This window comes from Streptomyces sp. NPDC101165, assembly GCF_044768135.1.
Taxonomy (GTDB): domain Bacteria; phylum Actinomycetota; class Actinomycetes; order Streptomycetales; family Streptomycetaceae; genus Streptomyces.
On the sequence record NZ_JBIWPG010000016.1, the window covers coordinates 114399 to 168502 of the forward strand.

Annotated in this window: 65 protein-coding genes and 2 pseudogenes (1 of these 67 only partly in view); 14 read left to right on the plus strand and 53 right to left on the minus strand. The window is 69.3% G+C overall.

Annotation, left to right across the window (positions count from 1 at the left end):
- Positions 1 to 64: 64 nt before the first annotated feature.
- The 4 genes from ACIRVH_RS31090 to tsaB are packed head-to-tail and all read right to left on the minus strand — an operon-like array spanning position 65 to position 2589.
- Complete coding sequence (locus ACIRVH_RS31090) at positions 65 to 334, minus strand: hypothetical protein (protein WP_403960032.1); 270 nt, start codon at positions 332 to 334, stop codon at positions 65 to 67.
- On the minus strand, positions 331 to 1428 hold the full coding sequence (gene tsaD, locus ACIRVH_RS31095; protein WP_403960035.1) for a tRNA (adenosine(37)-N6)-threonylcarbamoyltransferase complex transferase subunit TsaD: 1098 nt from the start codon (positions 1426 to 1428) through the stop codon (positions 331 to 333). The genes ACIRVH_RS31090 and tsaD overlap by 4 nt, the downstream gene beginning before the upstream one ends.
- Positions 1421 to 1915: a ribosomal protein S18-alanine N-acetyltransferase gene (gene rimI / locus ACIRVH_RS31100; RefSeq protein WP_403960273.1), complete on the minus strand. Its 495-nt coding sequence runs from the start codon at positions 1913 to 1915 to the stop codon at positions 1421 to 1423. Before rimI ends, tsaD begins: the two co-directional genes overlap by 8 nt.
- 17 nt (positions 1916 to 1932) lie before the next feature.
- Positions 1933 to 2589, minus strand: coding sequence for a tRNA (adenosine(37)-N6)-threonylcarbamoyltransferase complex dimerization subunit type 1 TsaB (gene tsaB / locus ACIRVH_RS31105; RefSeq protein WP_403960038.1), 657 nt, complete (start codon positions 2587 to 2589; stop codon positions 1933 to 1935).
- A 112-nt stretch (positions 2590 to 2701) separates the two neighbouring features.
- Here tsaB and ACIRVH_RS31110 point away from each other — a divergent pair, with 112 nt between their 5' ends.
- Positions 2702 to 3262 (plus strand): hypothetical protein, encoded by a 561-nt coding sequence (locus ACIRVH_RS31110; protein WP_403960041.1) that lies wholly within the window; start codon positions 2702 to 2704, stop codon positions 3260 to 3262.
- A gap of 6 nt (positions 3263 to 3268) precedes the next feature.
- Here the strand turns inward: ACIRVH_RS31110 and ACIRVH_RS31115 are convergent, their stop codons facing one another.
- The 4 genes from ACIRVH_RS31115 to alr all read right to left on the minus strand — a co-directional run bounded on the left by ACIRVH_RS31115 (position 3269) and on the right by alr (position 6617).
- Complete coding sequence (locus ACIRVH_RS31115) at positions 3269 to 3439, minus strand: hypothetical protein (RefSeq protein ID WP_398136969.1); 171 nt, start codon at positions 3437 to 3439, stop codon at positions 3269 to 3271.
- Between the two features lie 128 nt (positions 3440 to 3567).
- On the minus strand, positions 3568 to 4080 hold the full coding sequence (gene tsaE / locus ACIRVH_RS31120; RefSeq protein ID WP_403960044.1) for a tRNA (adenosine(37)-N6)-threonylcarbamoyltransferase complex ATPase subunit type 1 TsaE: 513 nt from the start codon (positions 4078 to 4080) through the stop codon (positions 3568 to 3570).
- A complete protein-coding gene (locus tag ACIRVH_RS31125; protein WP_403960048.1) occupies positions 4046 to 5308 on the minus strand; it encodes an alpha/beta fold hydrolase in 1263 nt (420 codons plus the stop codon). Before ACIRVH_RS31125 ends, tsaE begins: the two co-directional genes overlap by 35 nt.
- A gap of 142 nt (positions 5309 to 5450) precedes the next feature.
- A complete protein-coding gene (alr, locus tag ACIRVH_RS31130) occupies positions 5451 to 6617 on the minus strand; it encodes an alanine racemase (RefSeq protein WP_403960051.1) in 1167 nt (388 codons plus the stop codon).
- Positions 6618 to 6907: 290 nt separating this feature from the next.
- Here alr and ACIRVH_RS31135 point away from each other — a divergent pair, with 290 nt between their 5' ends.
- From ACIRVH_RS31135 to ACIRVH_RS31145, 3 genes are read left to right on the plus strand one after another with little or no spacing between them, the layout of a single operon-like run.
- Entirely contained in the window at positions 6908 to 7681 is a 774-nt protein-coding gene (locus ACIRVH_RS31135; protein ID WP_403960054.1) for a lysostaphin resistance A-like protein, read from the plus strand.
- Positions 7682 to 7692: 11 nt separating this feature from the next.
- On the plus strand, positions 7693 to 8964 hold the full coding sequence (locus tag ACIRVH_RS31140) for a sensor histidine kinase (RefSeq protein ID WP_403960057.1): 1272 nt from the start codon (positions 7693 to 7695) through the stop codon (positions 8962 to 8964).
- A complete protein-coding gene (locus ACIRVH_RS31145) occupies positions 8916 to 9560 on the plus strand; it encodes a response regulator (RefSeq protein ID WP_403960060.1) in 645 nt (214 codons plus the stop codon). Before ACIRVH_RS31140 ends, ACIRVH_RS31145 begins: the two co-directional genes overlap by 49 nt.
- Positions 9561 to 9599: 39 nt before the next feature.
- Here ACIRVH_RS31145 and ACIRVH_RS31150 read toward each other — a convergent pair whose 3' ends face one another.
- On the minus strand, positions 9600 to 11033 hold the full coding sequence (locus ACIRVH_RS31150; RefSeq protein WP_403960063.1) for an NAD(P)H-hydrate dehydratase: 1434 nt from the start codon (positions 11031 to 11033) through the stop codon (positions 9600 to 9602).
- A gap of 46 nt (positions 11034 to 11079) precedes the next feature.
- The gene (locus ACIRVH_RS31155; protein WP_403960066.1) at positions 11080 to 11451 is read right to left on the minus strand and encodes a holo-ACP synthase; all 372 of its coding nucleotides are present in this window, start codon (positions 11449 to 11451) and stop codon (positions 11080 to 11082) included.
- 325 nt (positions 11452 to 11776) lie between these two features.
- Between ACIRVH_RS31155 and ACIRVH_RS31160 the strand changes: the two genes are divergently transcribed.
- Both ACIRVH_RS31160 and ACIRVH_RS31165 read left to right on the plus strand, forming a co-directional pair.
- On the plus strand, positions 11777 to 12781 hold the full coding sequence (locus tag ACIRVH_RS31160; protein WP_403960069.1) for a hypothetical protein: 1005 nt from the start codon (positions 11777 to 11779) through the stop codon (positions 12779 to 12781).
- Positions 12778 to 14562, plus strand: a complete 1785-nt coding sequence (locus ACIRVH_RS31165; protein WP_403960072.1) for a M16 family metallopeptidase — start codon at positions 12778 to 12780, stop codon at positions 14560 to 14562. Before ACIRVH_RS31160 ends, ACIRVH_RS31165 begins: the two co-directional genes overlap by 4 nt.
- Positions 14563 to 14578: 16 nt before the next feature.
- Here ACIRVH_RS31165 and glmS read toward each other — a convergent pair whose 3' ends face one another.
- Positions 14579 to 16426: a glutamine--fructose-6-phosphate transaminase (isomerizing) gene (glmS, locus tag ACIRVH_RS31170; RefSeq protein WP_403960074.1), complete on the minus strand. Its 1848-nt coding sequence runs from the start codon at positions 16424 to 16426 to the stop codon at positions 14579 to 14581.
- A 192-nt stretch (positions 16427 to 16618) separates the two neighbouring features.
- Between glmS and ACIRVH_RS31175 the strand changes: the two genes are divergently transcribed.
- Entirely contained in the window at positions 16619 to 17197 is a 579-nt protein-coding gene (locus ACIRVH_RS31175; RefSeq protein ID WP_403960076.1) for a carboxymuconolactone decarboxylase family protein, read from the plus strand.
- Entirely contained in the window at positions 17194 to 18060 is an 867-nt protein-coding gene (locus ACIRVH_RS31180) for an RNA polymerase sigma-70 factor (protein WP_403960079.1), read from the plus strand. The genes ACIRVH_RS31175 and ACIRVH_RS31180 overlap by 4 nt, the downstream gene beginning before the upstream one ends.
- On the opposite strand, the gene sigJ is transcribed toward ACIRVH_RS31180, so the two are convergent.
- Positions 18050 to 19012 carry an RNA polymerase sigma factor SigJ gene (gene sigJ, locus ACIRVH_RS31185; RefSeq protein ID WP_403960082.1) on the minus strand — a complete coding sequence of 321 codons (963 nt, stop codon included), beginning with the start codon at positions 19010 to 19012 and terminating at the stop codon, positions 18050 to 18052. The genes ACIRVH_RS31180 and sigJ overlap by 11 nt on opposite strands.
- A gap of 149 nt (positions 19013 to 19161) precedes the next feature.
- On the opposite strand from sigJ, the gene ACIRVH_RS31190 reads away from it, so the two are divergent.
- The 5 genes from ACIRVH_RS31190 (at position 19162) to coaA (ending at position 26874) form a co-directional block, all read left to right on the plus strand.
- The gene (locus ACIRVH_RS31190) at positions 19162 to 19542 is read left to right on the plus strand and encodes a DoxX family protein (protein WP_403960085.1); all 381 of its coding nucleotides are present in this window, start codon (positions 19162 to 19164) and stop codon (positions 19540 to 19542) included.
- Positions 19543 to 19586: 44 nt separating this feature from the next.
- The gene (locus tag ACIRVH_RS31195; protein WP_403960088.1) at positions 19587 to 20033 is read left to right on the plus strand and encodes a nuclear transport factor 2 family protein; all 447 of its coding nucleotides are present in this window, start codon (positions 19587 to 19589) and stop codon (positions 20031 to 20033) included.
- A 443-nt stretch (positions 20034 to 20476) separates the two neighbouring features.
- Positions 20477 to 25375 (plus strand): RICIN domain-containing protein, encoded by a 4899-nt coding sequence (locus tag ACIRVH_RS31200; protein WP_403960090.1) that lies wholly within the window; start codon positions 20477 to 20479, stop codon positions 25373 to 25375.
- Positions 25376 to 25466: 91 nt separating this feature from the next.
- Positions 25467 to 25724, plus strand: a complete 258-nt coding sequence (locus ACIRVH_RS31205; protein WP_270081620.1) for a hypothetical protein — start codon at positions 25467 to 25469, stop codon at positions 25722 to 25724.
- A gap of 160 nt (positions 25725 to 25884) precedes the next feature.
- On the plus strand, positions 25885 to 26874 hold the full coding sequence (gene coaA / locus ACIRVH_RS31210) for a type I pantothenate kinase (protein ID WP_403960093.1): 990 nt from the start codon (positions 25885 to 25887) through the stop codon (positions 26872 to 26874).
- A gap of 59 nt (positions 26875 to 26933) precedes the next feature.
- On the opposite strand, the gene glmM is transcribed toward coaA, so the two are convergent.
- From glmM to rplM, 3 genes are all read right to left on the minus strand, one after another.
- On the minus strand, positions 26934 to 28292 hold the full coding sequence (glmM, locus tag ACIRVH_RS31215) for a phosphoglucosamine mutase (RefSeq protein WP_403960096.1): 1359 nt from the start codon (positions 28290 to 28292) through the stop codon (positions 26934 to 26936).
- Between the two features lie 179 nt (positions 28293 to 28471).
- Positions 28472 to 28984, minus strand: a complete 513-nt coding sequence (rpsI, locus tag ACIRVH_RS31220; RefSeq protein WP_145879486.1) for a 30S ribosomal protein S9 — start codon at positions 28982 to 28984, stop codon at positions 28472 to 28474.
- 42 nt (positions 28985 to 29026) lie between these two features.
- Entirely contained in the window at positions 29027 to 29470 is a 444-nt protein-coding gene (rplM, locus tag ACIRVH_RS31225; protein WP_020941688.1) for a 50S ribosomal protein L13, read from the minus strand.
- 298 nt (positions 29471 to 29768) lie between these two features.
- Here rplM and ACIRVH_RS31230 point away from each other — a divergent pair, with 298 nt between their 5' ends.
- A complete protein-coding gene (locus tag ACIRVH_RS31230; protein WP_403960100.1) occupies positions 29769 to 30647 on the plus strand; it encodes a hypothetical protein in 879 nt (292 codons plus the stop codon).
- A gap of 3 nt (positions 30648 to 30650) precedes the next feature.
- Here the strand turns inward: ACIRVH_RS31230 and truA are convergent, their stop codons facing one another.
- The 38 genes and pseudogenes from truA to ACIRVH_RS31420 form a co-directional block, all read right to left on the minus strand.
- Entirely contained in the window at positions 30651 to 31505 is an 855-nt protein-coding gene (truA, locus tag ACIRVH_RS31235; protein WP_403960103.1) for a tRNA pseudouridine(38-40) synthase TruA, read from the minus strand.
- Between the two features lie 92 nt (positions 31506 to 31597).
- The gene (rplQ, locus tag ACIRVH_RS31240; RefSeq protein WP_403960106.1) at positions 31598 to 32089 is read right to left on the minus strand and encodes a 50S ribosomal protein L17; all 492 of its coding nucleotides are present in this window, start codon (positions 32087 to 32089) and stop codon (positions 31598 to 31600) included.
- A gap of 116 nt (positions 32090 to 32205) precedes the next feature.
- The gene (locus ACIRVH_RS31245) at positions 32206 to 33228 is read right to left on the minus strand and encodes a DNA-directed RNA polymerase subunit alpha (protein WP_003966937.1); all 1023 of its coding nucleotides are present in this window, start codon (positions 33226 to 33228) and stop codon (positions 32206 to 32208) included.
- A gap of 150 nt (positions 33229 to 33378) precedes the next feature.
- Positions 33379 to 33783, minus strand: a complete 405-nt coding sequence (gene rpsK / locus ACIRVH_RS31250) for a 30S ribosomal protein S11 (RefSeq protein WP_003956432.1) — start codon at positions 33781 to 33783, stop codon at positions 33379 to 33381.
- A 65-nt stretch (positions 33784 to 33848) separates the two neighbouring features.
- Positions 33849 to 34229, minus strand: a complete 381-nt coding sequence (gene rpsM, locus ACIRVH_RS31255) for a 30S ribosomal protein S13 (RefSeq protein WP_020135802.1) — start codon at positions 34227 to 34229, stop codon at positions 33849 to 33851.
- Between the two features lie 185 nt (positions 34230 to 34414).
- Complete coding sequence (gene rpmJ / locus ACIRVH_RS31260) at positions 34415 to 34528, minus strand: 50S ribosomal protein L36 (protein WP_003998809.1); 114 nt, start codon at positions 34526 to 34528, stop codon at positions 34415 to 34417.
- Between the two features lie 59 nt (positions 34529 to 34587).
- Complete coding sequence (infA, locus tag ACIRVH_RS31265) at positions 34588 to 34809, minus strand: translation initiation factor IF-1 (RefSeq protein WP_004927214.1); 222 nt, start codon at positions 34807 to 34809, stop codon at positions 34588 to 34590.
- A 151-nt stretch (positions 34810 to 34960) separates the two neighbouring features.
- Positions 34961 to 35119 (minus strand): annotated as a pseudogene (locus ACIRVH_RS31270) (type I methionyl aminopeptidase); the annotation flags it as partial.
- Between the two features lie 104 nt (positions 35120 to 35223).
- Entirely contained in the window at positions 35224 to 36060 is an 837-nt protein-coding gene (gene map, locus ACIRVH_RS31275; RefSeq protein WP_403960277.1) for a type I methionyl aminopeptidase, read from the minus strand.
- 99 nt (positions 36061 to 36159) lie between these two features.
- On the minus strand, positions 36160 to 36825 hold the full coding sequence (locus tag ACIRVH_RS31280; RefSeq protein ID WP_403960109.1) for an adenylate kinase: 666 nt from the start codon (positions 36823 to 36825) through the stop codon (positions 36160 to 36162).
- Complete coding sequence (secY, locus tag ACIRVH_RS31285) at positions 36825 to 38138, minus strand: preprotein translocase subunit SecY (protein WP_403960112.1); 1314 nt, start codon at positions 38136 to 38138, stop codon at positions 36825 to 36827. Before secY ends, ACIRVH_RS31280 begins: the two co-directional genes overlap by 1 nt.
- Before the next feature lie 187 nt (positions 38139 to 38325).
- Entirely contained in the window at positions 38326 to 38781 is a 456-nt protein-coding gene (gene rplO, locus ACIRVH_RS31290) for a 50S ribosomal protein L15 (RefSeq protein WP_023547373.1), read from the minus strand.
- A gap of 2 nt (positions 38782 to 38783) precedes the next feature.
- Positions 38784 to 38963 carry a 50S ribosomal protein L30 gene (gene rpmD, locus ACIRVH_RS31295; RefSeq protein WP_330459301.1) on the minus strand — a complete coding sequence of 60 codons (180 nt, stop codon included), beginning with the start codon at positions 38961 to 38963 and terminating at the stop codon, positions 38784 to 38786.
- Positions 38963 to 39568 (minus strand): 30S ribosomal protein S5, encoded by a 606-nt coding sequence (gene rpsE, locus ACIRVH_RS31300; protein WP_015658456.1) that lies wholly within the window; start codon positions 39566 to 39568, stop codon positions 38963 to 38965. Before rpsE ends, rpmD begins: the two co-directional genes overlap by 1 nt.
- A gap of 39 nt (positions 39569 to 39607) precedes the next feature.
- Complete coding sequence (rplR, locus tag ACIRVH_RS31305; protein WP_145886665.1) at positions 39608 to 39991, minus strand: 50S ribosomal protein L18; 384 nt, start codon at positions 39989 to 39991, stop codon at positions 39608 to 39610.
- Positions 39992 to 39994: 3 nt separating this feature from the next.
- Entirely contained in the window at positions 39995 to 40534 is a 540-nt protein-coding gene (gene rplF, locus ACIRVH_RS31310) for a 50S ribosomal protein L6 (protein WP_235456326.1), read from the minus strand.
- A gap of 24 nt (positions 40535 to 40558) precedes the next feature.
- Positions 40559 to 40957 carry a 30S ribosomal protein S8 gene (gene rpsH / locus ACIRVH_RS31315; RefSeq protein WP_007384075.1) on the minus strand — a complete coding sequence of 133 codons (399 nt, stop codon included), beginning with the start codon at positions 40955 to 40957 and terminating at the stop codon, positions 40559 to 40561.
- Positions 40958 to 41170: 213 nt separating this feature from the next.
- Complete coding sequence (locus ACIRVH_RS31320) at positions 41171 to 41356, minus strand: type Z 30S ribosomal protein S14 (protein WP_003948630.1); 186 nt, start codon at positions 41354 to 41356, stop codon at positions 41171 to 41173.
- 5 nt (positions 41357 to 41361) lie between these two features.
- Positions 41362 to 41919, minus strand: coding sequence for a 50S ribosomal protein L5 (rplE, locus tag ACIRVH_RS31325; RefSeq protein WP_067119440.1), 558 nt, complete (start codon positions 41917 to 41919; stop codon positions 41362 to 41364).
- Positions 41919 to 42242 carry a 50S ribosomal protein L24 gene (gene rplX, locus ACIRVH_RS31330; RefSeq protein ID WP_402631495.1) on the minus strand — a complete coding sequence of 108 codons (324 nt, stop codon included), beginning with the start codon at positions 42240 to 42242 and terminating at the stop codon, positions 41919 to 41921. Before rplX ends, rplE begins: the two co-directional genes overlap by 1 nt.
- A gap of 2 nt (positions 42243 to 42244) precedes the next feature.
- A complete protein-coding gene (rplN, locus tag ACIRVH_RS31335; protein ID WP_003998823.1) occupies positions 42245 to 42613 on the minus strand; it encodes a 50S ribosomal protein L14 in 369 nt (122 codons plus the stop codon).
- A gap of 99 nt (positions 42614 to 42712) precedes the next feature.
- A complete protein-coding gene (rpsQ, locus tag ACIRVH_RS31340; RefSeq protein WP_018543912.1) occupies positions 42713 to 42997 on the minus strand; it encodes a 30S ribosomal protein S17 in 285 nt (94 codons plus the stop codon).
- Positions 42997 to 43221 (minus strand): 50S ribosomal protein L29, encoded by a 225-nt coding sequence (gene rpmC / locus ACIRVH_RS31345; RefSeq protein WP_018564811.1) that lies wholly within the window; start codon positions 43219 to 43221, stop codon positions 42997 to 42999. Before rpmC ends, rpsQ begins: the two co-directional genes overlap by 1 nt.
- Positions 43221 to 43640: a 50S ribosomal protein L16 gene (gene rplP / locus ACIRVH_RS31350; RefSeq protein WP_007443989.1), complete on the minus strand. Its 420-nt coding sequence runs from the start codon at positions 43638 to 43640 to the stop codon at positions 43221 to 43223. Before rplP ends, rpmC begins: the two co-directional genes overlap by 1 nt.
- 5 nt (positions 43641 to 43645) lie before the next feature.
- A complete protein-coding gene (gene rpsC / locus ACIRVH_RS31355) occupies positions 43646 to 44464 on the minus strand; it encodes a 30S ribosomal protein S3 (RefSeq protein ID WP_055706471.1) in 819 nt (272 codons plus the stop codon).
- Entirely contained in the window at positions 44464 to 44811 is a 348-nt protein-coding gene (rplV, locus tag ACIRVH_RS31360) for a 50S ribosomal protein L22 (protein ID WP_019329637.1), read from the minus strand. The genes rpsC and rplV overlap by 1 nt, the downstream gene beginning before the upstream one ends.
- Before the next feature lie 44 nt (positions 44812 to 44855).
- Positions 44856 to 45137, minus strand: a complete 282-nt coding sequence (gene rpsS, locus ACIRVH_RS31365; protein WP_003992359.1) for a 30S ribosomal protein S19 — start codon at positions 45135 to 45137, stop codon at positions 44856 to 44858.
- A 12-nt stretch (positions 45138 to 45149) separates the two neighbouring features.
- A complete protein-coding gene (gene rplB / locus ACIRVH_RS31370; RefSeq protein WP_403960118.1) occupies positions 45150 to 45986 on the minus strand; it encodes a 50S ribosomal protein L2 in 837 nt (278 codons plus the stop codon).
- Between the two features lie 40 nt (positions 45987 to 46026).
- The gene (gene rplW / locus ACIRVH_RS31375; protein ID WP_145886671.1) at positions 46027 to 46446 is read right to left on the minus strand and encodes a 50S ribosomal protein L23; all 420 of its coding nucleotides are present in this window, start codon (positions 46444 to 46446) and stop codon (positions 46027 to 46029) included.
- The gene (rplD, locus tag ACIRVH_RS31380; protein ID WP_403960121.1) at positions 46446 to 47099 is read right to left on the minus strand and encodes a 50S ribosomal protein L4; all 654 of its coding nucleotides are present in this window, start codon (positions 47097 to 47099) and stop codon (positions 46446 to 46448) included. Before rplD ends, rplW begins: the two co-directional genes overlap by 1 nt.
- A gap of 8 nt (positions 47100 to 47107) precedes the next feature.
- On the minus strand, positions 47108 to 47752 hold the full coding sequence (gene rplC, locus ACIRVH_RS31385; RefSeq protein WP_062706771.1) for a 50S ribosomal protein L3: 645 nt from the start codon (positions 47750 to 47752) through the stop codon (positions 47108 to 47110).
- Positions 47753 to 47770: 18 nt separating this feature from the next.
- Positions 47771 to 48079, minus strand: coding sequence for a 30S ribosomal protein S10 (gene rpsJ, locus ACIRVH_RS31390; RefSeq protein WP_003948644.1), 309 nt, complete (start codon positions 48077 to 48079; stop codon positions 47771 to 47773).
- A 592-nt stretch (positions 48080 to 48671) separates the two neighbouring features.
- Complete coding sequence (locus ACIRVH_RS31395; protein WP_403960124.1) at positions 48672 to 49187, minus strand: hypothetical protein; 516 nt, start codon at positions 49185 to 49187, stop codon at positions 48672 to 48674.
- A 23-nt stretch (positions 49188 to 49210) separates the two neighbouring features.
- Positions 49211 to 51217, minus strand: a complete 2007-nt coding sequence (locus ACIRVH_RS31400) for a hypothetical protein (RefSeq protein WP_403960127.1) — start codon at positions 51215 to 51217, stop codon at positions 49211 to 49213.
- Between the two features lie 35 nt (positions 51218 to 51252).
- Complete coding sequence (locus ACIRVH_RS31405) at positions 51253 to 51645, minus strand: hypothetical protein (protein WP_403960130.1); 393 nt, start codon at positions 51643 to 51645, stop codon at positions 51253 to 51255.
- A gap of 9 nt (positions 51646 to 51654) precedes the next feature.
- Positions 51655 to 51813, minus strand: a pseudogene (locus ACIRVH_RS31410) (hypothetical protein); the annotation flags it as partial.
- Positions 51814 to 52108: 295 nt separating this feature from the next.
- A complete protein-coding gene (locus tag ACIRVH_RS31415) occupies positions 52109 to 52642 on the minus strand; it encodes a hypothetical protein (protein ID WP_403960133.1) in 534 nt (177 codons plus the stop codon).
- On the minus strand, positions 52642 to 54104 hold the 3' portion of the coding sequence (locus ACIRVH_RS31420) for a hypothetical protein (protein ID WP_403960136.1). 694 nt of this gene lie beyond the right edge of the window; only the last 1463 of its 2157 coding nucleotides appear in the window; its start codon lies beyond the right edge, outside the window; it ends in the stop codon at positions 52642 to 52644. The genes ACIRVH_RS31415 and ACIRVH_RS31420 overlap by 1 nt, the downstream gene beginning before the upstream one ends.

Consider the following 54104-nt stretch of genomic DNA (forward strand, 5'->3'; position numbering starts at 1 on the left):
CCGTACCGGGGTTCCGGCCGTTCGCGTGTGATGATCATAGCGCGTGAACGGGCCCGCGCGCCAATCAGCGGTCCGGCCGCTCCCCGTCCACCGACTCGAACCGCCACCGGTGCACCGCCCGGGTCACCAACTCCGCTTCCGGTTCCGGCAGTTCGGGCAGCGAGGCGTCGTACGGCGCGTCCCACCACGTGATGACGAGCACCCGGTCCTGCGGGGCACGGAAGGTCTCCCGCCGCACCGGCGCGGGGGCGAGCCGCTGTTCCCGCGCCCAGGCGAGCAGTTCCTCGCCCCGGCCCTCGGCGGCCCGGGCCTCCCACATCAGGGCGACCGTCACGAGTACAGGTTCTCCTTGCTGACCTCGTGCACGTGGTCGTGGCCGTGCCCGTGGCCCGGAACGTGCGGGTCCGTCACCGGCAGGGAGGAGTCGGCGGACAGGTCCCAGTCGGAGGCGGACCGGTTGCGGGCGATCATCTCGGCGCCGAGGGCCGCGACCATCGCGCCGTTGTCCGTGCACAGCTTGGGGCGCGGGACGCGCAGGCGGATGCCGGCGGCCTCACAGCGCTCCAGGGCGAGGGCACGCAGACGGGAGTTGGCCGCGACGCCGCCGCCGATCATCAGGTGGTCGACGCCCTCGTCCTTGCAGGCGCGGACGGCCTTGCGGGTGAGGACGTCCACCACGGCCTCCTGGAAGGAGGCGGCCACGTCACGGACCGGGACCTCCTCGCCGGCCGCGCGCTTGGCCTCGATCCAGCGGGCCACGGCCGTCTTCAGGCCGGAGAAGGAGAAGTCGTAGGCCGGGTCGCGCGGGCCGGTCAGGCCGCGCGGGAAGGCGATCGCCGCCGGGTCGCCCTCGCGGGCGTAGCGATCGATGACCGGGCCGCCGGGGAAGCCCAGGTTGAGCACGCGGGCGATCTTGTCGAAGGCCTCGCCGGCCGCGTCGTCGATGGTCGAGCCCATCGGGCGGACGTCGGAGGTGATGTCCTCGGACAGCAGCAGGGAGGAGTGACCGCCGGACACCAGCAGGGCCATGGTCGGCTCGGGCAGCGGGCCGTGCTCCAGCTGGTCCACGCAGATGTGGGAGGCGAGGTGGTTGACGCCGTAGAGGGGCTTGCCGAGCGCGTAGGCGTACGCCTTGGCGGCCGAGACGCCGACCAGCAGGGCGCCGGCGAGACCGGGCCCGGCGGTGACCGCGACGCCGTCGAGGTCCTTCGCCGAGACGCCGGCCTCCTTCAGGGCGCGGTCGATGGTCGGGACCATCGCCTCCAGGTGGGCCCGGGACGCCACCTCGGGCACAACACCGCCGAAGCGGGCGTGCTCGTCGACGCTGGAGGCGACGGCGTCGGCCAGCAGGGTGGTGCCACGGACGATGCCGACGCCGGTCTCGTCGCAGGAGGTCTCGATGCCGAGGACGAGAGGTTCGTCAGTCATTGGTCTCGGTTTCTCGTACGGAGGAGGAACCCGTGGCGGTGCCGCCGGATTCCGTGGTCAGGCGCATCACCAGGGCGTCGACGTTCCCCGGCTGGTAGTAGCCGCGTCTGAAGCCGATGGGCTCGAAGCCGAAGCGCTCGTACAGCTTCTGGGCGCGGACGTTGTCGACCCGGCACTCGAGCATGACCTCGGAGCAGTCGAAGTCGGTGGCGGCCTTCAGCAGCTCGGTGAGCAGGCGGGCACCGAGCCCGGTGCCCTGCTGGTCACGGGCCACCGCGATGGTCTGCACGTCGGCCAGCTCGCCGGCGGAGGCCAGGCCCGCGTAGCCGACGATGCGGTCGGCGTCCTCGGCCACGAGGTAGCGCCGGGTCGCCTCGTCACCCCGGGAGTGGGCCAGCTCGGACCAGAACATGCCGCGGGACCAGGCGTCCTCGGGGAAGAGGTCCTTCTCCAGCTCGAGGACCGGGTCGATGTCCCACCAGCGCATCTCGCGCAACTGTGCGGTCACTTGGGCGTGACCACCTTGTAGTTCTTGGGGACCTGGGCGTCGGGACGCCGCAGGTACAGCGGGCGCGGTGCCGGGAGTTCCTCGCCCGCGGCCAGCTTCTCGGCGGCCAGTGAGGCGAGGGCGGCGGCGGACACGTGCTCGGGCTCGTGGGCGCTCGGGAACGTGTCCGGGTAGAGCAGCGCGCCCGCGCCGACCGCGGGGAGTCCGGCGACCTGCTCGGCGATGTCGGCGGGGCGGTCGACGGCGGGGCCGGTCAGGCGGGTGCGGGAGTCGGCGTACTTCGCCCAGTAGACCTCCTTGCGCCGGGCGTCGGTCGCCACGACGAAGGGGCCCTTCTCGATGTCGGCGGCGTAGGCGAGCGCGTCCAGCGTGCACAGGCCGTACACGGGAACACCGAGCGCGAGGCCGAAGGTGTCGGCCGTCATCAGGCCGACGCGCAGGCCGGTGTAGGGGCCGGGACCGGTGCCGACGACGACCCCGGTGACGGCCTCCAGTTTGAGCCCCGCCTCGGCGAGCACACGGTCGACGGCCGGCAGCAGCAGCTCCCCGTGCCGGCGCGCGTCCACCTGACTCGACGACGCGATGACGTCCGTCCCGTCGTGCAGTGCGACGGTGACGGCGGGCGTGGCGGTATCCAGAGCGAGCAAGAGCACGCGAACAGCCTACGGCGCCTGCGGCTCGTGCATGGCCGTCCGGGGCAGACGGTGACTGACTGCTACGGTCTGTACGAAGTACGACATATGACGCGAGGCAGAGGTGGCGGACGTGGCAGGGACCAGCTCGGGGATCGTGGCCGGCCTCACCGCGGCCGCCGTGGGCACCGTCGGCTTCCTCGCCTACCAGGCACAGGCGACCGTACCGGCGAGCCTCGGCGGCGTGGCCGGCGCGGGCGCGTCGCCCTCGGTGAGCGCCAGCAAGGCACCGCGCGACCTGCGCAACCCGGGCGCCCTGCCGGGTGACTCCGGTACGGGTGAACGCGTCGTGTACTCGGTGGACGACGACCGGGTCTGGCTGGTCGACGAGAGGAACGTGGTGCAGCGCGGCTTCGGGGTGCACCCGGGCGCGGTCGACCCGCCGGTGGGCAGGTACTGGGTCACGTCCCGCTCCAACGCGGTCACCGGCACGGACGGCGTGCCCATCGAGCACGTCGTGCGCTTCACCAGCGTGGACGGGGTGGTGATCGGCTTCAGCGCGGCGGTGGGCAGCAGCATGGGCACGACCACCGACAGCAGCGTGAAGACGGGCGGCATCCGGGAGCGGCGCGAGGACGGCGACGCGATGTGGAAGTTCGCGACGATCGGCGTACCGGTCGTCGTCATCCGCTAGCGGCGGCTACGCGGCCCGGCGGTGCCCCCGGTCCCGGTCGGTCTTCTCGGGCTCCGGCCGGCGCGGTGGTCTGGAGATCGCGTCCGCGGCCGCGCACGACGCCAGCAGGTCGCGCATGGACACCCCGGAGACCGCGACCGGCTCGGCCGGCTGCGCCGTGGGTCGAGAAGCGGGCATGGACGCCTCCTGACGTGCGGGGGCGGGGAGTAGTTAGGCACACCTAACCACGAGCTGGCTACCATGTGACCACGCCCGGGACGTCCGGCGCAACATGTTGCCGACGGCTTGTCGGAAAGTACCGCGGATCAGGCGTCGAGCGCGTCCAGACCGGCCTCGGCCCACCGCCGGCCGAGCCCGGTCAGCGTCACGTGCCGTACCTCGTCCTTGGTGTCACCGACGGCCCGGTGGATGACGACCTGCAACCGGTCCTCGGTCAGGTCCTCGACCTTGCCCTCGCCCCACTCCACGACGATCACCGAGTCGGTCAGCGAGACGTCGAGGTCCAGGTCCTCCATCTCGTCGAGGCCACCGCCGAGCCGGTAGGCGTCGACGTGGACGAGCGGCGGGCCGTCACCGAGGGAGGGGTGCACCCGGGCGATCACGAAGGTCGGCGAGGTGACCGCACCACGGACCCCCAGCCCCTCGCCGAGCCCTCGGGTCAGCGTCGTCTTGCCCGCGCCCAGCTCCCCGGTGAGCATCACCAGGTCGCCCGCGCGCAGCAGCTTGGCCAGCCGGCGGCCCAGCTCCCGCATCTGCTCGGGGGAGGTGACGGTCAGCCGGGTCTCAGCGGGGTTGTGCGGTGCTGCTGGTGCTTCCATAGCCACTTACGGTAGCTCCTGCGGGCACGGCACCCGCGCGGGTGAGCAGGTCGGCGAGCCGGTCGGTGACCACTTCCGGGTGTTCCAGCATCACCAGGTGCCCGGCGTCCGGCACGAGCACCAGCTCGGCCTCCGGCAGCAGGTCGGCCATGGCCTCGCTGTGCTCGCTGGGCGTGATCAGGTCCTGCACTCCGGCCAGCACCAGCACCGGGAAGTCCCGGAAGCAGGCGAGCGCCTCGGTCTTGTCGTGGATGGTGAAGGCCGGGTAGAACTCGGCGACCACATCGATCGGCGTCGACTCGATCATCCGCTCGGCGAACCGCTCGACGGCCGGGTCGACGTCCCGGGTCGCGAACGAGTAGCGCTTGATGACCCCGGCGAACAGGTCGGCGGTGGCTCGGCGGCCCTTCTCCACCAGCTCCGCCTGCTGGCCGAGTGCCTTCAGCACTCCGGGGAGGATCCGGCGCACCGCGTTGACACCGGCCAGGGGCAGCCCGAAGTTGACCTCGCCGAGCCGCCCGGACGACGTACCGACGAAGGCGGTGGCGACCACCCGGTCCCGGATCAGCTCCGGGAACTGGTCGGCCAGCGCCATCATCGTCATCCCGCCCATGGAGTGGCCGACCAGCACGATCGGCCCGTCCGGCACGGCCGCGTCCAGGACCGCCTTCAGATCGCGGCCGAGCTGCTCGATGGCGACGGGCACATCGTCCTGGGCCTGGACGACGCCCCGCCCGGACCGCCCGTGGCTGCGCTGGTCCCAGTGCACGGTGCGCACGACCCCGCGCAGGGCCGCGCGCTGGAAGTGCCAGGAGTCCTGATTGAGGCAGTAGCCGTGGCTGAAGACTACGGTGACCGGGGCGGGTGCCTTGCGGCCGAACAGCCGGCGGCGGCGCGGGGAGACGTTCGGGCCGGGGTCGGGTTCGACGTCGTCGACCTCGTAGTACAGCTCGGTTCCGTCGTCGGCGTACGCCTTGCCCGGGGTGCCGCGCAGGGAGCCGTAGGGGCCCGCCGAGTCCAGCGCCAGCCGGGCCTTGCGGCGCATCCCGCGGCCGACGGTCATCCGCTCGATGGCGACACCGGCCGCCGCGCCCGCGGCGAGCACGCCTATCGCGGCACCGGCGATGCCGGTCGCCCTGCGCCAGCTGCCGGCCGCCTCCGCGGCGGAGGCGGCGGCGGCCGCCGAGGCGACGATGTCCGCCACGGCCTCCGCACTGCTCTCGCTCACGTACCGCTCCTCTTCGCCGTACTGCAGTTCGCTGGGTGAATGAAACAGGTGGTGCCGGTGTGGCTCGCGTGGTGCAGGTGTGGTGCGTGGTGCCGGTCGTGGCAGGAGCAACCGGGCGCGCGGCGCCCGCCCAAAAAAGGGGCTACCCCTGTTCTTCCCCATTCACATAGACGCGAGGAACGCGCGTTCCGATCCGCGTGACGATTTCGTACGCGATCGTGCCGCAGGCCTGCGCCCAGTCCTCGGCGGTCGGCTCGCCCCGGTCGCCGGGCCCGAACAGCACCGCCTCCGCGCCCACCGGGGGCTCGTCCCCGCCGAGGTCGACCACGAACTGGTCCATCGCCACCCGCCCGGCGACGGTCCGCCACTTGCCGTCGACCAGCACCGGACCGGTGCCGGAGGCGTGCCGGGGAATACCGTCCGCGTAGCCGACGGGCACGAGGCCGAGGGTGGTCTCGCCGGGGGTGACGTAGTGGTGGCCGTAACTGACGCCGTGCTCGCCGGGCACGTGCTTGACCAGTGCCAGCGACGCGCTCAGCGTCATCACGGGCCGCAGGCCGAAGTCGGCCGGGGTGCCGATCTCCGGGCTGGGCGAGACGCCGTACATGGCGATACCCGGACGGACCAGGTCGAAGTGGGTCTCCGGGAGGGTCAGCGTGGCCGGGGAGTTGGCGAGGTGCCGCACCTCGGGGCGCACGCCCTGCTCCTCCGCGTACGCCACCATCTCCCGGAACAGGGTGAGCTGGGCGGCGATGGACGGGTGCCCGGGTTCGTCGGCGCACGCCAAGTGGGACCACAGACCGGTCACCCGGACCAGCCCCTCGCGCTCTGCGCGCAGGGCCTCGCGGACCAGCTCGGGCCAGTCGGCGGGCTGGCAGCCGTTGCGGCCGAGCCCGGTGTCGGCCTTCAGCTGCACCCGCGCGGGCCGTCCCGCCTGCCGGGCGGCCTCGGTCGCCTCCCGCAGCGCCCACATCCCGCTGAGTGAGACGTCGATGTCGGCTTCGACGGCCTGTCGCCAGGGCCCGCCCGGCACCCACAGCCAGCACAGGACACGCGTGTCCAGGCCGGCGGCGCGCAGGGCGAGTGCCTCCTCGGGCGTGGCCGTGCCGAGCCAGGTGGCCCCCGCCTCGACGGCCGCGCGGGCGCACGGCACGGCCCCGTGGCCGTAGGCGTCGGACTTGACGACGGCCATCAGGGCAGCGCCCTGCGCCCGGGCACGCAGGGCCCGCACATTGGCGCGCAGGGCGGCCAGATCGATCTCGGCCCGGGCGCGCAGGGGCGCGGTCGGCACAGCTGCAGTCTCACTCATGGCGCCCCCAGTGTCTCAGAGGCCGGTGCGGGCCCCAGGTGCAGCATCGGGTACCGGGCCGCCGCCCCCGCTCCCCGGCCTCCTCCACGTTGCCGGGCTCGCGGTGGCGAGCAGCACCGCGACGCCTCTGTGCGCGATTCGTCTGCTGATCATGCGATCAGCCAAACGCGCGGCCCCGGCGGATCCCGGGTGCCGCGCGGACGGGTCACCCGAGGGGTGCACCTGGGTACACCCCGGTTCGGCAAGCAGGTGCAGTCCGCGCGCGTCGCCGCCCCGGCATCGTCGAGGGCATGCAGACGACACGGACGAGACAGCGGTGGAAAGTCCGGGCAGGGGTCTATCTCGTGGTCGCCTTCCTGGCGGCCGGGGCACTGGGAGCCGTGCAGCCGGCCACCGGGATTCCCACGGAGGTCGTCCAACTGACCCAGTTCGGCCCGGCGCTGGGCGTGGCCCTGGCGGCTCTGCTGTGGCCGTCCCGGACGCGGGGACTGCTCGCCGGTCCCCCGGGTCACCCGGCCTCCCCCTGGCGGCAGTTGCTCGTCGCGCCCTTCCTGATCACCCTCCTCTCGGCAGGCCCCTACACCCTCCTCACCGGCACCGCCCACGCCACCGACCCACGCAGCCTGCACCACCCCTTCCTCCTCGTCGTCCTGGCCCAACTGGTCGGCGCCTGCGGCGAGGAGATCGGCTGGCGCTGCTTCCTGCAGCCCCTGCTGCGCACCCGCTTCGGCCCGCTCACCGCGTCGGTCGCGGTCGGGGCGGCGTGGGGTCTGTGGCACGTCCAGGCGCTGGCTCAGAGCCCGGCCTACGCGGCGGGCTTCCTGCTCGCCACGATCGCGATGTCCGTCGTCCTGGGTCTGGCCCTGGAGGAGGTCGGTGGACGCCGGCGCCTGCTTCTCGCGGGCGGCTTCCACGCCCTGGTCAACCTCGGAATGCTGCTGTTCATGGACGAGGAGACGGGCAGGGCGCTGCCGATGGTCCTGTTCGGACTGGCCTGCGCGGTGACGGCGGTGCCGTGGGTGTGGCGGAGGCGGGAGGTTACGATCCCGGCGGCCGTGGGGTGAGGGGGCGTGGGGTGGGGGGTTCGCGGCGCGCGGACTGGGTCGCGCTCTGGCGGTGCCAGTCGGTCGGGCTGGCCGGGTTTCTCGTGGTCGGGGCCGGGCTGTTGGCCGGCGGGGCGTTGACGCTGCTGCCGCTCGGGATCGGCTTCCAGGCGCTGCCCGCGGCCGCCCGGCTGCTGCGCCGCGTGTCCGACACGTACCGGGCCCGCGCCGCCCGCTGGACCGGCCGTCCCCTCAGCGCTCCCGACCCGCTCCCCCGCGGCACGTCGGCCCGCCGCAGCAGCGCCGCGATCCTCGGGGACGACGGCTTCTGGTACGACCTGCGCTGGGCCTGGCTGGAGCCGTGGACGGGCGGGGTGCTGGCGGCGGTTCCGCTCGCACTGGTCGAGTACGGGGTGTTCGGCGCGCTGGTCCAGCCCTTCGTCTGGCGCCTGCTGGGCGACGGCAACTGGTACGCCTTCGTACCGGTCACCTCCACGGCCACCATGCTCATGGCCCTGCTCCTCGGCCTGGCCTTCGTCGTGGCGGGCCTGCGCCTGGCGCCCGTGATGGCGACCCTGCACGCCCGTCTCACCCAGCGCCTCCTCTCCGCCCCGCGCACCACCGAACTGGCCCGCCGCGTGACCCGGCTGACGGACACCCGGGCCGCCGCCCTGGACGTGCACGCGGCCGAACTCACCCGCATCGAACGGGACCTGCACGACGGCGCCCAGGCCCGTCTGGTGGCCCTGGGTCTCAGCCTGGACGAGGCGACCCGTCTGCTGGACACCGACCCCGGGACCACGCGCACCCTCCTGCTGGACGTCCGCGCCCTCTCCGCACGGGCGTTGCAGGACCTGCGCGACCTGGTCCACGGCATCCACCCGCCGGTCCTGGCGGACCGGGGCCTCGGCGACGCGGTCCGCTCCCTGGCCCTGGACAGCCACCTGGACGTCGACGTGGCCGTGCACCTGCCCCCGGAACGTCTTCCCGCGCCCGTCGAGTCGGCGGCCTACTTCGCGGTGTCCGAACTCCTCACGAACGCGGCCAAGCACGCGGAGGCGACCCGGGTCGACATCACCCTCGCCCACGACGGCACGCGCCTGCGGGTGACGGTGACCGACGACGGCCGGGGCGGTGCCGACCCGTCGGGCGGGACCGGACTGCTCGGCGTACGGCGCCGGTTGGATACCTTCGACGGCACGCTCGCCCTGCACAGCCCGCCGGGCGGACCGACCACCGCGACCCTGGAGATCCCGTGCGCGTCGTCCTCGCCGAAGACCTCTTCCTCCTCCGCGACGGCCTGACCCGCACCCTGCGCGAGCACGGCTGCGAGGTCGTGGCCTCGGTGGACAACGGCCCCGCGCTGGTACGGGCGCTGCGCGAGACGGACCTGGACGTCGCGGTGATCGACATCCGCCTGCCGCCGACGCACACGGACGAGGGCCTGAAGGCGGCCCTGGAGGCCCGCCGCACCCGCCCGCGGCTGCCGGTCCTGATCCTCTCCCAGTACGTCGACCAGCTCTACGCCCATGAACTCCTCGCCTCGGGCGAGGGCGCCGTCGGCTACCTCCTCAAGGACCGCGTCACCCACACGGCGCAGTTCGTCGACGCCCTGCGCACGGTCGCCGCCGGCGGCACGGTGATGGACCCTCAGGTCATCGCCAAGCTCCTGACACGGAGCGAGAAACGGGGCCGCACGGACGCGCTGACCCCCCGCGAGCACGAGGTCCTCACCCTCATGGCCGAGGGCCGCTCCAACACGGCCGTCGCCGGCACCCTCCACATCAGCGAGAGCGCGGTGGCCAAGCACATCGCGTCGATCTTCGCGAAGCTGGGGATAGAGCAGTCACCGGAGGACAACCGGCGGGTCCTGGCGGTGCTGGCCTACTTGAGGGGCTGAGCCCCTGGGAAGGTGCAGCACCGTCGGCCGCACAGCGGCTCACCCCCGCACATCCCGCCACGCCTCCGGGATCCGCTCCGCGACATCGTGGGCCCCGGCCGGTGCCCCGTCAGCGGCGAAACGGCCCGCCAGGCCATGGAGATACGCCGCGACACTCCCCGCGTCCAGCGCGGACAGCCCCGCCGCCAGCAGTGACCCGGCCAGACCCGACAGCACGTCCCCGCTCCCGGCCGTGGCCAGCCACCCCGTCCCGGTGGCGTTCACCCGCACCGGCCCGCCCCCGGAGTCCGCCACCAACGTGGTGGATCCCTTCAGCAGCACGGTCGCCCGGTACACCGCCGCCAACTCCCGCACCGAGGCCAGCCGAGCCCCCTCGACCTCCTCCCGCGGCACCCCGAGCAACGCCGCCGCCTCGCCGGCATGCGGAGTCATCAGCGTCGGCGCCGTACGCCCACGCACGGCGTTGCGCTCGGCCAGCCGCAGCCCGTCGGCGTCGAGCAGCACCGGCACCTCGGCGGACAGCGCCTCCGCCACGGTCGCCGCGTCGTCCCCGGCGCCCGGCCCGACCACCCAGGCCTGCACCCGCCCGGCCTTGGCAGGCCCCTGGTCGGACACGAGGGTCTCCGGGAAGCGGGCGATGACCGCCTGCGTCGCGGGCCCGACGTACCGCACGGCCCCCGCCCCACCCCGCAGCGCCCCGGAGACGGCCAGCACGGCGGCCCCCGGATACCGTGCGGACCCCGCGGCGATCCCGACCACACCCCGCCGGTACTTGTCGCTCTCCGCCGCGGGCAGCGGCAACAGCCGGGCCACGTCCGCGTGCTGCAACGCCTCCAGCTCGGCGTCCGGCGGCAGTTCGAGCCCGATGTCGACGAGCCGCACCGACCCGGCGTACTCCCTCGCGGGGTCGACCAGCAGCCCCGGCTTGTGCGTCCCGAAGGTGACGGTGAGGTCGGCCCGCAGCGCCGTACCCCGCACTTCTCCCGTGTCCGCCTCGACCCCGCTCGGCAGGTCCACGGCGACGACGGCGGCCCGCGACCGCTCGACGGCACCGGCCAGCGCCTCCGCGTCAGGCCGCAGTCCGCCCTTGCCCCCGATCCCGACGATGCCGTCCACGACGAGGTCCGCCAGCTCGACGGCCTCCTCGGCGGCGCCGCCGGCAGCGACCCGCCCACCCGCCCGGAGCAACGCCGTGAGCCCCCCGGAGTGGGTCCGCTCGGGCCGCGCCAGCAGTACGGCCGTGACCCCGGCCCCCCGCCGCGCCAGCCGCGCCCCCGCGTACAGCGCGTCGCCGCCGTTGTCCCCGCTCCCGACGAGCAGCACCACCCGGCTGCCGTAGACCCGCCCGAGCAGGTCCGCACAGGCAGCGGCCAGCCCCGCGGCGGCCCGCTGCATCAGCGCACCCTCCGGAAGCCGCGCCATCAGCTCCCGCTCGGCCGCCCTCACCGTCTCCACGCTGTACGCAGTACGCATGGCATCGAGTCTGCCCCGGAAACCCCTGCCGCCACACCCGGGGGCGTCACCCCTCGGCGACCACCACGGCCGACGCGATCCCCGCGTCATGGCTGAGCGACACATGCCAGGACCGCACCCCGAGTTCCGCGGCCCGCGCGGCCACGGTGCCCTTCACCCGCAGCCGGGGCTGCCCGCTGTCCTCGACGAACACCTCGGCGTCGGTCCAGTGCAGCCCGGGCGGCGCCCCGAGGGCCTTGGCGAGCGCCTCCTTCGCCGCGAACCGCGCCGCGAGCGAGGCGATGCCCCGGCGCTCCCCGCTGGGCAGATACAACTCGCTCTCCACGAAAAGCCGGTCGGCGAGACCAGGCGTACGGTCCAAGGACGCCCGGAACCGGTCGATCTCGGCAACGTCGATACCAACCCCGATGATGCTCATCCGGGCACTCTACGATCCGTCCGGCGACTGCGGGCTCGGCTCCCCGGTGACCAGATCGGCTGTCTTGCGGACCGTCCTGCTGGTCGGCGGGCTCCGTGTCGAAGTCGCACGCCCCGATCCGCAGTACGCCGGGTGGCAGCCAGGGACAGAAGCCCTCAAGAACGCCCCCAAAACTGAGTCCCCTCGCGTCACAGCTCCCTGCTAGCCTGCCGAGGCTCGCTCACATGTGCCCATTCGGGCAGTCGCGGGCGACATCACGCGCCTCCTGACCAGACGACGTGCTCCGTGGTGGAAGCGCATCCGAAACGCCGAGGGGGGCGGACGCTTGAGCAGTACCACCAGCGCAGGCAGCGACAGAGACGGCGGCGGCAGAGCCGCCGGCCCGTCGAGGCCGGTGACCGATCCTTTCGACGCGCTGCCCGAACTCGCGCCGCTGCGCACCGCCGCCCAGGCCGGCGACTGGGCCGCCACCCAGGACTTCTTCAGCGGCCGCGACTCCGCCGACGAGGTCTCCTTCGCGGCCGGCGCGCTCGCCGACCTCGCCGGGACCGAGGGGTATCTGGAGGAGGCCGCGCAGGCCCTGCCCGGCGACCCGCTGCCGCGTACGCTGCTCGCCGAGCGGTACATCCGCATCGGCTGGGCGATTCGCAGCGGCGCCGGCGCCGAGCACGTCTCGCGGGACCAGTTCGACCAGTTCCACGCCTGGTTGCGCAAGGCCGAGCACATCCTGATCGAGGTGTGCGCGGAGCACCCCGACCACGCCCCCGCCTGGACCGCCAGGCTGCTGACCGCCCGCGGCCTGGAGCTGGGGCAGTCCGAGGCCCGGCGCCGCTACGACCGGCTGTCGGTCCACCACCCCCACCAGTTCCGCGCGCAGTCGCAGTTGCTGCAGCAGTTGAGCCCCAAGTGGGGCGGTTCCCTGGAGGCCACGCACGACTTCGCCCTGGAGTGCGTGAGTGCCGCGAAGGACGGCTCGCCCGCCGGGATCCTGATCGCCGAGGCCCACATCGAGCACTGGCTGGAGCTGTCCGGCGTCGCGGGCACGGAGTACCTGCGGAGCGTGTCCGTCCGCAACGACCTCCGCCAGGCCGCCCAGGCGTCCGTGCTGCACCCGGACCACCGGCCGGGCCGGCACTGGTTCACCGGGCACAGCGCGTTCGCCCTGGCCTTCTCGCTCGGCGGTCACCTCAAGGACGCCGCCCCGCACTTCGCCGCCCTGGGCAACACGGCCGCCGAGTACCTGTGGCGGTACCTGGGCGACTGGGAGAGCCGGTACGCGACGTACCGCACGGCCGCGCTGGCGACGCTCCGAGGGGAGACGGAACGATGACCACGTACGACGCGACCGTGAGACGCGATGCCGCGGACCTCACCGCCCTTGACGGGCTGATCGGCCACGCCACCGTCCAGGGCGTGCCCGTCCTGCACGCCCCGCGCCCCGGCGACATCTCCGCCGGTCTCCTCTTCCGCGTGGGCCGCGCCGACGAGACCCTGTCCACGTCCGGTGTCACCCACCTCGTCGAACACCTCGCGCTGCACCGGCTGGGCGTGTCCGACGTGCATTACAACGGCGCCACGGCGAACACATACACCCACTTCCACGTCACCGGCGACGAGGACGAGGTCGTCACGTACCTCAACGACCTCTGCGCGTCCCTGCGCGACCTGCCACTGGACCGTCTGGAGACGGAGAAGGAGATCCTCCGCACGGAGGCAGCGGGCCGCGCGAACGGTCCCAACTCGCAGATGCCGCTGTGGCGTTACGGCGCCCAGGGCTACGGCCTGTCCAGCTACGACGAACTCGGCACCTGGAGCCTGACGGCCGATCAGGTGCAGCAGTGGGCCGAGACCCGCTTCACCAGGGACAACGCGGTACTGTGGATGACCAGCGACCACGTACCGGACGGCCTGGACCTCACCCTGCCCGCCGGCCGCCGCATCCCGGCCCCGGCCGCGTCCGGCTCACTGCCGGTCACCCCCGCCTACATCCGCGGCGAAGACGGCCACGTCGTCTTCGACAGCGTGCTGCGCCGCTCCACCGCGGCCGCCGTCTTCGCCGACATTCTGGGCCGCGCCCTGTTCCGGGACCTGCGCCAGGAGGGGGGCTACTCCTACACGGCGGAGGCCCACTACTCCCCCCGCGACGCCGACTTCGCCACCCTCACCGCGTACGCCGACGCGCTGCCCGAGAAGCAGGACGCGGTGGTCGGCGCCTTCGTCGACACGCTCGCCGGGCTGCGCGCGGGCCGCCTCGATCAGGCCGAACTGGACTCGGTGCGCGGCAAGTTGCTCAAGCGGTACGACACACCCGACCTCGGCGCCGCCAGGCTGCCGTCGGACGCGCTCAGCCTGCTCCTCGGCCACGAGATCCTCTCCCCAGAACAGCACAAGGCCGAACTGGAGGCGGTCACGGTCGCGGACCTGCGCGAGATCGCCCGCGAGGCGTGGGACGGCGGGCTGTTCCAGGTGCCCGCCCGCGGCGCCGACTGGGCGGGTTTCACGCTCGCCCCGCAGTACTCGTCGTCCGCGGTCGCCGGCACCCGGCACCAGTCGCTGGACAGCGACGGCGTCACGCTCGTCATCGGAGGCGAGGGAGTGAGTCTGCTGCTGCCGGGCGGCCCGGTCACCGTGCGGTACGACGCCTGCGCCGCGATGACCGCCCGCCCCGACGGGGCCCGCTTGCTGACCGGCCTCGACGGCTTCCGCGTGGCTCTCGAGCCGACCCTGTTCCGGGACGTCACGGCCGAGCGGATCGCGGTGCTGGACGAGGCCGTCCCCGCCGCCGCGGTCGTCCCGCTGCCGGCCCGTGACCCGGAACGAGTTCCGCAGCCGCGCGAACGGGAGATGCGAGAGGCGGCCCCCGTGCCGCAGGGCGGGGGCGATGAGGCCAGGAAGTCGGCGTCTCCTGGCCTGCGGCACCTGCCGGTCTGGTTCGTGCTCCTGGTGGTGGCGGAGGTGGTGTTCGGCCTGGGCCTCCTGATCGCCATCCTCCAGACGTCCGACTCGGCCCACGAGGCGTTGATTCACCTGACCCGCGCGATGCTGCCGACCGCCCTGGTGATCGCCTACACCCGCAAGGCGTACCGCCACGCCCGGCGCGACCGCGGCTGACTCCCAGGAACGCCCGCTACTCCACCGTCACCGACTTCGCCAGGTTGCGGGGCTGGTCCACCTCATTGCCGCGGGCGGTGGCCAGTTCGCAGGCGAACACCTGCAGCGGCACCGTCGCGACCATCGGCTGCAGCAGCGTCGGCGTGGCCGGGATCCGGATCAGGTGGTCGGCGTACGGAACCACCGCCTCGTCCCCCTCCTCCGCGATCACGATCGTCCGCGCGCCCCGCGCCCGGATCTCCTGCATGTTGGAGACGATCTTGTCGTGCAGGACGGACCGGCCGCGCGGCGACGGAACGACGACCACCACCGGCACGTCCTCCTCGATCAGCGCGATCGGACCGTGCTTCAACTCGCCCGCCGCGAAGCCCTCGGCGTGCATGTAGGCGAGTTCCTTGAGCTTGAGGGCTCCTTCGAGGGCGACCGGATATCCCACGTGCCGGCCCAGGAACAGCACCGTGTTCTTGCCGGCCAGGGACCGGGCGAGGGTCCGTACCGGCTCCATCGTGTCCAGCACGCGCTCGACCTCGCCCGAGATCTGCGACAGGTCCCGGATCACGGCACGGATCTCGTCGCCCCACTTCGTGCCCCGCACCTGGCCCAGGTACAGGGCCACCAGGTAGCACGCCACCAGCTGCGTCAGGAACGCCTTGGTGGAGGCGACGGCCACCTCGGGCCCGGCGTGCGTGTACAGCACCGCGTCCGACTCGCGAGGGATCGTCGAACCGTTGGTGTTGCAGATGGCCAGGACCTTAGAGCCCTGCTCCCGCGCGTGCCGGAGCGCCATCAGGGTGTCCATGGTCTCGCCGGACTGGGAGATGGCGATCACCAGGGAGCGGCCGTCCAGGATCGGGTCCCGGTAGCGGAACTCGCTGGCCAGTTCCACCTCGCACGGGATCCGCGTCCAGTGCTCGATGGCGTACTTGGCGATCAGGCCGGCGTGGAAGGCCGTACCGCACGCGACGATGACGACCTTGTCCACCTCGCGCAGCTCGGACGGCGAGATCCGCACCTCGTCCAGGGTCAGTGAACCGGCCGCGTCGATACGGCCCAGGAGCGTGTCGGCGACCGCCTTCGGCTGCTCGGCGATCTCCTTGAGCATGAAGTAGTCGTAGCCGCCCTTCTCGGCGGCCGAGGCGTCCCAGTCCACGTGGTAGGAGCGCACGTCCGCGTCACGGCCGTCGAAGCCCGTCACCTTCACGCCGTCCCGGCGCAGCTCCACCACCTGGTCCTGGCCCAGCTCGATCGCCGAGCGGGTGTGGGCGATGAACGCGGCGACGTCCGAGGCCAGGAACGCCTCGCCCTCCCCCACGCCCACCACGAGCGGGGAGTTGCGGCGCGCGCCCACGACCACGTCCGGCTCGTCGGCGTGCACCGCGACCAGCGTGAACGCACCCTCCAGGCGCCGGCACACCAGCCGCATCGCCTCGGCGAGATCGGCGCACGACGAGAACTCCTCGGCCAGCAGGTGCGCGACCACCTCGGTGTCCGTCTCGGACGACAGCTCGTGTCCCCGCTCGGCCAACTCGGCCCGCAGCAGGGCGAAGTTCTCGATGATGCCGTTGTGGACGACGGCCACCCGGCCGGCGTTGTCGAGATGCGGGTGCGCGTTCGCGTCCGTCGGACCGCCATGGGTGGCCCAGCGCGTGTGGCCGATGCCCGTCGAGCCCGCCGGAAGCGGCCGTTCGACCAGTTCCTTCTCCAGGTTGACCAGCTTCCCGGCCTTCTTCGCGGCGGCCAGCCCGCCGTCCGCCAGCACGGCGACGCCCGCCGAGTCGTAACCCCGGTACTCCAGCCGCTTCAGCCCGGCCATCACGACCTCGAGCGCCGACTGCGACCCCACGTATCCCACGATTCCGCACATGAGCGGCAGCCTACGGGCCGACGGGCGACACAAGTGGCCTTCGCCTGCCCGAAATCGGAAATTCCCACCGGGGTACGAAGGTCTACGACGATGCGGATCATCAACTCGGCGGGTGTCACATGCGCGGGTCCGGCGGTGTCTTCATGCCGAACAGCCCAACGGCCCGACAGGCAGACGTCCGAGGAGGACACCATGGCGCCACGCATTCCGAAGGCGGAGCTCGACCCCGAGCTGAAGGAGAACCTGACCAAGCAGCTCGGTGCCGTGCCCGAGCCCGTCGAGGTGGTGTTCAACAACCCCGACGTCGCCCTGGCCAACATGGATTTCTCGGCCAGGGTGGCCGCCTGGAACGCGGCCGACGCGAGCCTCAAGTCGTTCGCGCACATGGCCGTCTCGGCACAGGTCGGCTGCAGCTGGTGCCTCGACATCGGCTACTTCCAGGCGCAGAACCAGAACCTGGACCTGGCCAAGGCGAGCCAGGTGCCGCGCTGGCGGGAGTCGGACGTGTTCACGCCGCTGGAGCGGGACGTGATGGAGTACGCCGAGGCCATGACGAACACGCCGACGACCGTCACCGACGAGCTGTCCGCGAGCCTGCTCGACCGGCTCGGCCCGGCGGCGCTGGTCGAGCTCACCGTGTTCATCGCCTTCGCCAACTTCGCGACCAGGAGCAACACGGCGCACGGGATCACGTCGCAGGGCTACTCCGACGCGTGCGAGATTCCCCTGGCCGCGCGGCCCGCCGATTCCGGCACGGCGTCCGGCGCATGACGAAGGACCTGTTCGTCGCCCATCGCAGCCTGCTCTTCACGGTCGCCTACGAGATGCTCGGGTCGGCGGCCGACGCGGAGGACGTGTTGCAGGAGTCCTGGCTGCGGTGGGCCGGCGTCGATCAGGCACAGGTGCGTGACCCGCGGAGCTACCTCGTCCGGACGGTCACCCGGCAGGCGCTCAACCGGCTGCGGACGCTGTCCCGCAGCCGCGAGGACTATGTGGGCCAGTGGCTGCCGGAACCCCTGCTGACCAGCCCCGATGTCGCCGAGGACGTCGAGCTCGCGGAGAGCGTCTCGATCGCGGTGCTGACCGTGCTCGAAACGCTCGCGCCGACCGAGCGGGCGGTCTTCGTGCTCCGCGAGGTCTTCGAGCTGCCGTACGGCGAGATCGCCGAGGCCGTCGGGAAGTCCTCGGCCGCGGTGCGGCAGATCGCGCGCCGGGCCCGCGAGCACGTGGCGGCCCGGCGGCCGCGGGTGCAGGTGAGCCGGTCGGAGCAGCAGGCGGTGGTGGAGCGGTTCCTGGCCGCGCTGCGCACCGGGCACCTTCAGGAGCTGATGGAGGTCATGGCACCGGACGTGGTCATGATCGCCGACGGTGGCGGGTTCGTGGCCGCCGCGCCGACTCCGGTCCACGGCGCCGAGCTCGTGGCACCGTTGCTCGCGCGCGTGAACCAGGTGGTGGCCGGGTTCGAGGCGACGGACGTGTGGCTCAACGGCGCCCCCGCGGGCCGGCTCGCGTTCGACGGCGAGCCGTCCGCGGTGAGCCTCTCGGTCGAGAACGGGCGGATCACCCGGATCTACGTGGTGCGCAACCCGCGGAAGCTGACGCGGCTGGACGAACCGTCCGAACTCACCCGGTAGGCCCGCTGCCCTGGGCCGTCCAGGGCCGGAGCTTCTCGGGGTTCCGTACGGCCCAGATGCGGTGGATCCGGTCGCCCACGACGTCGAGGGCCAGCACCGCCGCGGTGACACCGTCCTGTTGGACGACCACTCCGGGCTGGCCGTTGACCGTGCGCTCCAGGACGGTCATGCCGACCGCCCGGGCGGAGAGACCGACGAGGTAGCGCGCGACCTGCTCGCCGCCGTCGACGGGGAGCAGGGCGGCCTGGGCGAGGCCGCCGCCGTCGGCGATCGCCGTGGCGTCGGGGTCGAGGAGGCCGATCAGCGCCTCGATGTCCTGGGCTTCCCAGGCCCGCTTGAAGTCCCTGACGACGGCGGCGCGCCGGGCCGCCGGAGCCTCGGGAGTCGCGGGTGCGTGCGAGGCACGCATGCGACGGCGGGCCGACGAGGCCAGCTGGCGACATGCCGCCGGGCTACGGCCGACGATCTCGGCCACTTCGGCGAAGGGATAGCGGAAGACGTCGTGCAGGATGAACGCGACGCGCTCGGCCGGGGTCATCGCTTCGAGCACGACGAGGAAGGCCATGTTGACCGACTCGTCGAGGGTGACGCGGTCGGCCGGGTCGACGGCGGTGCCGCCCGACCGCCCGCTGATCCACTCCGTCCGGTCGGGCAGCGGCTCCGGGATCCAGGCGCCCACATAGCGCTCCCGCCGGACCCGTGCCGAGCGCAGCAGATCCAGGCAGATACGACCGGCGACCTTCGTCAGCCAGGCGCCCGGGGAGTCGATGGCGTCCCGCTGCTCCGGGGACATGGCGTACCAGCGGGCGTACGTCTCCTGCACGACGTCCTCGGCGTCGGCCAGGGAGCCGAGGAGCCGGTACCCGAGGTTGATCAGCTGACGCCGCTCGCTGGTGATCGCGTTCAGGCCCTCGTCGAGCGGGCCGTCTGCAGGCCCGGACTGCGTGCTCATGTGTCGCCGTCTCCCTTGGTCGTATCCGCACTCATCAGTACGACGGCACAGCCCCTCGGTATGTGACGTGGGCGCGGCACCTCACATACCGAAGGACCGTGCCGTCGTACCGCTGAGACGATCACTTCCACTCCACCAGGAGAACCCTCATGAACATCGCTCTGTGGATCGCTGCGGGACTGCTGGCCGTCGGCTCCCTGGCCGGCGGCGCGATGCTGCTGATCCAGCCCAGACAGAAGCTGGCCACCTCCGGCGGGGCCTGGGTCGAGGACTTCGGCGACGGCACCGTCAAGGCCATCGGCACCCTCAAGGTCCTGGCCGCGGCAGGCCTGATCCTGCCCGCCGCACTCCACATCGCACCGGTCCTGGTGCCGCTGGCCGCCGTCGGCTGGGTGCTGCTGATGATCGGCGCGATGATCACGCACCTCCGCCGCCGGGAGGCCCAGGCCATCCCGGTGAACCTGGTCCTGCTCGCCCTGGCCGCCTTCGTGGCGTGGGGCCGCTTCGGCCCCCATTCCTTCACCGGCTGACGCACTTCGACACGAGGAATTTCGACACGAGGAAGGAGAAACTGATGAGCGACCTTCGGTCCATCACGGACCGTTTCGAGATCGAGGCCCTGCGCGGCGAGTTCACCGACGCGGGGATGATGCGCGACTACGACCGCTTCGCGTCACTGTTCACCGAGGACGGCGTCTGGCGGATCCCCGGCGTGGCCCAGTTCACCGGCCGGGCGGACATCCGCGCCGGCATCGAGCGGCTGCAGGGTTTCTGGGACTACTTCGTGCAGAACGTGCACCCGGGCACGATCCGGCTCACGGGCGGCACCGCGGAAGGCCGCGCGTACGTCTCGGAGTTCGGGCGCATGCGCGACGGCACGTCACACGCGAACCACTCGCTCTACCACGACCGCTATCGGCGCACCCCGGACGGCTGGCGGTTCACGGAGCGCGTCTACGAGGTCAGGTATGCCGACAACTCCCCGCTGACCGGCGAGGCAACGGGCCCGGCGGCCATGTGACGACGAAAATCAGCCAAATCCGATCGGTCGACGCTTGCCGACGTGCCGCCCACGTGCACAGGAAGTGCACAGAAACTCCACTCATGGGGGGACTTGGTACTCGGCCTGCGGGCCGCCGGACGGCAATAAGATTCCGGCCACCGCCCACCCACCCGAATGGAACCCCTGTACGACCACGTTCGCACCTGCGTATGGTGGCGCCGCGCATGACGGGAACCTGACCAGTCCGCCGTCGCGCACATCGCACAGCGACCGGGGGAACGCCGTCGCTCACGGGGAGGGGTTGCATCGCCATGCCGTCGCATCGGGCGTCCGCACACATCGACTCAGCCGCTGCCGTGACCTCCTGAGTCCCCCTCAGGAACACGCAGCGCATCTGCGCTCCCTGCTCTTCGGCCGCCCTCACGGCCCGCGCCCCCCTTGGACGAAGAAAGGGATGCTCCTTGCACCCCAGACCATGGTTCCGCCTGCCCAGATCACGAAGACTCGGGAGAGCAGGAACATTCACCTCCGCCGTCACCTCGGCAGCAGCGCTGGCCGTTGTGGCCGGTCTCGCGGTCCAGCCCGGCTCGATCAAGCCGAACATCGAGCCGGTGGGCGACTCCGACCCCTGGTACCAGGACACGGCCGCCGAGCAACTGCGGCAGGACCAGTGCCTGATGAGCGACGTACTGCGGCTGGGCGGCCCCTCGATGGCCGCGACCGCGCAGAACGGCCTCAACCAGCCGCCGGACAAGCTCCACGTCCTGGCCGACCGGAAGAACTGGGAGCAGACTCCGCTCGCCGTCGCCTACAAGAGCGACCGCGACGCCGCAGGCAAGCAGTTGGACGACCTCGCCGCCGCCCGGGACGGATGGCAGAAGCCCCTGTCGGGCCTGACCACCCCGGTCGGCTTCACGGACGCGGACTTCCACTGGCCGCCCGGGTCGCCGGGCGACGGCAAACAGACCTTCTACGAGCAGACGGGTCTGTCCACCTGGGTCGCCGACCGGTTCTGGAAGAACGACGACGACTTCTACGAGGACTCCACCCCCAAGGCCGACGCCAAGACCGTCAAGGCCGTCGACGATCTCGGCAACCCGCTGTACGCACAGCACCCGGACCCGCAACAGCCCGACTGGAACCGGGCGCTCGACGAGCACAACGCCTTCGAGTGGATGCACGGCTTCAGCAACGCCAACATGGGCGCCGACGACGCCCGTATCTTCCTGTCCTCGGGTGGCTTCCCGCACACCGCCCCGCAGCCGGGCACGCCGGAGTACCGCATCGCGGTCGAGGACCTGAAGACCCGCTTCGCCTCGTGTGCGTGGCGTGACCCGCTCGACCCGGACCGGGTTCTCGACGACGCCACGGCGACCGCGGCCGGCGAGTGGCAGCAGGAGATCTCCTCGCAGGCCACGCAGCGCAACCAGATCGTCACCGCGAACAAGGACGCCACCGACGCCCTGGCCAAGGGTGCGAAGGCCCTCTCCGACATGCTGGGGCAGTCCTGGGTCGCCGACCACATCACCCGCTGGCAGGACTACTGGTCCGCCGGCGGCATCGGTTACATCGGTGACGCTCCGCTGGTCATCCAGGTGCCGGGCGCTGCCGGCAAGTGCCTCGACGTCCAGGGCGCCGGCAAGACCAACGGCACCCCGGTCCAGGTCTATACCTGCAACGGCGGCAATGGCCAGAAGTGGCAGCTGTGGGGCGCCTACGACGGCGGCTACACCCTGCGCAACATCAACTCGGGCAAGTGTCTGGAGGTGCTGAACGGCAACAACGCCGACGGCACGAAGATCCAGATCCGGGACTGCGGCAACGCCAAGGCCCAGCAGTGGAAGTTCGACGTCCGCTCGGCGGGCGAGCTGCGCAACGCGGCCACCGGCAAGTGCCTGCACCTGCCGACGTTCGACAACAGCAAAGACGCCGTGCTGTCGACCTGCAACGGCTCCGCCGCGCAGAAGTTCCGCCTCGTCCCCGAGGGGCACACCGGCGACGACAGCCCGAACTACCCGGACAAGGCCCAGTTCACCAAGGCCAAGTCGGGTCTCACGGCCGCCCAGAGTGCCGCGAAGAGCCAGCTGACCGTACTCAAGGCGCAGCTGGCGGCCGCGCAGAAGGCCGCGACCACGTCGGACACCGCGCTCCAGGCCGCCTATGGCATCGCCGACGCGGCCGGTGCGCCGCGGGGTCGTGGTCTGCTGGTCGGTCTGCAGAAGGACCAGGTCACCAAGGGCGCGGCTGCCGCACTTCAGGCCCTGGAGAAGGCCGGTGAGACCGCCGAGGCCGCGACCCGTGCCGCGGCCGGGGACAGCGCGACGATCGCGCAGCGCGCCCTCGCCCAGGCCGCCCAGTCGAAGGCGGAGTTCCGCAAGAAGGCTGCCGAGGCAGCGGAGTTGCAGGCCAAGGCTGCCGCGGACGCGGCGAAGGTGCACCGGGACAACGCCAAGAAGGACAAGGAGACCGCGGAGGCCAAGCTCGCCGTCGCGGTGAAGGCCGAGGGCGACGCCAAGGCGGCCGCCGCCGACGCGCACGCCAAGCGGCTCGCGGCGGAGGCCGAGGAGAAGACGGCCAAGGCGGAGAAGGAGAACGCCGCCGCCAGCCGGGCCGAGGCCGCCGAGCACCGCAAGAACGCCGAGTCCGAGGCGACGAAGGCGAAGGACGCCAAGGACAAGGCGGAGGCCGCCGAGAAGACCGCCGAGGACCGGCGCGACGACGCCGTCGCGGCCAAGGACCACGCCAAGGACATGCGCGACGACGCGTGGGACGCCGAGCAGAAGGCCGACGCCGCACGCGCCAAGGCCGACGCCAAGGACGCCTACGCCGACTCCCTGGACTCCGGGGACGCCGCCGACGCCGCTCGCGCCGCCGCCAACGACGCCGACAAGCACGCCGACGACGCCGAAGCCGCCGCGACCAAGGCCCGCTCCGAGGCCGACGCCGCGACCCAGGCGGCAGCCGACGCGGACGCCGCCGCCACCCGCGCAGAGGCGGCCGCCAAGCGGGCCCGCTCCGACGCGGACGCCGCCCAGGCCGACAAGCTCAAGGCCGACGCCGCGGTGAAGACCGCGACCAGCGCCGTCGCCGACGCCATCAAGGCCTCCCAGGACGCCTCCGCCGAGGCCAAGACGGCCGTCAAGCTCGCCGACGAGGCCGAACAGCACGCCAAGGACGCCAAGACCCAGGCGGACGCCGCGAACAAGGAGGCCGGCAACGCGCTCGCGGCCGCAGCGAAGGCCGCCGGCTACGCCCACGTCACCGCCCAGGCGGCCGTGGACGCCGGAGAGGCCGCGAAGCAGGTCGCCAACCCCGCCAACGACGCCATCCAGCTCGGCTCCGCCTACGTCGACACCGACTCGGCCGCCGGCCTGGTCGTCCTGACCGGGCAGAACTCCAAGACGATCGCCGAACAGCAGCAGGCGGTCGCCGACGCCCACGCCAAGAACGCCGCCGCCGAGGCCGACGCGGCGAAGAACCTCGCCGACCAGGCCAAGGGCGATGCGAAGGAGGCGTACCAGCACGCGGCGAACGCCGCCCAGTACGCGGCCGACGCACGCACCTACTCAAAGGACGCCCTCGGCTACGCGGCCGACGCGGCCAAGGCCGCAGCGGCGGCCTCCGCATCCCTGGCCCGCACCATCGACTACGACCAGCAGGCCACCGAGGATGCGGCAGCCGCCGACAAGGCGGCCGGCAACGCCGAGGGCTACGCCAAGGACGCCCGCGACTCCGCCGACGCGGCCGAACTCGACGCCGCAGCGGCCCGTTCGGCAGCCGACCAGGCCGAACAGGATGCCAAGGACGCCCGCGCGGCGGCCACCCGCGCCGACGCGGCCGCCACCGAAGCCGAACAGGCCGCCAAGGACGCCGCCAAGTACGCCAAGGAGGCCCAGGACGCGGCCGACAGGGCGGAAAGGGCGGAGGCCAACAAGGAGGCCTCCAAGGGGTCCGGTACGGGCATTCCCGGTGTGTTCGCCGTCCCGGACGAGTCCACCGTCGAGATCGTCAGCTCCAAGCAGATCGGCACGTGCCCCGGGATGCCGGAAGCAGCCATCAAGGGCTGCGACGCTGCGTACGACCTGGTCGTCACCTACGAGGCCGACTTCTACCTGTGCACGGATCAGAATGCGCAGGCCACCGCGGACGGCTGCCCGAAGTCGGCGTGGCAGTTCCTTCAGCGGGCGACGCTGAAGAACATCAAGATCGACAACTGGCAGCACCACTTCTCCGGCAAGGACATCGTCCGCGCCGGATGGCAGAGCCTCTTCGGTGACGTGGCCGGATCGATCCTGTTCTCCTTCTTCGCCGACGACATGATGGACTGCCTCCACGGCAGCGCCAGCGGCTGCGCCTGGGCCTACGCGACCTACGTCCCGGTAGAAGGCGCACTCAGCGAAATCAGCAACGCGGTCAAAGCAGCAGACGCGGCCGCCCGGACCGGGATCGGTTTCACGGACGCGTGGAAGGCACTGCGCGGCCTCAAACTGCCGGAAGATGTCGTCGCCGGCATCTTCGCGAAACTCGGCCAGAAATTGCGTGGACTCTGCCTGAAGGACAGCTTCCCCGCTGCGACACCCGTACTGCTCGCCGATGGCTCGGTCAAGCGCATCGACGCGGTCAAGGTCGGCGATCGACTGCTCGCCACTGACCCGGACGCCGGTACGACCGGCCCCGAAACGGTCACGTCGACGTTCTCTCACTCAGCAGACCGGCTCCTGCAGATCTCCTTCGCCGACGGCGGACGGATACTGACCACGCCGGGGCACCGGATGTATGTTCCGGGCCGTGGCTGGGTGCACGCCTCCAGCCTGCACAGGGCAGACTCGCTCCGGACTCCGACCGGTGCCCTGCACAAGGTGGCCGGTATCCGCCCCGTGGCCGCACCACAGCAGGTGTGGGACCTGAGCATCGCCGACCTCCACACCTTCTACGTGCTCGCGGGCCGGACTCCCGTACTGGTCCACAACGTCAACTGCCCCTACTTTGCGACATACCCCAGTGGGGCCTCGATCTACGCAGACGTCGACAAAAAGGGCCTCTTCGGACTCGCCATCGAGGCGATCAAGGGCGAAGAGCCCAGAGGCGGCGAGATGTTCAACGCCGCACTCGCGCATTTCGGCGACGAGGTGAAGGGTATCAAGGGGTACTGGCAGGACGGAGGTACGCTAATCGATAACCTGAACTCCTTCAACGAGGCCGTACGGGGCGGTGCATCGCTCGAGGAAGCGGCACTGACAAAAACGTTCACGGGCAAAATGGCCGCGCGAGCAGGCTTCACGAAGGTGGAGATAACTGAGCTCAGGGGCATGTCGGGGCACTACACAAACGTGGGCGTGACCTTCCATCCTCCCAGCTGAAGGACACGCGTTGGGGCGGGTATCGCGTGACCGTCTCCCGCCCCAACACCGCCACACGAAAGATCGGAAAGTCGGGCACGAGATGAATGAGATGGAGATTCTTGTCGGCGAGCTGAAGGCGGCTCACGCCGATGGAAAGGACGCGATAGAACTCGCATTGCTCGCCAGGGACAAGCTGGGTGCAGGGTTCAGGGCCGTCCCTTTCATTGCCTCCTTCCGTCTCGCTTTTGACATCCCGCTGCCCGTTCTGCAGCGGGCGCAAGCATGGGAGAGGTTCGGCTTGGGGAGCGTCCACATTTCCGACGAGGAATTCACGAGCCTCCTCTCACCATGGCTCACCCATGCGTGAGGAGCCTTCGGGACCCGAAGGACGCATCGACCGAACCGACTGACGTCGTGCCGCAGGGGCGGGCGGGCAAACCGCCCGCCCCTGCGGCATGTCCCGGGCCGCGCCCCCACGTGACGCACCCCACCCCGCACCCCCGTTCAAACTCCGTTAACAATGGACTGTGATCTCACCGGTCTCCTCGATACCCCGGAGCGCTCACCGGCCCAAGCCGGAGGCGACTCCCTACGTCGACCTCACCCGTACCGAGTGGAGCGCGCTGCGCGACAAGACGCCGCTGCCGCTCACCGCCGAAGAGGTCGAGAAGGTCCGCGGCCTCGGCGACGTCATCGACCTCGACGAGGTGCGGGACATCTACCTCCCGCTCTCCCGCCTTCTCAACCTCTACGTCGGCGCCACGGACGGGCTCAGAAGCGCCCTGAACACGTTCCTGGGCGAGGGGGGCTCACAGTCGGGCACACCCTTCGTCATAGGGATCGCCGGATCCGTGGCGTGCGGCAAGTCGACCGTGGCCCGTCTGCTCCAGGCCCTCCTGTCCCGCTGGCCCGAGCACCCGCGCGTGGAGCGGGTCACGACCGACGGCTTCCTGCTGCCGACCCAGGAGCTCCAGGCCCGCGGACTGATGTCGCGGAAGGGATTCCCCGACTCGTACGACCGCCGGGCGCTGACCCGGTTCGTCGCCGACATCAAGGCGGGCAAGGACGAAGTCACCGCCCCCGTCTACTCCCACCTCATCTACGACATCGTCCCGGGCGAGAAGCTCGTCGTACGCCGGCCCGACATCCTGATCGTCGAGGGCCTGAACGTCCTGCAGCCCGCCCTCCCCGGCAAGGACGGCCGCACCCGCGTCGGCCTCGCCGACTACTTCGACTTCAGTGTGTACGTCGACGCGAGCGCCGACGACGTCGAGAGCTGGTACCTCAACCGCTTCAAGAAGCTGCGCCAGACTGCCTTCCAGGACCCGTCCTCGTACTTCCGCAAGTGGACCCAGGTCTCCGAGGAGGAGGCTCTCGACTACGCGCGCACCCAGTGGCGCACGATCAACAAGCCCAACCTGGTCGAGAACATCGCCCCCACCCGCGGCCGCGCCACCCTCGTCGTACGCAAGGGCCCGGACCACAAGGTCCAGCGGCTGCGCCTGCGCAAGCTGTGACCCGTCGACCCTGTCGGCCCGGAAGTGCTTCGGGCCGACAGGGGAAAGCGGTAAGTGACCTAGCCGAGCGCCGACTTCACGGCGTCGGCCAGCCGCCCGGCGACCGACCGGGCCTGTTCGATGTCCGCCGCTTCGACCATCACGCGGACCAGCGGCTCCGTGCCCGAGGGACGCAGCAGCACGCGCCCGGTGGAGCCCAGCTCCCGCTCCGCCTCGGCGACGGCGGCGGCCAGGTCGGCGGACGTCTTCACCCGGGACTTGTCCACGTCCGGCACGTTGATGAGGACCTGCGGCAGCCGCTCCATGACGGCGGCCAGGTCCCGCAGCGTACGACCGGTCTGCGCCACCCGCGCCGCCAGCAGCAGCCCGGTCAGCGTGCCGTCACCGGTGGTCGCGTGGTCGCGGATGATCACGTGCCCGGACTGCTCACCGCCCAGGGCATACCCGTGCTGCTTCATCTCCTCCAGCACGTACCGGTCGCCCACGGCGGTCTGCACCAGGTGGATCCCCGTCCGCTCCATCGCCAGCTTGAAGCCCAGGTTGGACATCACGGTCGCGACCACGGTGTCGGAGCGCAGCTCGGAGCGCTCCTGCAGCGCCAGCGCGAGCACGGCCAGGATCTGGTCGCCGTCCACCTCGTCGCCGGTGTGGTCCACGGCCAGGCAGCGGTCGGCGTCACCGTCGTGCGCGATGCCGAAGTCCGCGCCGTGCTCGCGCACCGCGGCCTTCAGCTTGTCCAGATGGGTGGAGCCGCAGCCGTCGTTGATGTTGAGCCCGTCCGGCTCGGCACCGATCGTGACGATCTGGGCGCCGGCCCGCGAGAACACCTCCGGCGAGACCCCCGCGGCCGCACCGTGCGCCTCGTCCAGGACGATCTTCAGGCCGTCGAGACGGTTCGGCAGCGCCGCCATCAGATGGCCGACGTACTGCTCGAAGCCCTCGTCGTACGACCGTACGCGCCCGACCCCGGCGCCGGTGGGCCGCTCCCAGGGCTCGCCGTGCCGGTGGGACTCGTACACGGCCTCGATCTTGTCCTCGAGCTCGTCGGCGAGTTTGTGGCCACCGCGGGCGAAGAACTTGATGCCGTTGTCCGGCATGGCGTTGTGGCTGGCGGAGAGCATCACGCCCAGGTCCGCGCCGAGCGCGCCGGTCAGGTACGCCACCGCCGGCGTCGGCAGGACGCCCACGGTCAGCACGTCCACGCCCGCGCTGGCCAGGCCCGCGACCACGGCCGCCTGCAGGAACTCCCCGGACGCACGCGGGTCCCGTCCGACCACCGCCGTCGGCCGGTGGCCCTCGAAGGTACCCGCCTCGGCCAGCACATGCGCCGCCGCCACGGACAGGCCGAGCGCCATCTCGGCGGTCAGGTCCGCGTTGGCGACACCGCGCACGCCGTCCGTACCGAAGAGTCGTCCCACGTGTCCTCCAAGGGAAGCGTCATTGCTGCCGGGAATGATGGCAGACGGCTGAACATCCGATCACACCAGCCTTTGAGCGTCTTGTGTCGTTATACGCCCTTGGCCGGGATAAACGAACGCCCCGACGGCACAAGTGGCGTGCCGCCGGGGCGTTCGGAGTACGAGCAGGCAGCTGCTGATTAGCGCTTGCTGTACTGCGGGGCCTTGCGGGCCTTCTTCAGACCGGCCTTCTTGCGCTCGACCGCACGGTCGTCGCGGCGGAGGAAGCCGGCCTTCTTGAGCGGGCCGCGGTTGTTGTCGACGTCGGCCTCGTTCAGCGCACGGGCGACACCGAGACGGAGCGCACCGGCCTGACCGGAGACACCGCCACCCGCGATGCGGGCGATGACGTCGTAGCGGCCCTCGAGCTCGAGCACCTTGAAGGGCTCGTTGACTTCCTGCTGGTGCACCTTGTTCGGGAAGTAGTCCTCGAGGGTGCGACCGTTGATCTTCCACTTGCCGGTGCCCGGAACGATCCGGACGCGGGCGATGGCGTTCTTGCGACGGCCCAGGCCGGCGGCCGGCTGGGGCTCGCCGAAGCGGGATGCCAGGGACTCCGAGGTGTACTCGCCCTCGACGGGGACCTCGGACTCGGTGGTGTAGCTCTCGATGTCGATCTCTTCGATCGGCTGCTCGGCAGTGGTCTCGGCCACGATTCTCCTCAGATTCTGTTCAGTCTTAGGGGGTGGCCGGACTTACTGCGCGACCTGGGTGATCTCGAACGGCACCGGCTGCTGCGCAGCGTGCGGGTGCACGTCACCCTTGTAGACCTTCAGCTTCGAGAGCATCTGACGGCCCAGCGTGTTCTTGGGGAGCATGCCCTTGACGGCCTTCTCGATGGCCTTCTCGGGGTTCTTGTCGAGCAGCTCGTCGTAGCGGACGGAGCGCAGACCACCCGGGTAGCCGGAGTGGCGGTACGCCATCTTCTGGGTCCGCTTGTTGCCGGACAGGTGCACCTTGTCGGCGTTGATGATGATGACGAAGTCACCGGTGTCGACGTGGGGCGCGTAGATCGGCTTGTGCTTGCCCCGCAGAAGGGACGCGGCGGTGGTGGCGAGACGACCCAGGACAACGTCCTGAGCGTCGATGACGTGCCACTGGCGCGTCACATCGCCGGGCTTGGGGCTGTACGTACGCACGGTTCGTAGCCTTCGCTTCGAGTGAATGGTCCTGAACAGGTCACCGAAACGATCACGACAGCCTCGACCGCACCACGGTGACGCAAACCGCGTGCTGATCGCTGGTCATCGGCCCGGTGGACCGGTGTAAGGGCCCGTCCCGTGAGAATGAGCAAGCCAATACACAACGAAGGAGCAGAATACCTGGGCGCCCCCGGCAGGGTCAAAACGAGGCTCTTCCCCCTCATGTCGACGGACAAACCAGGCATGCCGACCGAGGCACTCCAGCACCCCCGGCCCCCCGTCTAAGATGCGCCCCATGAGTTACGGGCAGGGGGGACCCCAGTCTCAGTGGGATCCCTGGAAACCTAATTCCCAGCAGCCGTGGAGCAGCGGGGGCGACGACGGCACTCCGGACTGGGCCGCGCTGGCGGAGGCCTCCGAGACCAGGAACAAGCGCCGCAGGCTGCTGTTCATCGGCGGCGGCGCGCTCGCCACGATCGGCATCGGCACCGCCGTCGCGATGGCCGTCGTGTCCGCGAACGGCGACAACAAGGCCTCGGGCAACCCCACCAACCTGCCCGCCAGCGCCTCCTTGCCCAGCGGCACGGCCACGGCGCCGTCCTTCGAGCCGACCAGCGCCCCGCCGCCGCTGGACCCGAAGGACTTCATATCCAGCGCCAAGAAGGACACCGCGCCGCTGAGCCCCGAGACGCTGTTCCCGGGCACCCAGCTGACCATGGGCAGCACGGTGTACAAGAAGGGCGCCACCGCGGACACGAAGAACTGCGCCTCCGCCGCCGATGCGACCCTGCCCAAGATCCTCACCGCGAACGGCTGCACCCGCCTGATACGCGCCACCTACACCAAGGACGGCATCGCGGTCACCGTCGGCGTCGCCGTCTTCGACACCGCAGCCCAGACGGCGAAGGCCAAGTCCCAGACCAACGACAAGAGCATCGTGCGCTCGCTGTCCGGCAAGGGCGTCAAGTCCTTCTGCGACGGCGCGATCTGCTTCTCGACCCGCAACGCGGTGGGCCGCTACGGCTACTTCACGATCACCGGCTTCACGAACGGCAAGAACGTCACCAAGAAGGACACCAAGGCCTTCGCGGTCAGCGACGACCTGCAGGAGTTCACCTTCCGCCAGATCTGGCGCCGCGGCGAGGCCCAGGCCTCGGCCGCAGCGAACCAGTAGGTCTCAGCAGCACCCCGCCGACGGAAGCGAGCGCTTGTTCCGGGCCTCCTTGTTCCGGGCGGCCAGCAGCTCGTCGGCGGGGTAACCGACCTCCTCCAGGGTCAGCCCGTGCGGTCGTACGACATGCACGGCGGAGTCGCGCACCCCTGCGGCCAGCACCTTCCCGGGCCACTCGGGGCCCCGGTGGCCGTCGCCGACGAACAGCAGCGCGCCGATCAGCGAGCGCACCATGTTGTGACAGAACGCGTCGGCCCGCACGGTCGCGGTGACGATCCCGTCCGCACCCCGCTGAAGGCTCAGCTCCTGGAGCGTACGGATCGTCGTCGCACCCTCCCGTTTCTTGCAGTACGCGGCGAAGTCGTGCTCGCCGAGCAGCGCCCGCGCGGCCTCGTTCATGGCGTCGACGTCGAGCGGCCAGTCGTGCCACAGGACGTGGTTGCGCAGGAGCGGGTCGACGCCCCCGGGGTTGTCCGTCACCCGGTACGCGTAGCGCCGCCACACGGCCGAGAAACGGGCGTTGAAGCCACTGGGCGCCTCCCTGAGGGCCCACACCCGCACATCCTTGGACAGGCGCCCGGCGAGCCGCTTGAGCAGCTTCTCGTGGTGCTCGCGCCACACCCCCTCGGGCAGGTCCACGTGCGCCACCTGGCCGCGCGCGTGCACCCCGGCGTCGGTGCGCCCCGCGACGGTCAGCTCGTACGTCTCCCGCGACCGCGTCACCGTGCGCAGGGCGTCCTCGATCTCGCCCTGCACGGTCCGGCGGCCGCCGGCCTGCTTGGCCCACCCGGAGAAATCGGTGCCGTCGTAGGACAGGTCGAGGCGGACACGGACGTACCCGGGCTGTACTTCGTCACTCACGCGGGAATCCTCTCAGGACCGGTCTCTTTCAAAAAAACGCGGAAGCGGGCCCGCCCCGAAGGGCGAACCCGCTTCCAGCGTCAGGCAGAGCCTCAGGCGTCCTTGGACTCCTCGGCCGGAGCCTCGGTCTCCTCGACCTGGGTCTCCTCGGCCTTGACCTCCTCGGCCTCCTTGACCGCACGCTTGGTGGCGGCCTCGGCCTCACCGGTCGCCTGCTGGGCAACCGTCAGCGCCTCGACCAGCTCGATGACAGCCATGGGCGCGTTGTCGCCACGGCGGTTACCGATCTTGGTGATGCGGGTGTAGCCACCGGGACGGTTCTCGTAGCGCGGACCGATCTCGGTGAAGAGCGTGTGGACGACGCTCTTGTCCGTGATGACCTGGAGCACCTGACGGCGGTTGTGAAGGTCGCCCTTCTTCGCCTTGGTGACCAGACGCTCGGCGTACGGGCGCAGGCGGCGGGCCTTCGCCTCGGTGGTGGTGATACGGCCGTGCTCGAAGAGGCTCTTCGCCAGGTTCGCGAGGAGCAGCTTCTCGTGCGCGGCGCTGCCGCCCAGACGGGCACCCTTGGTGGGCTTCGGCATTTTTCTTCTCCTGTGTGTCTGCCCCGGCCGTGTCAGGTACCGGAGTCAGTATCTGAGCAGACGGTTGTCTGTCAGAGATCCGGGGGTCTCGGTGAGACCCCCGGAGGTGGAACCGATCAGTACTGCTCAGTCTCCACGAAACCCGCGTCCGCGTCGTCGTCGGCGCCGAAGGCGTCGGCAGCGGCCGTGGGGTCGAATCCGGGCGGGCTGTCCTTGAGGGCCAGGCCCATGCCGGCCAGCTTCGCCTTGACCTCGTCGATGGACTTCGCACCGAAGTTGCGGATGTCCAGGAGGTCCGCCTCGGAGCGCGCGACCAGCTCACCCACGGAGTGGATGCCCTCACGCTTGAGGCAGTTGTAGGAGCGGACGGTCAGCTCGAGCTCCTCGATCGGGAGCGCGAGGTCGGCCGCCAGCGCGGCGTCCGTCGGGGACGGACCCATGTCGATGCCCTCGGCGTCGATGTTCAGCTCGCGGGCGAGACCGAACAGCTCGACCAGGGTCTTACCGGCGGAGGCCATGGCGTCACGGGGACGCATCGCCTGCTTGGTCTCGACGTCGACGATCAGCTTGTCGAAGTCGGTGCGCTGCTCGACACGCGTGGCCTCGACCTTGTACGTGACCTTCAGGACCGGCGAGTAGATCGAGTCGACCGGGATACGGCCGATCTCCTGGCCCACCTGCTTGTTCTGCACGGCGGAGACGTAGCCGCGACCGCGCTCGACGGTCAGCTCCATCTCCAGCTTGCCCTTGCCGTTGAGCGTGGCGAGGACGAGGTCGGGGTTGTGCACCTCGACACCGGCCGGGGGCGCGATGTCGGCGGCGGTGACCAGACCCGGACCCTGCTTGCGCAGGTACATCACGACCGGCTCGTCGTGCTCCGAGGAGACGACCAGCTGCTTGATGTTGAGGATCAGGTCGGTGACGTCCTCCTTGACGCCCGGCACGGTGGTGAACTCGTGCAGGACACCGTCGATGCGGATGCTGGTGACAGCAGCGCCGGGGATCGACGACAGGAGGGTACGGCGGAGCGAGTTGCCGAGGGTGTAGCCGAAGCCCGGCTCCAGCGGCTCGATCACGAACCGGGAGCGGAACTCGTCGACGACCTCTTCGGTCAACGAGGGACGCTGAGCGATCAGCATGTGTGGATCAGATCCTTCTTTCGTGGACGCCCGCTATTTGACGCCCGACGGACCGCGCCGCTCGCGCAGCACGGGTACTGCAAGGGTACGGGCGGTACGGCCCCGAAGGGGGTCGTACCGCCCGGAACCGCAGGCCGCGAAGGCGACGCGTCAGACGCGGCGACGCTTCGGCGGACGGCAGCCGTTGTGCGGGGTCGGGGTGACGTCCTGGATGGAGCCGACCTCGAGGCCCGTGGCCTGCAGGGAGCGGATCGCGGTCTCACGACCGGAACCCGGGCCCTTGACGAACACGTCGACCTTGCGCATGCCGTGCTCCTGGGCGCGGCGGGCAGCCGACTCGGCGGCCATCTGCGCGGCGAACGGCGTGGACTTCCGGGAGCCCTTGAAGCCGACGTGGCCGGCGGAGGCCCAGGAGATCACGTTGCCGGACGGGTCCGTGATCGAAACGATCGTGTTGTTGAACGTGCTCTTGATGTGCGCGTGGCCGTGAGCGACGTTCTTCTTTTCCTTGCGGCGCACCTTCTTGGCAGCGCCCTGACGACCCTTGGGGGGCATCTACTAACTCCTACGGGAGGTGGTCGGTCCTACAGCGAAGACCGTGGACTGAGGTCCGCTGCGGACTACTTCTTGCCCGGCTTCTTCTTGCCGGCGATGGCGCGACGCGGGCCCTTGCGGGTGCGGGCGTTGGTGCTGGTGCGCTGACCGCGGACGGGCAGACCGCGGCGGTGCCGCAGACCCTGGTAGCAGCCGATCTCGACCTTGCGGCGGATGTCGGCCTGGATCTCGCGACGGAGGTCACCCTCGGTCTTGATGTTGTTGTCGACGTACTCGCGGATCGCGACCAACTGCTCTTCGCTCAGGTCACGAACACGGGTGTTCGGGTCGATACCGGTCTCGGCCAGCGTCTGCTGGGAGAGCGTCCGGCCGATGCCGAACACATAGGTGAGGGCGACTTCCACACGCTTTTCGCGCGGGATGTCAACACCGGAAACGCGTGCCATTCAATGGCTCCTGGTGATCTTCGGAGGTCTTCCGCAGAGCCGGCTCCCGGCCGCCGTACGAGGTACGAACCGGGTCCCCGGCCTCCGAACCGGGGGTGTCGAGCTGGATGGCTCGGGCTCTGCGTATGAACAAATTCAGCTTGCGTCGCGCGAATCTCTGCGGGTGCAGAGGGTTCGGTCGTGCGTCAGCCCTGGCGCTGCTTGTGGCGCGGGTTCTCGCAAATGACCATGACCCGACCGTGACGGCGGATCACCCTGCACTTGTCGCAGATCTTCTTGACGCTCGGCTTGACCTTCATGGGATTGAGGTTCTCCGGGTCAGTGCCACCACCCCGCGGGAACGGGATGCGGGCAAGATCTACTTGTACCGGTAGACGATCCGGCCACGCGTCAGGTCGTACGGAGACAGCTCCACCACGACCCGGTCGTCAGGGAGGATGCGGATGTAGTGCATACGCATCTTGCCGCTGATGTGTGCCAGGACCTGGTGGCCGTTCTGGAGCTCGACCCTGAACATGGCGTTCGGCAGAGACTCGACGACAGTGCCCTCGATCTCGATGGCACCTTGCTTCTTGGCCACGCTTCGCCCTTCGAATCGACTACCTTGATCGACTCTCTCGCTTCCCTTACGGGCGCATGCGGACATGCGGGTGCACGAGAGCCGACGAGTCAGTCTACGTCAGCGCACCCGGAAACACGAATCGAGGGAATCTTCCCCACGCAGAAGATCGTCATGCAAGGGGATCGGGAGCGGCCACGATCCCGTACTCGGCCAGCTTCGCCCTGCCGCCGTCGACGGCCGTCAGCACCAGCGGACCCTCCTCGGTCAGCGCGACCGAGTGTTCCCAGTGGGAGGACCAACTGCCGTCGGTCGTGATGACCGTCCAGTCGACCGATCTTCGACGCCCCGCTCGCGGGCTCGGCGCCAGGGGCGCCTCACAAGCTTCGCGGGGCTGCGCCGGCCTCCGACCGGCGTCTCCTGACGGCGCCGTCATCAGCCCATCGGATCCGGTGCCGCCGTCACCCCGTACTCGGCCAGCTTCGCCCTGCCGCCGTCGACGGCCGTCAGCACCAGCGGGCCCTCCTCGGTCAGCGCGACCGAGTGTTCCCAGTGGGAGGACCAGCTGCCGTCGGTCGTGATGACCGTCCAGTCGTCCTCGAGGACCTCGGTCCGCGGGGTGCCGAGGGAGACCATCGGCTCGATCGCGAGGCAGAAGCCGGGGACCAGCTTGGGGCCCTTGCCGCGGCGGCGGTCGACGTAGTTCAGCAGATGCGGGTCCATGTGCATCTCGGTGCCGATGCCGTGGCCGCCGTAGTCCTCGATGATGCCGTAGCGGCCGCCGCCCGGCTTCGGCTGGCGGCGGATGTACGTCTCGATGGCCCGGGAGACGTCGACCAGGCGGCTGCCCTGCTTCATGGCCGCGATGCCGGCCCACATCGACTCCTCGGTCACCCGGGAGAGCTCGATCAGCTCCGGAGCGTGACCGGAGCCCACGAAGGCGGTGTACGCGGCGTCGCCGTGCCAGCCGTCGACGATCGCACCGCAGTCGATGGAGATGACGTCGCCGTCCTTCAGGACGACGTCGTCGGAGGGGATGCCGTGGACCACGACGTCGTTGACCGAGGTGCAGATCGTCGCGGGGAAGCCGCCGTAGCCGAGGAAGTTCGACTTGGCACCGTGCTCGGCGAGCACCTTGCGGGCGACCTCGTCCAGGTCCTTGGTGCTGGCGCCGGGAACGGCGACTTCGCGAGTGGCCGCGTGGATGGCGGCTACGACCAGGCCCGCCGCACGCATCTTGGCGATCTGCTCGGGGGTCTTGATCTGCACCATGGGGGGCCTGCGCTCTCCGTCACTCACGTCGACTGGGTTACCTGCACAACACTACGGCCGCGGCGCCCGGGAGGGCACCGCGGCCGGAAGGACCGCGATCTACTTGTTCTCGGCCTTCTCGCGCTTGAGCGCCTCCAGCGCCCGCTGCGTGATCTCGTCCACCGGACCCAGGGAGGAGATCGTCACGACCAGGCCCTGCGCCTTGTAGTAGTCGATGATCGGCTCGGTCTGCGTGTGGTAGACCTCCAGCCGCGTACGGACGGTCTCCTCGGAGTCGTCGTCGCGCTGGTACAGCTCACCGCCGCAGACGTCGCACACGCCCTCCTGCTTCGGCGGGCTGTACGTCACGTGGAAGACGTGGGACGAGTCGTTGCGGCAGATGCGCCGGCCGGCGATCCGCTTGACGACCTCCTCCTCCGGGACCTCCAGGTCCAGGACGGCGTCCAGCTTGATGTCCTCTTCGTCCAGCAGCCGGTCCAGCGCCTCGGCCTGCGAGACGTTGCGCGGGAAGCCGTCCAGCAGGAAGCCGTTCTCCGCGTCCGCCTGCTCCATGCGGTCCTTGGCCATCGCGATGGTGACCTCGTCGGGTACGAGGTTGCCGGCGTCCATGTAGGACTTCGCGAGCTTGCCCAGCTCGGTCTGCCGGCTGATGTTGGCCCGGAACAGGTCACCGGTGGAGATGTGCGGGATGGCCAGCTTCTCTGCGAGCCGGACGGCTTGCGTTCCCTTACCGGCACCGGGCGGCCCGACGAGGACGATACGCATCAGCGGAGGAACCCTTCGTAATTGCGCTGCTGGAGCTGGCTCTCGATCTGCTTCACCGTCTCGAGACCGACACCCACGATGATCAGGATGCTGGTCCCGCCGAACGGGAAGTTCCCGCTCGCATTGAAGCCCACCAACGCCATTGTCGGCACGAGAGCGATGACTCCCAGATACAGCGAACCCGGCCAGGTGATCCGGTTGAGCACGTAGCTGAGGTACTCAGCGGTCGGTCGGCCAGCCCGGATGCCCGGGATGAAGCCACCATACTTCTTCATGTTGTCGGCGACTTCCTCGGGGTTGAAGGAGATCGCCACGTAGAAGAACGCGAAGAAAACGATGAGGAAGAAGTACAGAGTGATGTAAATCGGGTGGTCGCCCTTGGTCAGATTGTTCTGGACCCACTGCTTCCAGCCCGAGTTGCCCCCGGAGAACTGGGCCACCAGCGCCGGAATGTAGAGCAGCGACGAGGCGAAGATGACGGGAATCACACCCGCCTGGTTCACCTTGAGCGGGATGTACGTGGACGTACCACCGTAGGAACGACGCCCGATCATGCGCTTCGCGTACTGCACCGGGATACGGCGCTGGGCCTGCTCCACGAAGACGACGAGCCCGACCATGACCAGGCCGACCAGGATGACGGTGCCGAACTCGATCCAGCCGCCGGCCAGGGAGCCCTGCTTCTTGATGGCCCACAGGGCGGACGGGAAGGTCGCGGCGATCGAGATGAACATCAGGATCGACATGCCGTTGCCGATGCCGCGGTCGGTGATCAGCTCACCGAGCCACATGACGACGGCCGTACCGGCGGTCATGCAGATGACCATGGTGATGGTGGTGAAGATCGCCTGGTCCGGGACGATCGAGTTGGCCACCTGACAGCCGTTGAACAGCGCGCCGCTGCGGGCGGTGGCCACCAGACCCGTGCCCTGAAGGATGGCCAGCGCCACCGTCAGGTACCGGGTGTACTGGGTGATCTTCGCCGTACCCGCCTGGCCCTCCTTCTTCAGGGCTTCCAGGCGCGGGATGACCACGGTCAGCAGCTGCAGAATGATGCTCGCCGTGATGTACGGCATGATCCCGAGCGCGAAGATCGTGATCTGCAGCAGTGCGCCACCGCTGAACATGTTGACCAGACCGAAGAGGCCCTGGTTGGCGGACGCCTCATCCATGCACTGCTGGACGGCCTTGTAGTTGACGCCAGGGATCGGAACGTGGGTACCGACCCGGTAGACCACGATGATGGCCAGCGTGAACAGCAGCTTCTTGCGCAGGTCGGGCGTCCTGAACGCCCGGGCGAACGCGGTGAGCACGGTGCCTCCTGCGACCCCCGCGCAAAGCGTCAAGGGTGACGGTCTTGAGGTTCGACGGATACAGAAAAAGAACAGTGCAGGCCACCTTACCGGCGACACTGCCTCCCCCGGAACGACCAACCGGGGATACCCCATTGTGAGGTATCCCCGGTCGGGATCGTCTACGTCATCGAGGCGCCTGAAAGAATCAGACGAGCTCGGTGACCGTACCGCCGGCGGCGGTGATCTTCTCCTTGGCGGAGCCGGAGACGGCGTCGACCGTCACCTGCAGCGCCACGGAGATCTCGCCCTGGCCGAGGACCTTGACGAGGCTGTTCTTGCGAACGGCACCCTTGGCCACCAGACCCTCGACCGTGACCTCGCCACCCTCGGGGTAGAGCGCGGCCAGCTTGTCGAGGTTCACGACCTGGAACTCGGTCTTGAACGGGTTCTTGAAGCCCTTCAGCTTCGGGAGGCGCATGTGGAGCGGCATCTGGCCACCCTCGAAGCGCTCCGGAACCTGGTAACGGGCCTTCGTACCCTTGGTACCACGACCGGCCGTCTTACCCTTCGACGCCTCACCACGACCGACACGGGTCTTGGCGGTCTTGGCGCCCGGGGCGGGACGGAGGTTGTGGATCTTCAGCGGGTTCTGCTCCGCCATGATCAGACCTCCTCAACCGTCACGAGGTGGCGGACGGTGTGCACCATGCCGCGGAACTCGGGGCGGTCCTCCTTGACGACCACGGTGTTGATCCCCTTGAGACCAAGCGACCGCAGGGTGTCACGGTGGTTCTGCTTGCTGCCGATGTACGACTTGACCTGCGTGATCTTGAGCTGAGCCATTACGCACCAGCCCCGGCACGCGCACGCAGCAGAGCCGCGGGAGCGACGTCCTCGAGGGGCAGGCCACGGCGGGCCGCGACCTCCTCGGGACGCTGCAGGCCCTTCAGGGCCTCCACGGTCGCGTGCACGATGTTGATCGCGTTGTCGGAGCCGAGCGACTTCGACAGGATGTCGTGGATACCGGCGCACTCGAGCACGGCACGCACCGGACCACCGGCGATAACACCGGTACCGGGGGACGCGGGCTTGAGCAGCACGACGCCGGCAGCCTTCTCACCCTGGATCGGGTGCGGGATGGTGCCCTGGATACGGGGGACCTTGAAGAAGTGCTTCTTGGCCTCCTCAACGCCCTTGGCGATGGCGGCCGGCACCTCCTTGGCCTTGCCGTAACCGACACCCACGGTGCCGTCACCGTCGCCCACCACGACCAGCGCGGTGAAGCTGAAGCGACGACCACCCTTCACAACCTTGGCGACGCGGTTGATCGCGACAACGCGCTCAACGTACGCGGTCTTCTCGGCGGCAGCAGCGCCGCCGTCACGGCCCTTCCGGTCCCGCCGCTCGCCGCCACCGGCACCGCCACCGCGGCGCTGGGGTCCAGCCATTGGAATTACCTCTCTCTGTTTCCGCTAGCTACGGCAGGCTCAGAACTTGAGCCCGGCTTCGCGGGCGGCGTCCGCCAGGGCGGCGATGCGCCCGGCGTACTGGTTGCCACCACGGTCGAACACGACAGCCTCGACACCGGCGGCCTTGGCACGCTCGGCGACCAGGGCGCCGACCTGCTTGGCCTGCGAGGACTTGTCGCCCTCGCCACCGCGGACGGACGCGTCCAGAGTGGACGCGGACGCCAGGGTGTGGCCCTTGAGGTCGTCGATCACCTGCGCCACGATGTGGCGGTTGGAGCGGGTCACGACCAGACGGGGACGCTCCGCCGTACCGGAGATCCGCTTGCGGATCCGGATGTGACGGCGCTTGATCGCGGCGCGCTTGTAGGCGTCGCCCTTGAGGATCTTCTGCCCGTATGCCATGGCTTACTTACCCGCCTTTCCGACCTTGCGGCGGATGACTTCGCCCTCGTACTTGACGCCCTTGGCCTTGTACGGGTCAGGCTTGCGCAGCTTGCGGATGTTGGCCGCAACCTCGCCGACCTTCTGCTTGTCGATGCCCTCGACCTGGAAGCGGGTCGGGTTCTCCACCTTGAAGGTGATGCCCTCGGGCGCTTCGACGACGATCGGGTGGCTGTAGCCGAGCGCGAACTCGAGGTTCGAGCCCTTGGCCGTGACGCGGTAACCGACACCGCTGATCTCGAGCTTCTTCACGTAACCCTGGGTCACGCCGGTGATCATGTTCGCCACCAGCGTGCGGGACAGGCCGTGCAGGGCCTTGTTCTGACGCTCGTCGTTCGGACGGGTGACGTTCAGAACGCCGTCCTCACCCTTGACGATGTCGATCGGCGCAACGACGGTGTGGGTCAGCGTGCCCTTGGGGCCCTTGACCGAGACCGTACGGCCGTCGATGGTGACGTCCACGCCGGCGGGAACCGTGATGGGGAGCTTGCCAATACGCGACATAGCTGTTTCCTCCGTTCCCTTCCGCTACCAGACGTAGGCGAGGACTTCCCCACCCACGCCCTTCTTGCCGGCCTGCTTGTCGGTGAGGAGCCCGTGCGACGTGGAGATGATCGCCACGCCGAGGCCGCCCAGCACCTTGGGCAGGTTGGTGGACTTCGCGTACACCCGGAGACCGGGCTTGGAGATCCGCTTGATGCCCGCGATGGAGCGCTCACGGTTCGGGCCGAACTTCAGCTCGAGAACGAGGTTCTTGCCAACCTCGGCGTCCTCGACCTTCCAGCCCGTGATGAAGCCCTCCTGCTGGAGGATCTCCGCGATGTGAGACTTGATCTTCGATGCCGGCATCGTCACGGAGTCGTGGTATGCCGAGTTCGCGTTTCGCAGACGCGTAAGCATGTCTGCGATCGGATCAGTCATGGTCATGAATTGGCCTTCGGCCTCTCTCGCCGGGGTTTCCTGGTGCGCCATCCCTCTCCCCGATCCGAGACGGGACGGGTGCGGCGCGGTGGACCTACGGCGTAGTAAGTCGTACGGGCGCGGCAGACGCCCAACCCCACAAGCCTACGGCATGCGGAGAAGGGCCCCTGCCGACCCAGATGCTTACCGAGAGCTTCAGGAATCCCTAAAAAGCGGGGATTACCAGGAGCTCTTGGTCACGCCCGGCAGCTCGCCACGGTGAGCCATCTCACGAAGGCACACGCGGCACAGGCCGAACTTGCGGTACACGGAGTGCGGACGGCCGCAGCGCTGGCAGCGGGTGTAGCCACGCACACCGAACTTGGGCTTGCGAGCAGCCTTAGCGATCAGAGCCTTCTTCGCCATCTCGCTCACGCCTCCTTGAAGGGGAAGCCGAGGTGACGAAGGAGCGCGCGGCCCTCAGCGTCGTTGGTCGCCGTGGTCACCACGGTGATGTCCATACCCCGGGTGCGGTCGATCTTGTCCTGGTCGATCTCGTGGAACATGACCTGCTCCGTGAGACCGAAGGTGTAGTTGCCACGGCCGTCGAACTGCTTGGGGGACAGGCCGCGGAAGTCGCGGATGCGCGGCAGCGCGAGCGACAGGGTGCGGTCCAGGAACTCCCACATGCGGTCGCCACGGAGCGTGACGTGGGCGCCGATCGGCTGGCCCTCACGCAGCTTGAACTGCGCGATGGACTTACGGGCCTTGGTGACCTGCGGCTTCTGGCCGGTGATCGTGGTGAGGTCGCGGATGGCGCCCTCGATCAGCTTGGAGTCGCGGGCGGCGTCGCCCACACCCATGTTGACCACGATCTTGACGAGACCGGGGATCTGCATGACGTTCTCGTACTTGAACTCGTCACGCAGCTTGCCCGCGATCTCCTCGCGGTACTTCTGCTTCAGACGCGGAGTGGTGGTGGTAGCCATCAGATGTCCTCACCCGTCCGCTTGGCAACGCGGATCTTGTTGCCCTCTTCGTCGAAGCGGTAACCGACACGCGTGACGACCTTGTTGCCGTCCTTCTCCACGACGAGCTGAACGTTGCTCACGTGAATCGGGGCCTCGGTCGTGACGATGCCACCAGCCTGCGAACCGCTGGCGGTCGGGCCGGCCTTGGTGTGCTTCTTGACCCGGTTGACACCCTCGACCAGGACGCGGTCCTCGCGGGGGAAGGCCGCGATGACCTTGCCCTGCTTGCCCTTGTCCTTACCGGTGATGACCTGGACCAGGTCGCCCTTCTTGATCTTCATGCTTACAGCACCTCCGGCGCGAGCGAGATGATCTTCATGAACTTCTTCTCGCGCAGCTCACGGCCGACCGGGCCGAAGATGCGGGTGCCGCGAGGGTCGCCGTCGTTCTTCAGAATGACGGCGGCGTTCTCGTCGAAGCGGATGTACGAGCCGTCCGGACGGCGGCGCTCCTTGACGGTGCGAACGATGACCGCCTTGACGACGTCACCCTTCTTCACGTTGCCACCGGGGATCGCGTCCTTGACGGTGGCGACGATGACGTCACCGATGCCCGCGTAGCGGCGACCGGAGCCACCGAGCACACGGATGCAAAGGATTTCCTTCGCACCAGTGTTGTCGGCGACGCGCAGTCGCGACTCCTGCTGGATCACGTCTATCTCCTGTGTGTCTGCCGGTTCCCCGGGGGCCGCTCAGCGAGCGGCCCCCGGAGCCTGGCGGAACTGTCCTGCGAGGGATGCCCCGCAGGAGAATTACTTGGCCTTCTCGAGGATCTCGACGACGCGCCAGCGCTTCGTCGCGGACAGCGGCCGGGTCTCCATGAGGAGGACACGGTCGCCGACACCCGCAGCGTTCTGCTCGTCGTGCGCCTTGAGCTTGTTCGTACGGCGGATGACCTTGCCGTACAGCGCGTGCTTGACGCGGTCCTCGACAGCGACGACGACGGTCTTGTCCATCTTGTCGCTGACGACGAGACCCTCACGGGTCTTGCGGAAACCGCGCGCCTCTGCGTTCTCAGTCACGTTCTTCTCGCTCATCAGGCGTTCTCCACCGTTTCGATGCCCAGCTCACGCTCGCGCATCAGGGTGTAGATCCGCGCGATGTCCTTGCGGACCGCCTTCAGACGGCCATGGTTCTCGAGCTGACCCGTCGCCGCCTGGAAGCGGAGGTTGAACAGCTCTTCCTTGGCCTCGCGGAGCTTCCCCAGAAGCTCCTCGTTGCCCAGCTCGCGCAGCTCGGACGCCTTGGTACCGGCCGACATCACGCTTCACCTGCCTCGCGCTTGACGATCCGGCACTTCATCGGCAGCTTGTGGGCTGCGCGAGTCAGGGCCTCACGGGCGATCTTCTCGTTCGGGTAGGACAGCTCGAACATCACCCGACCCGGGTGAACGTTCGCGATCCACCACTCCGGCGAACCCTTACCGGAACCCATGCGGGTCTCGGCAGGCTTCTTGGTCAGCGGACGGTCCGGGTAGATGTTGATCCAGACCTTGCCGCCACGCTTGATGTGGCGGGTCATGGCGATACGAGCCGCCTCGATCTGGCGGTTGGTCACGTACGCCGGCGTGAGGGCCTGGATGCCGTACTCGCCGAACGCAACCGTCGTACCACCCTTGGCCATACCGCGGCGCTTCGGGTGGTGCTGCTTGCGGTGCTTGACCCTACGGGGGATCAGCATGTCGGTCAGGCCTCCGTTCCGGTGCTCTCAGCCGGAGCGGCGGGGGCCTCGGCCTTGGGGGCCTCGGCGCCGGCAGCCTGCTGCGGCTTGCGACCGCGCCGCTCGCCACCACGGCCACCACGGGCCGGGCGGTCGGCACCACCGCGGGCCGGGCGGTTACCCGCACGGGCCGCAGCGTTCTCGGCGCGGACCTCGGCGATGTTCTTGACGTCGCCCTTGTAGATCCAGACCTTCACGCCGATGCGGCCGAAGGTCGTCTTGGCCTCGAAGAAGCCGTAGTCCACGTTCGCACGGAGCGTGTGCAGGGGCACGCGGCCCTCGCGGTAGAACTCCGAGCGGGACATCTCGGCGCCGCCGAGACGGCCACCGCACTGGATCTTGATGCCCTTGGCGCCCGCCTTCATCGCCGACTGCATGCTCTTACGCATGGCGCGGCGGAAGGAGACGCGGGAGGAGAGCTGCTCGGCAACGGCCTGGGCCACGAGCTGAGCGTCGGTCTCGGGGTTCTTGACCTCGAGGATGTTCAGCTGGACCTGCTTGCCCGTGAGCTTCTCGAGGTCGCCGCGGATGCGGTCGGCCTCGGCGCCACGGCGGCCGATGACGATGCCCGGACGAGCGGTGTGGATGTCCACCCGCACGCGGTCACGGGTGCGCTCGATCTCAACCTTCGAGATACCGGCGCGCTCCATGCCGGACGTCATCATCCGACGGATGGCGACGTCTTCCTTGACGTAGTCCTTGTACAGCTTGTCGGCGTACCAACGCGACTTGAAGTCGGTCGTGACACCGAGCCGGAACCCATGCGGGTTTACCTTCTGGCCCATTACCGGGTTCCTTCCTTGCTGCTGACGACCACGGTGATGTGGCTGGTCCGCTTGCGGATCCGGTAGGCACGGCCCTGGGCGCGCGGACGGAACCGCTTCAGGGTCGGACCCTCGTCGACGTACGCCTCGGAGATGTAGAGGCTGTCGGCGTCGGTGTGGTCGTAGTTGTGCGCGGCGTTGGCGATGGCGCTGTCGAGCACCTTGCCGACGGGCACGGAGGCTGCCTGCGGAGCGAATCGCAGAACAGCCTGAGCCTCCGTGGCGTCCATGCCACGGATAAGGTCCACCACGCGGCGGGCCTTCATGGGCGTAACGCGGATGTACCGCGCCTGGGCCCTGGCTTCCATGGTTGTCCCTCTCAGTTACTTACGTGTCTGAATGCGATCCGCTACTAGCGGCGCTTCGACTTCCGGTCGTCCTTGACGTGGCCCCGGAAGGTGCGCGTCGGCGAGAACTCGCCGAGCTTGTGGCCGACCATCGACTCGGTGACGAACACCGGGATGTGGGTCTTGCCGTTGTGCACCGCCAGCGTGTGGCCCAGCATGGCCGGGACGATCATCGAGCGGCGGGACCAGGTCTTGATGACGTTCTTGGTGCCGGCTTCGTTCTGGGCGTCCACCTTCTTGATCAGGTGGTCGTCGACGAAGGGCCCCTTCTTCAGGCTACGAGGCATCTCAACCCGTCCTTAGCGCTTCTTGTTCGTCTTGCGGCGGCGGACGATGTACTTGTTCGACGCCTTCTTGGGCGAACGAGTACGGCCTTCCTTCTTGCCCCACGGGGACACAGGGTGGCGGCCACCGGAGGTCCGGCCCTCACCACCACCGTGCGGGTGGTCAACCGGGTTCATGACGACACCACGGACGGTCGGGCGAACGCCCAGCCACCGCTTACGGCCGGCCTTACCCCAGTTGATGTTGCTCTGCTCGGCGTTGCCGACCTCACCGATGGTGGCGCGGCAGCGGACGTCGACCAGGCGGATCTCACCGGACGGCATGCGCAGGTGGGCCATCTGGCCCTCCTTCGCGAGCAGCTGCACGGAGGCACCGGCGGAGCGGGCGAACTTGGCACCGCCACCGGGACGGAGCTCGATCGCGTGGATCGTGGTACCGACCGGGATGTTGCGGATGGCCAGGTTGTTGCCCGGCTTGATGTCGGCCCCGGGACCGTTCTCGACGCGGTCACCCTGCTGCAGGTTGCGCGGGGCGAGGATGTAGCGCTTCTCGCCGTCGGCGTAGTGCAGCAGCGCGATGCGCGCGGTGCGGTTGGGGTCGTACTCGATGTGCGCGACCTTCGCCGGCACGCCGTCCTTGTCGTGACGACGGAAGTCGATCACGCGGTAGGCGCGCTTGTGTCCGCCACCCTGGTGGCGAACGGTCACACGACCGGCGTTGTTACGGCCGCCCTTGCTGTGCAGGGGGCGGACCAGCGACTTCTCCGGCGTGGACCGCGTGACCTCGACGAAGTCGGCGACGCTGGCGCCACGACGGCCCGGCGTAGTCGGCTTGTACTTGCGGATTCCCATTTCTCAGTCCTCGTCCGATATCGGACGATCCGGACCGCCCTTAGGCGGTCGGACCGCCGAAGATGTCGATACGGTCGCCCTCGGCGAGGGTCACGATCGCGCGCTTGCTGCCGGCACGCTGACCGAAACCGGTCTTCGTGCGCTTGCGCTTGCCCTGGCGGTTGATCGTGTTGACCCCGGTGACCTTGACCGAGAAGACCGCCTGGACGGCCTGCTTGATCTGGGTCTTGTTGGCGTTCGGGTCGACGATGAACGTGTACTTGTTCTCGTCGAGGAGCGCGTAGCTCTTCTCGGAGACGACCGGCTTGAGCAGCACGTCACGGGGGTCCGTGTACGACTTGCTCAGCGGGGTCTCGACGGTGTTCTTGCCCTCGGTGGCGTGGCGACGCGCCTTGGCGACGCGCGCGGCCTTGGCGGCCTTGGCGGCCTTCGAGGCAATGCTCGGGTGACGCGTAGCCATCAGGCCTCGCTCCCTTCGGTGTCATTGGCCTTCGGGCCGGACACGAAGGACTCGAAAGCGGCCTGGGTGAAGACCACGTCGTCCGAGACGAGAACGTCGTACGTGTTCAGCTGGCCCGGCTCCAGGATGTGGACCTGGGGCAGGTTGCGGGCGGACAGCCACGCGGCCTCGTCGGCGCGCTCGACGATCAGGAGCAGGTTCTTGCGCTCCGAGATCTTGCCGAACAGGCTCTTCGCGGCCTTGGTGGACGGGTTCGCACCCTCCACCACGCCGGAGACGACGTGGATGCGGTTGTGACGCGCCCGGTCGGTGAGGGCACCGCGCAGGGCGGCGGCCTTCATCTTCTTCGGGGTGCGCTGCGAGTAGTCACGCGGCTGCGGACCGTGCACGACGCCACCACCGGCGAACTGCGGCGCGCGGGTCGAACCCTGACGGGCGCGACCGGTGCCCTTCTGGCGGTAAGGCTTCCTGCCACCACCACGGACCTCGCCACGGGTCTTCGTCTTGTGCGTGCCCTGACGGGCAGCGGCCAGCTGCGCGACGACGACCTGGTGGATCAGCGGAACGCTGACCTTGGCGTCGAAGATCTCCGCGGGGAGCTCGACGGAACCGGCCTTGTCGCCCGCCGGCGAAAGGATGTCAACAGTGCTCATCGGTTACCTCAGGCCCCCTTGGCCGCGGTGCGGACCAGGACGAGGCCGCCGTTCGGACCGGGAACCGCGCCCTTGATGAGCAGCAGACCCTTCTCCGCGTCAACGGCGTGGACGGTCAGGTTCTGGGTGGTGACCCGCTCGTTGCCCATGCGGCCCGCCATGCGGAGGCCCTTGAACACGCGGCCCGGGGTGGCGCAGCCACCGATGGAACCGGGCGAGCGGTGCTTGCGCTGGGTGCCGTGTCCGGCGCCGAGGCCCTTGAAGTTGTGACGCTTCATGACACCGGCGAAGCCCTTGCCCTTGCTCTTGCCGGTGACGTCGACCTTCACGCCGGCCTCGAAGACCTCAGCGGTGACTTCCTGGCCGAGCGTGTACTCGGAGGCGTCCGCGGTACGGATCTCGACGAGGTGACGACGGGGGGTGACGTCGGCCTTGGCGAAGTGGCCCTTGAGGGGCTTGTTCACCTTGCGCGGGTCGATCTCGCCGAAGGCGATCTGGACCGACTCGTAGCCGTCGACGTCGTTGGTGCGAACCTGGGTCACGACGTTGGGGCCGGCCTTGACGACGGTGACCGGAACAACACGGTTGTTCTCGTCCCACACCTGCGTCATGCCGAGCTTCTCGCCCAGGATGCCCTTGATCTGCTTAGCCATCTCTCAGATCACCGGCCTTCAGAGCTTGATCTCGATGTCGACACCGGCCGGGAGGTCGAGTCGCATCAGAGAGTCAACGGTCTTGGGCGTCGGGTCGAGGATGTCGATCAGGCGCTTGTGCGTGCGCATCTCGAAGTGCTCGCGCGAGTCCTTGTACTTGTGCGGCGACTTGATGACGCAGTACACGTTCTTCTCAGTGGGCAGCGGCACCGGGCCCGCGACCGACGCACCAGTGCGGGTCACCGTCTCGACGATCTTCTTCGCCGAGGAGTCGATGACCTCGTGGTCGTAGGCCTTGAGCCGGATGCGGATCTTCTGTCCCGCCATGGCTACTCAGTAGTCCTGTCTCTTCGCTCTGGAACCCGGTGTTCCTGACTTCCTTCTCCGACCCACGCGGTCGGGCGTGTCGCGCTCCCGCTGACACAGATGTCCCTTGTTCGAACATCCCTGCGGGGAATGCACACGGCCCTTCCGGAACCGCAAGCCAGGGGCGGAAGGCCCACCGGGCGCCTGGTCGGTGCCGCACCACACTTCCCGGAAGATTCCCGTACGTCCGCCCCAGTGCTGCCCGCAGGCAGTTAGGGCGACGAGTACTGTGGGACTCGCTTCCGGTCCTCCCGGCGGGAGGCGCGCAGCATCAACACTCGACCGAGCAACTCCGACAGTCTGCCATATGGGGTGGGGGGCTGGCCAATCGGGCTGGAGAGAATACCCCCAGGGTGACGCAGGTCAAACACAGGCCCGACGACCATGGGCTGTCGACCTTGAGCGGGTTGCGCGGCGCGTGACGGTCCGGTCACCGAGCCCCTGTGCCGGGGCCCACTGATCGAACCCTCCCCCACGAACACGGTGCACACCAACCTGCTCTCGCGCCCGGCTCGGGCCACCGAAGGACTCCCTACACGCCCCTGGCGGACTCCTATTTGCAGCCGAGAGTCTTGACGGTGGCAGGAAAGTAGGCACGCATGAACTTTTCGATGTCCTTGCGGTGGGTCTGATCCGTTAGTTTGATTTGGGGGAGCTGGAGGGTGAGCGCGAAATGGTCACCAGCCTTCGACTTGCACCGGGCAGCGGCAACAGCACCATCAGTTCCGACTACTGCCTTGTACTCGAAGTCGATCTCTCGGGCATTCGTGACACCTGACACGGGTCCGGTCTCCTCGGCCATATATCTGAGGTTGACCGGCCCGTCGGCCCACCAGAAGTGAAGTTTGACGACCGGGTCTTTTCCGGACAGCAGGGCGCATGGGGCCGAGATGGCTTCGGAGCGGTCGACCCGGTTGAGCTCATGGAAATCATCCCTTGCGGCCACTAGACGCCGCATAAGATCGGGGCTGATGCGCGTTCCGCAAATAACCTCGGGAAACGCCTGATGAGAGGAACCGGCGCAGGACGTCGTGACAGCCACCAGCGACAGAGCGGCGAGGTTCAGCAACGCTCCCCGTAGGCGCATGTTCACTATGGCTGCTCCCCCGATACGCCAGCGGCATGCTCGGCACCGCTCTCGGATGCCTCAGCAACCATCGTCCTGGTTCCGAAGCTCGCATGACCGCGCGAGAAATGGGCCTTGTGCCATTCGTCCGCAAGCGCCATCAGCTGACCGTTCCTTGCTTCATAGGCCCCAGCGTTGTGTTCGGTTTGCTGGTCGTCCAATCTCTTCTGCTCGTCCTCCAACCATTTCCCCGTGACGTAGTCGAAACCCGCCTGCACGTCACCGCTCGCGATAGGGATGTAGCTGATTGCCTTGTCGAAGAGCGGCTTCGCTTCAAATGTTGCTGTTTTCGGGTCGCCCTGCGCCTGAATACGCGCCTCCTCGAGAAAACCGACCGTGCGACCAGCGCGGAGCAAAGACTCTGTTGACTTTGAGTGATCGCCATGAATGCTCGAGACCATCGCCTGATTCAACCCGCCGTTCAACGTGCCATAGGCATCCTTGTCCTTGGAGATTTGTTTTGCGACTTCGAAGAGGTCACCCTGGTCCAGCGGTGACCTAGAAATGTCGACCTCGCTCATCGAGGCATGCACAGTGCTCCCGTGATTGACGAGGATGCTGGCCATGGGTTGCCGCAGGGACGGGGGGAACTTGTCGCCGCTGTCGGCCAGGTAGCCCAGTGCCGATCTGAAGACCGCATCGTTCGCACGGGTGTGAGCCGCATAATGCGCGTGCTTGTCGGTGGGATCGATCCCCGTCGCCGCCGCCTGGAGCGCCGCCCCGAACCCCGCTCGGTCGTCTCCGTCGGTACGGGCCTCGTACGTGCCCACGTCCGAGTCCCTCGGATCATGCAGGGTGATCTGCCAGTCACGCTCCTGCACCAGGTACTTCATGTGCGCGTCCGAGCCCAGATAGTGCGCCGCCGTCTTCGGATCGTGGCTCATGATGCCGAGCACCCCGTCCACCGGATCGTTGGCGAACCAGCCACCCCGCTCGCCGGAGTACCCGCCCTTCATCCGCCAGATCCCGGGGTCCCGCTTCTCCGCCGCGATCATGTCGTCGGCCAGGCCCTCGAGCATCTGCGGCGCATAACCATGCCCCCGCTCCATGAGCGTCACCAGCGACTGATACCCCACCGCCTTGTCCAGCCGCTCCCCCTGCGCGTCCGTGGCGTAGTGCTCGACGCCGGCGTGCCGCATCGCCGCGCGCCAGTGCCTGTACCAGGCCGAGTCCGTGTCCCGCGTAGCCGTCGCCAGCGTGTCCGCCAGGCCCGTTTCGATCGAGGCATACGCGCCCACGGCCGCCCCGCCCCGCACATGGATCAGGTCGTTCAGCTCGTTGGTCAGCCGGATCGTGCCCGCCGCACCCAGGTCGTCCAGCAGCGTGCGGGAGAATGCCTCGTCGTCGGAGTTGTCGCGGAACAGCCGTCGCAGTTCGGCCAGTTCGCGCCCAGAGAGAGGCCGGCCGGCGCTCAGCTTGTCCAGCGCCCCCTCCGTCTCCAGTGCCTCGTACCTCTCGACGTCCCCCATCGCCCTGCCGTTGAAGCCCCGGCCCCCGACGAGTGGGTCCGGGTCGACGACCGCCGCCGTGAGCGCGAGCTGGACGCCGGTGTCCGCGTCCGTCACGTCCCGCACTGCCTTGTCGAGCCGGTCCTGCCAGGACCGTACGGCCGACTCGTCCCCCACCTCCTGGTCGGAGCCGGCACTGACCAGGCCTCGCTCCGACACCCGCATCCCCGTCGCCACCGCCTCCGCACGCACCGCCACCAGCCGTCCCTTCAGCTCCACGAACTGCGCATGCGCGTCCCGCAGCAGGGAGGCGATCGCCTTCGCCTCCGTCTGCGCGTACTGGAACTCCTTGAGCGTGACGTCGAAGCGCCCGTGCGCCGCCTCCGCACTCATCCCCGTCCAGGCGGGTCCCGTCGTGATGCCGTACACATCCCGCCGGTACACCCGCTCCTGCTGCGAGAACTCCCCCGCCATGCCCTCCCAGCGCTCGGCGGCGGAGGTCAGCGCGCAGAGGTCGGCGCTCATGATCTCGTGGTACGTCGGCATCCCGGCCGTGCCCGTCAGTACCGGTCCAGCGGGGACAGCTGCCGGACCCGCGCCCCGGCCGCCAGGTCCGTGGCCGTCAGTACCGTGTTCGCGCTGCCCAGGGAATCCCGCTCCGAGCCCAGCCGGTCCATCAGGTTCCGCACCTGACCGCCCCACGTCTCGTGGGCCTTCCGCAACGCCGCCGAGGTCAGCCAGCCGTCCCCGTCCCGCGCACCGAACGCCTTGACCGCCGCAGCGGTCTCCTCGTCCGCCCGGTTCCCGGCCCTACGGGTCTGCGGCTCGATGTGGTCCTGGATCGCCCTGACCGCCGCCCGCTTCTCGGCGGGCGAGGACGCCAGCCCCTTCGCCCCGTGACCAACGACCAGCCCGCCCACCGTCCACCCCTCGCCGCGGCGCCGTAGCGCCACATCGCCGTGTTACAGCCGTCGACTCTCCAGGGGACCCAGGTACAGCACCAGCAGCCCGCCCGTGTCGAACACGAGCCGCTGCAGCACCACCGTGAGATCCACCGTCCAGAACTTCAACCGGTGCACGCCGATCTTCGTCACGGTGTGTCTCGTGGCTGTCGCGTTGACAGCAGCCGTCCGGCCCTGCCCCTACCACTCCACGATCACGCTGCGCGCATGAAAACCCCTGCTCATCGAGCAGGGGTTCCGTTTGGGTGGAGCGCAACGCGCGGCTTGTGGGCGCCTGTGGATCAGGCAGGCGGCGTCACCGCAACCTGTCGAGGGCGTCGCCGCGGGCCACGAACGCGCTCTCGCGGGAGTCGTCGAGGCACGCGCTTCGCGCTGTTGGTGGTCGCGACCGCCACCCGTCTTCAGCAGCGCGAGCGTCTCGGTCCTCGGTTCCCGCCCGTCGGTCGAGCATTTTTCACTTGGTGCAGCCGAATTTCTTGGTTTCCCTCGGTACGAGGGCGTCGACGAACCGTTGCAGCTTCTTGTAGCCGGTGGGGGTGTTCTCGACGCGGTCGCCGAAGAAGTAGACCCCGAAGGACATGTAAGTGTTCCGAGAGGTGCAGTTCGCCTGGACCACGGCGCGGTTGCTTCCGATCGCCGCATGTCCCGGGAAGGACACGGCCCGCTCGGCGGCGTACTTGAACGGTGCTGCCACGGCCTTCCAGTCCACCGGGTCCGGGGCGCGGTCCCAGCGCGTGATGTCGACGTACAGCACCCGGTGGCCGCCGGCGCTCAGGGCGCAGGCCGCACCCGGCTGTGCCTGGGTGGCCGTGTACGTCTGCTTCACCGATCCGTCTTTCGGGATGAGCGGTGACAGGGCCCCCTTCGGCACCGGGACCTTGCAGAACTCGGCGGGAACGGTGGCCTGGGTGCTGCCGCTGCAGCCGGTCGCCACAGCCATGACGGCGGCGCACACCAGGGCCGTCGCCGTACGCCTCAGGTTCGTCATCACTGCGCTCCCGCCATGCCACGGGCGCGTGCGTTGCCGTCGTTGGCCGCCCCGTTGATCTGGTCGTACATGCCCTGGTCGTGCGAGTAGCCGGTGTGGCTGTCGGCCCAGTCCGGGTTGGCCGCGTACCACTGGTGGGCGATGGCATTGAGCTGGTTCTGGCGCAGGTGGTACGTCGCCTGGCTGTCGCTGGTCAGCTTGGCCGCCTGATCCTGCTGTTCGTCCATGATCCACGCGCTGGTGAGCGCGTCGGCACCGCGCTGATAGATGTCCCCGTACACCGGGATGAAATTGAGCAGCGCCCCGGACGCGTGATAGCTCCACGCCTTGTCCCAGGTGTAGTCGTGCTGGTCGCCCTTGAGTGCCAGGTACCGGCCCTCCTCCATGAAGCCGATCGCTGTGCCGGCGGAGTGCAGGGTGTCTTCCGGGTGGCGCGAGGGGTCGTGGATGTCGTCCATGATGGCGTGGTTCATGCCCTCGTGAAGCAGGTTGTAGGTGTCCTGACTCCGCGATATCTGCTTCGTCATCTCCAGGACCTGGTCACGGTCCAGGTTCGGGCCGTCGGCGGGGTGCCGACCACCGCTCGGGTCGCTCATCGCCACGTACGTCTCATGACCGTGATTGACCAGGATCTTCGCCATGTCGTCGCGCAGTGAGGCCGGCATGTCGTCGCCCTGCCCGGAAAGAACATCGAGCGCGTGGACGAACACGCGGTTGTTGGCGTCGGTGTGCGAAGTCGGGCTCATGGGACGCGGGCCGTCCGGGTCGACGCCGGTGGCGGCCGCGGCCAGGGCGTCTCCGAAGCCCTTCCGGTCGTCTCCGTCCGCCGCCATGACCGGCATGCCCGTCGTGGTCCCGCCCGGCGGGGTCGCGTAGTGGTCGATGACGGTGTCCCAGTCCCGCCCGTGGAGCAGATAGTCCAGGTTGTCGGTGTGCGCAGGGTCCAAGTACGCGCTGCTGGTCTTCGGATCGTGGGACATGACGCCGAGCACCCCGTCGAGCGGATCGTTGGCGAACCAACCCCGGTCCTTGCCGCTGAACTTGTCCCGCAGGGCCCAGATGGACTCGGTGTTGCCCTTGGCCGTGTACGACTCCTCCGCATGCCGGATGTCGTCCGCGGTGTCCTCCAGGAACTGCCCGTTGTAGCCGTGCCCCTGCTGCATCAGCGTGACGAGGCTCTGGTAGCCGCGGACCTTCTCGTCCGGGATGGGACTGAGGCCGTCGACCTTGAACTGCTCGGTTCCGGCCTTGCGCATGTCCTCGCGGAAGTCCTTGTAGAAGGACGAGTGCGGGTCCTGGGTCGCGGTCGCCAGCGTGGTGGCGAGGCCCTTCTGGATGTCCAGGTACTGGCCGCTGTGCTGTTTGTCGTCGTGGTACGCGAGCCCGTCGAGGCTGTTGGAGAGCTGCAGCGTGCCCTTGGCGCCCAGTTCGTCCAGCAGGGTCTGGCTGAACGCCTTGTCGC

What these genes read in the sequence shown, in the direction of transcription:
- tsaD (WP_403960035.1), bottom strand. Translation starts at nt 1,428, where the DNA reads ATGACTGACGAACCTCTCGTCCTCGGCATCGAGACCTCCTGCGACGAG.
- rimI (WP_403960273.1), bottom strand. Translation starts at nt 1,915, where the DNA reads ATGCGCTGGTGGGACATCGACCCGGTCCTCGAGCTGGAGAAGGACCTC.
- ACIRVH_RS31115 (WP_398136969.1), bottom strand. Translation starts at nt 3,439, where the DNA reads ATGCCCGCTTCTCGACCCACGGCGCAGCCGGCCGAGCCGGTCGCGGTC.
- tsaE (WP_403960044.1), bottom strand. Translation starts at nt 4,080, where the DNA reads ATGGAAGCACCAGCAGCACCGCACAACCCCGCTGAGACCCGGCTGACC.
- alr (WP_403960051.1), bottom strand. Translation starts at nt 6,617, where the DNA reads ATGAGTGAGACTGCAGCTGTGCCGACCGCGCCCCTGCGCGCCCGGGCC.
- ACIRVH_RS31135 (WP_403960054.1), top strand. Translation starts at nt 6,908, where the DNA reads ATGCAGACGACACGGACGAGACAGCGGTGGAAAGTCCGGGCAGGGGTC.
- ACIRVH_RS31150 (WP_403960063.1), bottom strand. Translation starts at nt 11,033, where the DNA reads ATGCGTACTGCGTACAGCGTGGAGACGGTGAGGGCGGCCGAGCGGGAG.
- ACIRVH_RS31155 (WP_403960066.1), bottom strand. Translation starts at nt 11,451, where the DNA reads ATGAGCATCATCGGGGTTGGTATCGACGTTGCCGAGATCGACCGGTTC.
- ACIRVH_RS31165 (WP_403960072.1), top strand. Translation starts at nt 12,778, where the DNA reads ATGACCACGTACGACGCGACCGTGAGACGCGATGCCGCGGACCTCACC.
- glmS (WP_403960074.1), bottom strand. Translation starts at nt 16,426, where the DNA reads ATGTGCGGAATCGTGGGATACGTGGGGTCGCAGTCGGCGCTCGAGGTC.
- ACIRVH_RS31175 (WP_403960076.1), top strand. Translation starts at nt 16,619, where the DNA reads ATGGCGCCACGCATTCCGAAGGCGGAGCTCGACCCCGAGCTGAAGGAG.
- ACIRVH_RS31180 (WP_403960079.1), top strand. Translation starts at nt 17,194, where the DNA reads ATGACGAAGGACCTGTTCGTCGCCCATCGCAGCCTGCTCTTCACGGTC.
- sigJ (WP_403960082.1), bottom strand. Translation starts at nt 19,012, where the DNA reads ATGAGCACGCAGTCCGGGCCTGCAGACGGCCCGCTCGACGAGGGCCTG.
- ACIRVH_RS31190 (WP_403960085.1), top strand. Translation starts at nt 19,162, where the DNA reads ATGAACATCGCTCTGTGGATCGCTGCGGGACTGCTGGCCGTCGGCTCC.
- ACIRVH_RS31195 (WP_403960088.1), top strand. Translation starts at nt 19,587, where the DNA reads ATGAGCGACCTTCGGTCCATCACGGACCGTTTCGAGATCGAGGCCCTG.
- ACIRVH_RS31205 (WP_270081620.1), top strand. Translation starts at nt 25,467, where the DNA reads ATGGAGATTCTTGTCGGCGAGCTGAAGGCGGCTCACGCCGATGGAAAG.
- ACIRVH_RS31230 (WP_403960100.1), top strand. Translation starts at nt 29,769, where the DNA reads ATGAGTTACGGGCAGGGGGGACCCCAGTCTCAGTGGGATCCCTGGAAA.
- rplQ (WP_403960106.1), bottom strand. Translation starts at nt 32,089, where the DNA reads ATGCCGAAGCCCACCAAGGGTGCCCGTCTGGGCGGCAGCGCCGCGCAC.
- ACIRVH_RS31245 (WP_003966937.1), bottom strand. Translation starts at nt 33,228, where the DNA reads ATGCTGATCGCTCAGCGTCCCTCGTTGACCGAAGAGGTCGTCGACGAG.
- rpsK (WP_003956432.1), bottom strand. Translation starts at nt 33,783, where the DNA reads ATGCCCCCCAAGGGTCGTCAGGGCGCTGCCAAGAAGGTGCGCCGCAAG.
- rpsM (WP_020135802.1), bottom strand. Translation starts at nt 34,229, where the DNA reads ATGGCACGCGTTTCCGGTGTTGACATCCCGCGCGAAAAGCGTGTGGAA.
- rpmJ (WP_003998809.1), bottom strand. Translation starts at nt 34,528, where the DNA reads ATGAAGGTCAAGCCGAGCGTCAAGAAGATCTGCGACAAGTGCAGGGTG.
- map (WP_403960277.1), bottom strand. Translation starts at nt 36,060, where the DNA reads ATGGTGCAGATCAAGACCCCCGAGCAGATCGCCAAGATGCGTGCGGCG.
- ACIRVH_RS31280 (WP_403960109.1), bottom strand. Translation starts at nt 36,825, where the DNA reads ATGCGTATCGTCCTCGTCGGGCCGCCCGGTGCCGGTAAGGGAACGCAA.
- rplO (WP_023547373.1), bottom strand. Translation starts at nt 38,781, where the DNA reads ATGGCGGAGCAGAACCCGCTGAAGATCCACAACCTCCGTCCCGCCCCG.
- rpmD (WP_330459301.1), bottom strand. Translation starts at nt 38,963, where the DNA reads ATGGCTCAGCTCAAGATCACGCAGGTCAAGTCGTACATCGGCAGCAAG.
- rpsE (WP_015658456.1), bottom strand. Translation starts at nt 39,568, where the DNA reads ATGGCTGGACCCCAGCGCCGCGGTGGCGGTGCCGGTGGCGGCGAGCGG.
- rplR (WP_145886665.1), bottom strand. Translation starts at nt 39,991, where the DNA reads ATGGCATACGGGCAGAAGATCCTCAAGGGCGACGCCTACAAGCGCGCC.
- rplF (WP_235456326.1), bottom strand. Translation starts at nt 40,534, where the DNA reads ATGTCGCGTATTGGCAAGCTCCCCATCACGGTTCCCGCCGGCGTGGAC.
- rpsH (WP_007384075.1), bottom strand. Translation starts at nt 40,957, where the DNA reads ATGACCATGACTGATCCGATCGCAGACATGCTTACGCGTCTGCGAAAC.
- ACIRVH_RS31320 (WP_003948630.1), bottom strand. Translation starts at nt 41,356, where the DNA reads ATGGCGAAGAAGGCTCTGATCGCTAAGGCTGCTCGCAAGCCCAAGTTC.
- rplE (WP_067119440.1), bottom strand. Translation starts at nt 41,919, where the DNA reads ATGGCTACCACCACCACTCCGCGTCTGAAGCAGAAGTACCGCGAGGAG.
- rplX (WP_402631495.1), bottom strand. Translation starts at nt 42,242, where the DNA reads ATGAAGATCAAGAAGGGCGACCTGGTCCAGGTCATCACCGGTAAGGAC.
- rpsQ (WP_018543912.1), bottom strand. Translation starts at nt 42,997, where the DNA reads ATGAGCGAGAAGAACGTGACTGAGAACGCAGAGGCGCGCGGTTTCCGC.
- rpmC (WP_018564811.1), bottom strand. Translation starts at nt 43,221, where the DNA reads ATGTCGGCCGGTACCAAGGCGTCCGAGCTGCGCGAGCTGGGCAACGAG.
- rplP (WP_007443989.1), bottom strand. Translation starts at nt 43,640, where the DNA reads ATGCTGATCCCCCGTAGGGTCAAGCACCGCAAGCAGCACCACCCGAAG.
- rpsC (WP_055706471.1), bottom strand. Translation starts at nt 44,464, where the DNA reads ATGGGCCAGAAGGTAAACCCGCATGGGTTCCGGCTCGGTGTCACGACC.
- rplV (WP_019329637.1), bottom strand. Translation starts at nt 44,811, where the DNA reads ATGGAAGCCAGGGCCCAGGCGCGGTACATCCGCGTTACGCCCATGAAG.
- rpsS (WP_003992359.1), bottom strand. Translation starts at nt 45,137, where the DNA reads ATGCCTCGTAGCCTGAAGAAGGGGCCCTTCGTCGACGACCACCTGATC.
- rplB (WP_403960118.1), bottom strand. Translation starts at nt 45,986, where the DNA reads ATGGGAATCCGCAAGTACAAGCCGACTACGCCGGGCCGTCGTGGCGCC.
- rplW (WP_145886671.1), bottom strand. Translation starts at nt 46,446, where the DNA reads ATGGCTACGCGTCACCCGAGCATTGCCTCGAAGGCCGCCAAGGCCGCC.
- rplD (WP_403960121.1), bottom strand. Translation starts at nt 47,099, where the DNA reads ATGAGCACTGTTGACATCCTTTCGCCGGCGGGCGACAAGGCCGGTTCC.
- rplC (WP_062706771.1), bottom strand. Translation starts at nt 47,752, where the DNA reads ATGGCTAAGCAGATCAAGGGCATCCTGGGCGAGAAGCTCGGCATGACG.
- rpsJ (WP_003948644.1), bottom strand. Translation starts at nt 48,079, where the DNA reads ATGGCGGGACAGAAGATCCGCATCCGGCTCAAGGCCTACGACCACGAG.
- ACIRVH_RS31400 (WP_403960127.1), bottom strand. Translation starts at nt 51,217, where the DNA reads ATGAGCGCCGACCTCTGCGCGCTGACCTCCGCCGCCGAGCGCTGGGAG.
- ACIRVH_RS31415 (WP_403960133.1), bottom strand. Translation starts at nt 52,642, where the DNA reads ATGACGAACCTGAGGCGTACGGCGACGGCCCTGGTGTGCGCCGCCGTC.